This is a genomic window from Pseudoxanthomonas sp. 22568, assembly GCF_052044485.1.
GTDB classification, from domain to species: Bacteria; Pseudomonadota; Gammaproteobacteria; order Xanthomonadales; family Xanthomonadaceae; genus Pseudoxanthomonas_A; species Pseudoxanthomonas_A beigongshangi.
The window spans coordinates 1-57,671 of sequence record NZ_JBQENC010000003.1; the positions used below are offsets into that span (position 1 = coordinate 1).

Consider the following 57,671-nt stretch of genomic DNA (forward strand, 5'->3'; position numbering starts at 1 on the left):
GCGCAGGACGCCCCGCCCGCAGCCGAGGCACCGGAGGCGCCGAGCGCGCCGGGCGGAGCGGTTCAGCGGGTGAGCATCCAGGAGTACCGGGTGCGCGGCAACAGCGTGCTGGCGGCGCGGGAGATTGAGCAGGCGGTGATGCCGTACCTGGGCCCGGGGCGGACGCTGGCCGACGTGGAGGCCGCGCGCGATGCGCTGCAGGCGGCCTACCAGCAGCGCGGCTACCAGTCCGTGTACGTGGACCTGCCCGAGCAGCAGGTCAGCGGCGGGGTGGTGGTGCTGCAGGTGACCCAGACCCGGGTCGGGACGGTGAACGTGGTCGGGGCCCGGCACCACGACCCGGCACGGTTGCGCGCGGCGGTGCCGGCGCTGGCCACCGGGCAGGTGCCGGACTTCACCCGCGCCCAGGACCAGCTGGCCGCGCTCAACCGCACCGCGCGCCGGCAGGTGGTGCCGCTGGTCAAGCCCGGCGCCACGGAGGGGACCATGGACGTGGACCTGAAGGTGGAAGACACCGCGCCGTGGCGGGCCAGCCTGACGGTCAACAACGACCACAGCGTGGACACCACCCCGCTGCGCAGCATCCTGAGCGTGGGCCACGACAATTTGTGGCAGCGCGAGCACAGCGCCTCGCTGACCTGGTTCGCCGCCCCGGAGGACGTGGACGAGGCCAGCGTGTGGTCCGGGTCCTACCGGCTGCCGCTGGGCGGGCCGGACTGGCAGCTGGAAGTGGCCGGCTACCGCTCCGACAGCAACGTGGTCTCCAGCGGCACCACCCAGGTCACCGGCAAGGGCCACGCGGTGGGCCTCAAGCTCAGCCACACCCTGCCGCAGGCCGGGGCCTGGTGGCACCAGTGGACGCTGGGGGTGGACTTCAAGGACATGGACGAGGCGGTGGCCCTGACCGGGATGGCCAGCGACTTCGCGCCGCTGAAGTACGCGCCGGTGACCCTGGCCTACAGCGGGTTCCGCCAGGGCGAGCGGCACCAGTTCGCGCTGGGCCTGCAGGCGGTGTTCGGCGCGCGCAGCGTGCTGGGCTACGGCAGCGGGGCGGACGCGTTCGACTGGAAGCGCGCCTATGCCGATGCCAGCTTCTTCGTGCTCAAGGCCGATGTCAGCGACACCTACAGCCTCGCCAGCGGGGCGCAGTGGTACGCGCGGGTGTCGGCGCAGCTGACCGACCAGCCGCTGGTGTCCGGCGAGCAGTTCGCCGCCGGCGGCATGTACACCACCCGCGGCTACCGCTCGGCCGAGGCCATCGGCGACTACGGGGCGATGTTCACCCTGGAGTGGCGCAGCGCGCCGCTGACCCGCTGGGGCCTGCGCGAGTGGCGCTTCCACGGCTACCTGGACGGGGCCTGGCTGGGCCTGCGCCGGCCACTGCCCGAACAGGAGGCCGAGGCCTCGCTGGCGTCGCTGGGGGTCGGCACCAGCTTCCGGGTGGGCGAGCACTTCGACGTGCGCCTGGACTACGGCCACAGCCTGCTGGACGGGCCCACCACCACCCGCGGCGCGGACCGGCTGCACGTCAGCGTCGGCGCCAGCTACTGACCCTCATTTCTTTTTCTGGAGATTTTTCCATGCAACGCGTCCTTCTCCTGTTGTTGATGCTGCTGGGCCTGTCGCTGCAGGCCAGCGCCCGGGCCCAGGAACCCGGTCCGGCCTGGTGGCAGGCCGACTGGAAGTACCGCAAGCCGCTGACGGTGGACGCCGGCCCGCAGGGCGCGGGCCTGGCCACCGGCCCGGGCCGGCTGCCGGTGCTGGTGCGCCTGCACGCGGGCAACTTCGCCTTCGACGGGGTGGGCGAGGGCGGCCAGGACCTGCGCTTCATCGCCGCCGACGGGCACACCGTGCTCAACCACCAGGTCGAGCGCTACGACGCGGCCGCGGCCATGGCCCTGGTCTGGGTCGACGTGCCGGCGGTGACCCCGGGCGCGGCGCAGACCCTGTGGATGTACTACGGCAACCCGCAGGCCCCGGCCGCGGGCAACGGCCAGCTGGTGTTCGACCCGGACTACACCGCCGTCTACCACTTCGCCGGCACCACCGCCCAGGTCCAGGACACCACCGCCTACGGCAACCACGCCAGCGGCCCGTTGACCGCGCTGGAGGCGGCCCTCATCGGCCGCGGCGCGCAACTGGGCACCGCGCCCTTCCAGCTGCCGGCCTCGGCCTCGCTGGCAGTGCCGGCCGGCGGGACGATGAGCTTCTCGGCCTGGGTCAAGCCCGAGGCGGCCGGTCCGGGCCAGAGCGTGTACCTGCGCCGGGACGGGGAGCACCTGCTGTGGCTGGGCGTGGACAACGGGGTGCCGTTCGTGCAGGTGGACCAGGCGCGCAGCGCGCCGGTGGCCGCATTGCCGAGCGGGCAGTGGAGCCATCTGGCCTTCACCGCCGACGCCGGGGCGGTGGTGCTGTACGTGGGCGGGCGGGAAGTGGCGCGGGTGGAGACCCCACTGCCGGCGCTGGCCGGTCCGGCCTGGGTCGGCGGCGAAGGCACCCCGGCCCCGGCCGGGGCGGTGGCCGCCGCGCCGTTCACCGGCGCGCTGGACGAGGTGCGCCTGTCCAAGGTGGCCCGGCCGGCGGCCGCGCTGCTGGCCGAGGTGGCCTCGCAGGGCCCGGCCGCGCGGCTGGTGCGCCTGGGCGAGGACGAACAGAACGCCGGGGTGAGCCATTTCGGGTTCATTTTGAAGTCCATGCCGGTGGACGCCTGGGTGGTGGTCATCGTGTTGGGGCTGATGCTGCTGCTGTCCTGGGCCATCATGCTGGCCAAGGGGCGGTATTTCGGGCGGGTCAGCCGGGCCAACGCGGCCTTCGCCGTGCAGTACCAGCAGGTGGCCGGCCTGCCGGCGGCCAGCCTGCAGGAACGCGCCCGCCAGGGCACCCTGGACGCGGATATCCGCGAGCACGCCAGCCTGTGGCGGCTGTACGCCATCGCCATGGACGAACTCAAGGGCCGCCAGGCCCACGCCCACGGCCTGAGCGCGGCCGCGCTGGCGGCCATCCGCGCGGCCATGGACGCCGAGGTCATCCGCGAAGGCGAGCGCATGAGCCGGCGCATGAACTGGCTGTCCACCACCATTGAAGGCGCCCCCTACGTGGGCCTGTTCGGCACCGTCATCGGCATCATGCTGGTGTTCGCGGTGGCGGCCATGGCCGGGGCGGTGGACATCAACTCGGTGGCCCCGGGCATGGCCGCGGCGCTGCTGTGCACGGCCGCCGGCCTGGGCGTGGCCATCCCGGCCCTGTTTGGCTACAACTGGCTGGCCGCCCGCGCCGAGGCCATCGGCGCGGACATGGCCGTGTTCGTGGACGAGTTCAGCGCCCGCCTGGCCGAGGAGTTCGACGCCGCCGGTCCGGTGCCGTCGGTGCTGCACTCGGTGCGGGCCTGAGGACCGCGCCATGGCCGCCAAGCGATTGGGTGTCAAAAAACGCGAGAAGGGCATCAACGTCACCCCCTTCGTGGACGTGCTGCTGGTGGTGCTGGTCATTTTCATTTTGACCAGCAACGCCACCATCCCCGGCATTGAAGTCAACCTGCCCAAGGCCAGCAGCAGCCAGGCCCTGGAGAAGCCGCAGACCAAGGCCATCACGGTCGACAACGCCGGGCAGATTTTCCTGGACGCCTACCCGGTGAGCCTGGCCGAGCTGGAACAGCGCCTGCGCACCGAACAGGCCATCACCCCGGACTTCCCGGTCATCGTGCGCGGCGATGCCCAGGTGCAGTACGCCCGGGTGGTGGAAGTGCTGGACCTGCTGCGGCGCATCGAGCTGACCCAGGTCGGCCTGGTCACCGGCAAGGCGCAGGGGTGAGGCCATGACTGCGCCCGACCCCCGTCCCGGCCGCGGCCTGCGCGCGGGCTGGCCGGCCCTGCTCGGGGCGCTGCTGCTGGCCGCGCTGCTGGTGGGCCTGGTCGGCTACCTGCTGCTCAAGGACCCGGCCAGCACCCGCCGGCCGGTGGCCGCCGTGCCGGTGCTGACCCTGCCGCCGCCGCCCCCGCCGCCGCCCGAACCCGAGCCCGAACCCGAACCGGAAGTGGAACCGGAAGAGGTCATGCCCGAGCCCGAGCCGCTGGAGGACGTGCCCAAGCCGGCCGAGGAGGCGCCCACCCCGGACACCGCCGACCCGGTGACCATGAACGCCGACGCCCAGGCCGGCACCGACAATTTCGGCATCCAGTCCGGTCGCGGCGGCGGCATGAGCGGGGTCGGCGCCGGCGGCGCCGGCAACGCCTCCTACGGCCGCTACCTGGGCTACGTCCTGCAGCAGGCCATCGCCCGCGACGAACGCCTGCGCCCGCTGGCCTTCCAGCTGACCCTGCACGTCTGGCTCGGCCCCGGCGGGGAACTGAGCCGGGTCGAACTGGCCCGCGGCAGCGGCAACCCCGACGCCGACCAGGCCGTGCTGGAGGCCGTGCGCGCCCTGGGCCGGGTGGACGAACGCCCGCCGGCCTCGCTGACCTTCCCGGCCCGGGTGCTGGTGCAGGGCCGCCGGCCCGCCGGCTGACCCGCCCCCCATCCCGACCACTGCCCCCTTTTCCCGCCCCTTTTTCCTGCCTTGTGAGTTGCCCATGACCCGTCTTCCCCTTTCCCGCCTGCGCCACCTGGCCGCCGGCATCGGCCTGGCCCTGGTCCTGTCCACCGCCGCCCAGGCCCAGGAGGCCCCGGCTGCCGAGAGCACCCTGGTCAAGCTCATCCGCGGCCTCATCGACAGCGGCGCGCTCACCCCCCAGGTGGGCCAGGCCCTGCTGGAGGAAGCCCGCCGCGAGGCCGCCGCCCGCCCGGCCGCCAGCGCCGCCGGCCCGGCCCTGGAACCGGGCGAGGTGCGCGTGCCCTACATCCCCGAGTCCGTGCGCGAAGGCATCCGCGAGGAGGTCAAGGCCGAAGTGCTGGCCCAGGCCAAGGCCGAACGCTGGGCCGCCCCGGACGCGGTGCCGGAGTGGACCCAGCGCGTGCAGGTCACCGGCGATGTGCGCGTGCGCAACGAGTCGCGCCTGTTCTCCGAACGCAACAGCACCATCGAGACCGACTGGGCCCGCATCAACGCCGGCGATGGCTACGACATCAACCCCAACACCCACCTGGACCTGCCGCCGCTGCGCAACACCCGCCAGGACCGCAACAACTCCTGGCGCATCCGCGCCCGCCTGGGCGTGCTGGCCCAACTGGGCGAACACACCCGCGCCGGCGTGCGCCTGGCCACCGGCAACGACGACGGCCCGGTCTCCACCACCCAGACCCTGGGCGGCGGCCTGGCCAAGAAGGACGCCTGGCTGGACCAGGCCTGGCTGGCCTGGTCGCCGCTGCCGGGCCTGGAGTTCACCGGCGGACGCTTCGCCAACCCCTACTGGTCCACCGACATCCTGTTCTCCAACGACCTCAACTTCGACGGCCTGGCGGTCAAGTACGAACGGGCCGTGGGCCAGGGCCTGGACCTGTTCGCCACCCTGGGCCTGAGCCCGCTGGAATACTCGGCCGACAACTTCCCGGCCACCAGTCAGGACAAGCAGGCCAGCCGCGACAAGTGGCTCAACGGCCTGCAGGTGGGCGCCAACTGGCGTTTCGGGGAGGACCAGACCCTGCGCGCGGCGCTGGCCTACTACCAGTTCCGCAACATCTCCGGCGAGTACTCGGCCCCCTGCGCGCTGTACGCCGGCGCCCAGGTCTGCAGCACCGACGGCACCCGCCCGGCGTTCATGCAGAAGGGCAACACCCTCATGCTCCTGCGCAACATCGCCCTGGACCCGCTGGACCCGGCCAACACCCCGCTGCCGCAGTACGTGGGCCTGGCGGCCAATTTCAGGTTGGTGGACGTGAACCTGAGTTGGGAGACCCCGGCCCTGGCCGGCACCCGCCTGCGCCTGGAGGCCCACGGGGTCAAGAACACCGCCTATGACCCGCAGCGGATGTGGACCCGCGCCCACGGCGGGCTGGTCACCAACCTGGCCACCCCGGCCGGGGCCACCCCCACCGTGGCCGACCTGGACAGCGGCGACACCGCCTACCTGGTCCAGGCCACCTTCGGCGACCTGGCCCTGGCCCAGGCCGGCGACTGGAACGCCTGGCTGGGCTACAAGCGCATCGACCCGGACGCGCTGCCGGACGGGTTCAACGACTCCAATTTCCATCTCGGCGGCACCAACGCCAAGGGCTACTACCTGGGCGCCTCCTACGCCTTCGACCGCAAGGTCTGGTTGACCGGCCGCTGGATGGCCGCCAAGGAAGTCAGCGGCGCACCGCTGTCCATCGACGTCTTCCAGCTGGAGGTCAATGCCGGGTTCTGACCCCGCACGCCACGGCCGTTTCCGCGACGCGGAAGCGGTCGGCATCCGCCTTGATGGGGGAGGGCATGGATCGTCCCCCCGAACCAAGAAGTGAAAAAGTGAAAGAAGGCTTCATCTCGCTGAGAAAATTCACCGAAAAGTTCGCCGAGGTCGTACTGGTGGCGGACGGTCCCGTCCTGCTCACCCGCGGCAAGGTGCCGCTGGGGTTCTACCTGCCGATCAAGGTCTGGGGGGCGCAGCACGATTCGGACATCTGCCGGCATATGGTTGAAATGGTTTTGCGGCAATCTGGGCAGACACCGGAGGACATCGGCGAATGCATCGAGTCCTTCGTCGAGGGCAAGCAGATCCTGTACGCCATGCGCGGCCGGTTCGAGCCGCCCGGCTGAAGCAGGCATCCACCTCCAAACCCGATCACAGAAACGAATGGAAGATCCCATGACCACGCAGAACCCCGAATCCGCCACCGTCGCATCCAACGGCGCCGCCGCCGCCAATCCCTGGCCGCTGTTCTATCGCGAGCCGCGCGTACTGTCCTCGGTCGAACACGCCCAGTGGCGGGTGCGCCCGACCGGCGTCGGCTTCGCCGCCGCCAGCAATTCCGTACCGGTGGTGATCGGCGAATTCGCCGCCGCCGCGCGCAGCTATCCGCTGGTGTTCGCCGGCCCGGACAACACCCCGCTGGCGGTGCTGGGCGTGGAAGCCGGACGCAACCGCTTCGTCAACGGCGACACCTGGACCGACGGCGCGTACGTGCCGGCCTACGTGCGCCGCTATCCGTTCGTGTTCGTGCAGACCCGGGATCCGGAAGGCTACGTGCTGGCCATCGATGCCGGCTCCGACGCGGTGATCCCGTCGGGCGAGGAGGGCAATCCGCTGTTCGAGAACGGCGAGCCGAGCGAGCTGACCAGGCAGGCGCTGCAGTTCTGCGACACCTTCACCCGCGAGGACCAGGCCACCCGTACCTTCGCCGCCGCGCTGGCCGAGCAGGGGCTGCTGATCGAACGCAGCGCCAACATCGCCTTCGCGGATGGACGCCGCAGCAGCGTCGATGGCTTCCAGGTGGTCGACGGCGAAAAATTCGCCGCGCTGCCGGACGCGGTGATCGTCGATTGGCATCGCAAGGGCTGGCTGGCGCTGGTGCACTTCCACCTGGCGTCGCTGGGCCGCTTCAACGACCTGCTGGCCCCCTGATTGAAACCCCACTTCTGTCAACCGGACGACGACAACATTCCCATGTGCAAGAATTCCTCCAACACACTCCGTTTCCTCACTCTCGCCGTGACGCTCACTGCGGCCAATGGCGCCTACGCGCAGGCGGCTGGCGGCGCGACGGCCTCGCTCGAAGGCCCGGTCGTCGCCGGTGTCTGCTACCTCAGCCGCGAAGCGGTGTTCTCCAACGCGGTCGCCGGCAAGGACGCGGGCGTGCAGTTGCAGAAACTGGTGACCGACGCCCAGGCCGAGATCGAACGCGACAAGACCCGCGCTGAGGCGGAACTGATCCGCGTGGGCGTGCGCGGCAACATTTCCGCCGACAAGTTCACCCCCGAGCAGAGCAAGGCGGTGCAGGAAGCGCAGGCCGTGCAGCAGCGCGCCAGCCAGCGCTCGCGCGAGATCGAGGCGACCCGCGCATCGGTGCTGGAACGGATCTCCACCGCCGCCCAGCCGCTCATCGCCGAGGCCTACCAGCGCCACGGCTGCGGCGTGCTGCTGGATCGCGGCATGGTGCTGGCCGGCAACATGAGCCACGACCTGACCGCCGACGTGGTCAAGGCGCTGGATGCGCGGGTCAAGTCGATTCCGGTCACGCTGCAACGCGAGTCCGCCACGCCCGCCGCGACGCCCGCACCGGGCAAGCGCTGAGCCGCGACGCGCGGCCGCTCCGGCGCACGCCACGGCGCCGGGGCCACACTGCCATCAACTGCTATACTCGCGCCGCCTGAGGTGACCGCCGGCCTGGCCGGTGGTTGAAACGGGAATCCGGTGCGCCGGATCGTGTTCGCACGATCGGCAATTCCGGAGCTGCCCCCGCAACGGTAGGCGAGACAAGGTACCGCAACAGCCACTGTGCTTGATGCATGGGAAGGCGCGGACCGGAAGCACGGATCTTTCCCGGCTTCACTCGCGAGCCCGGAGACCGGCCTTTGAGCGGCGTGACATGCGGTGGGCGATGTCATGGAGGCCGGCTCGTTTCCGGTCGCCATAGCACTCTCTTTCCGCCTGTCCTTTTCCATCGCTTCCGCGCGGGCAGGCGCGGTCAAGGAGTGTGTCAGTGCATCCGCAGTCGTCGTTCCACCGCCAGATCCTGGCGGTTTCGTTGTTGCCTTCCCTTTGCTTCACCGCCCCGGCCTTCGCCGAAGCGCCGGCCACCGATCTGGATGGCGTGATCGTCACCGCGACGCGTACCGCGCGGACCCAGGACCAGACCCTGGCCGCGGTCACCGTGATCGATCGCGAGGAGATCGAGCGCCTGCAGCCGGCCTCGCTGCCGGATCTGCTGACTGGCCGCGCGGGCCTGTCGCTGGCCAACAACGGCGGTCCGGGCAAGTCCACGTCGCTGTTCCTGCGCGGCACCGAATCCGATCACGTGCTGGTGCTGGTCGACGGCATCAAGCTGGGGTCGGCCACCAGTGGCGGCGCATCGCTGCAGGACATTCCCGTCGAGCAGATCGAGCGCATCGAAATCGTGCGCGGACCATTCTCCAGCCTGTACGGATCCGAGGCGCTGGGCGGCGTGATCCAGATCTTCACCCGTCGGCCGCAGGGCTCGTTCCAGCCCAACTTCAGCGCGAGCGTCGGCAGCGAACGGACCCGACGCGCCTCCGCCGGCATCGGCGGGCGCAGCGGCGATGCCGAGCGGGGCGGCTGGTATGCGATCCAGGCCGCGCACCAGGACACCGACGGCATCAACGCCTATCGTGGCCGGCGCAACTTCGATCCGGATCGCGATGGCTATCGCAACGCCTCGCTGACCGCGCAGGGCGGCTATCGGTTCGACGAGCATTGGGACGCGGAACTGCGGTTGTTCCGTGCCGAAGGTCGCAACGAATACGACGGCAGCCTCAACAACGAGGCCGACACGGTCCAGCAGGTGATCGGGGGGCTCGTGCGTTATGCGGCCAGCGATCGGATGCGCATCACCGCCAGCGCCGGCGCCAGCGCGGACCTGAGCGAGAACTTCCTCGATGGCGTGTATTCCTCCCACTTCGACACCCGCCGCAAGCTGGGCTCGTTGCAGGCCGATCTCGGTGTCGGCGCGGGACTGTTGAGCCTGGGCTACGACTGGTCCGGCGACGAGGTGGACAGCAACACCCGCTACGCGCGTGATCGCCGGATCAATCGCGGTGTGTTTGGCCAATGGCAGCAGGCGTTCGGCCGGCAGTCGTTGCAGGCCAGCCTGCGCCGCGACGACGACAGCCAGTTCGGCGGCGAGACCACGGGCAGCCTGCAATGGGGTTGGGACTTCACCGAACAGCTGCGCCTGGGCGCCAGCTACGGAACCGGCTTCAAGGCTCCGACCTTCAACGAGCTCTACTTCCCGGGCTACGGCAACCCGGAACTCGGCCCGGAAACCTCGCGCAGCGTCGAGTTGAGCCTGCGCGGCGATCACGGTCGCGCGCGATGGGCGCTGCATGCCTACGAGACGCGCATCGACGACATGATCGCGTTCGACGCTTCGCTGGGCGACTCCGGCGGCCCCAACAACATCGATCGCGCGCGCATCCGCGGCATCGAGGCCGAAGGCGCGGTGCGACTGGCGGACTGGGATCTGCGCGCCAGCCTGACCCGGCTGGATCCGCGCAACGATGGCGACAATCCCAACCGCGACAACCTGCTGCCGCGACGGGCACGAAGCAGCGCCCGCATCGATGCGGATCGCCGCTTCGGCGCGTTCAGCGTGGGTGCCAGCGCGGTAGGCGTGGGTGAGCGTTACGACAACCTCGCCAACACCACCCGCCTGGGCGGGTACGGGCTGGTCGACCTGCGCCTGGGCTACACGCTGACGCCGGCGTGGCAGTTGCAACTGGCAGCCTCCAACGTGTTCGACAAGCGCTACGAAACCGCCGCGCTCTACAACCAGCCGGGACGGACCTGGTTGTTGACCATCCGTTACCAGCCCGCCACCCATTGACCGGAGCGCAAGATGAAACCACTGTCACGGCCTTTCCATTCGGGCCTGCTCGCCACCTTCGCGGTCCTGATGATCGCCACCCGCTACCATCACTTCGGTGATGTCCTGCATCTGCCGGACGCGTCGATGGCGATCTTCTTCCTGGGGGGCCTGTACCTGCGCGGACACCTGCCGTTCCTGGGCTTGCTGGGGCTGGCGGTGGGCATCGACTGGGCCGCGGTGGAACTGGCCGGCGTCAGTGATTTCTGCGTGACACCGGCCTACGCCTTCCTGTTGCCGGCCTACGCGGTGCTCTGGTACGGCGGGCGCGCCTACGCGCCGCGGATGGCGCAGGACTGGCGCGGGCTGTGCGGCGCGCTGCTGGTGGCGCTGGCCTGCGCCTCGCTGTCGTTCCTGATTTCCAACGGCGCGTTCTACTGGCTGGGCGGGCGCTACCCGAATCCGGAATGGTCGCAGTACCTGGCGCGGATCTGGCAGTGGGGACCGCTGTTCGTGCGGACCACGCTGACCTACGTGGCCAGCGCACTACTGGTGCACGGCCTGTTGCTGGCCACCCGTCGTCGTCCCGCCTCCCTCGGCACCTGATCAGGAGAACCGCGATGTCCGCAAAACCCTTGTCCGTCGTATCCGAACCCGCGTTGCCGCTGGCGTCCACACGTGCGCAGATCCTCACCGGCATCGCCCTGGCGCTGCTGATGATCGCCACCCGCGGCCAGCACTTCGCCAGCGTGGATGCGCTGCCCAGCGCGTCGTGGGCGGTGTTCTTCCTGGCTGGCGCGCTGCTGCGGCCGATGTGGACGCTGCCTGCGTTCTTCGTGCTGTCGTCGCTGCTGGATTTCAGCAGCCTCGCCAACGGCACCATCACCGACTGGTGCCTGTCGCCGGCTTACTGGGCGTTGGCGTTCGCCTACGCGGCGCTATGGCTGGGCGGCCATGCCTATCGCGGGCTGCACCGGGACAGCGTGGGCACGGTACCGCGCTTGGCATTGACGCTGGCGGTGACGGCGAGCGTGGCCTACCTGTTGTCCAAGGGCGGCTTCTACTTCTTCTCCGGGCGCTATCCGGAGCCGACCCTGGATGGCTTCCTCGCCCGTATTCCGCACTACTATCCGCGCGCCCTGGGCACGCTGGCCGGTTACGTGGGCGTCGCTTTCCTGGTTCGCGCGTGCCTTCGCGGGCTGGCCGCACGCGCCGCCTCCCGCCAGGGCAGCCCGGCATGAGCCGCGGTTCGGAACGCCGCGGCCTGAGCGAGGAGGAGCACTATCGCGAACGCGCCCAACGCAAGAAGGAACTGGTCGATCGCCGGGTCGCCCGCGCCACCATCGATCGCGGCGTGCTGGTGGTGAACACCGGCAACGGCAAGGGCAAGAGTTCCTCCGGTTTCGGCATGCTGGCGCGCAGCCTGGGACACGGCTTCCATTGCGGGGTCGTGCAATTCATCAAGGGCAGCTTTTCCACCGGCGAGGAGGCGTTCTTCCGTCGCTTCGGCGAGGACGTCGATTATCGGGTGATGGGTGAGGGCTTCACCTGGGAAACCCAGGATCGCGAGCGCGACATCGCCGCGGCCGGCGCGGCCTGGCAAGAGGCCGCGCGGATGCTGTCGGATCCGGCCTATGATTTCGTCCTGCTCGACGAACTCAACATCGCCCTGAACAAGGATTACGTGCCGTTGGACCAGGTGCTCGCGGCGCTGGTCGCGCGACCGCCGCGCCAGCACGTGGTCGTCACCGGACGCGGCGCGCCGCAGGCACTGATCGACGCGGCCGACACGGTCACCGAGATGCGCCTGATCAAGCATGCGTTCAAGGCGGGTATCAAGGCCCAGCACGGCATCGAACTGTAGACCATGGATTCCGAAACCTTCCGCTGTCCGGCATTGCTGGTCTCCGCGCCCGCTTCGGGGCAGGGCAAGACCAGCGTGACCGCCGCGCTGGCCCGCTGGCACCATCGCCAGGGCCGTCGCGTGCGGGTATTCAAGACCGGTCCGGACTTCCTGGATCCGATGGTGCTGGAACGTGCCAGCGGAGCGCCGGCCTACCAGTTGGATCTCTGGATGACCGGCGAGGCCGACGTGCGCGCACGCCTGCACGCGGCGGCGGGCGAAGCCGACCTGATCCTGATCGAGGGCGTCATGGGTCTGTTCGACGGATCGCCCTCCAGCGCGGATCTGGCGCAGGCGCTGGGCGTGCCGGTGCTGGCGGTCATCGACGGATCGGCGATGGCGCAGACCTTCGGCGCGCTGGCGACGGGGTTGGCGCGCTATCGCGAAGATCTGGCCGTGCATGGCGTGGCCGCCAATCGCATCGGCAGCGCCCATCACGCCGATCTGCTGCGCGGCAGCCTGCCGGCGGATCTGCACTGGCTGGGCGCGTTGCCGCGCGATGCGCAACTGGCGTTGCCGGAGCGCCACCTCGGCCTGGTATCGGCCGGTGAACTCGGGGACATCGACGCGCGGCTGGATGCCCTGGCCGATGCCTGGGGCGTTCATGCGACCACGGCCTTGCCGCCGCCGGTGACGTTCGCGCCGGTGGATATCGAACCCATGCCGCCATTGCTGCGCGGCCTGCGCATCGCGATCGCCCGCGATGCGGCGTTCTGCTTCCTGTATCCGGCCAACCTGGATCTGCTGCGCGCGGCGGGCGCGGACCTGCGTTTCTTCTCGCCGCTGGCGGGCGAGTCCCTGCCCGACTGCGACGCGGTCTGGCTGCCCGGCGGTTATCCGGAACTGCATCTGGCGACGCTGTCGCAACAGCATGCACTGCACGCCGCGCTGCGCGCGCACCGCGATGCCGGCAAGCCGCTGCTGGCCGAATGCGGCGGCATGCTGTTCGTCCTGGAGGCACTGACCGGCAAGAACGGCGAGCGTGCCGCCATGGCCGGACTCATGGCGGGCGAAGCGGCCATGCAGCCGCGCCTGGCCGCGCTGGGCCTGCAATCGCTCGAACTGCCCGAAGGCGTGCTGCGCGGACACACGTTCCACTATGCCCGCGCGGAGTTGGCCTCCGTTCCGCTCGCCGTTGCCAGCAACCCGAATGGTGGTCCCAGCCGGGAAACCGTCCATCGGGATCGCCGCCTCACCGCCAGTTTCGTCCACTTCTATTTCCCGTCGAATCCGCAGGCCGCGCTGCGGTTGTTCCTGCCATGACGCCGGTGCTGGCGATGCTGGCCGGCGTCGGCCTGGACACTTTGCTGGGTGAACCCCGTCGTTGGCATCCGCTGGTGGGATTCGGGCGCTGGGCGGACTGGCTCGAACATCGCCTGCATCGTGATGCGCGCGGCGCGGGTGTGCTCGCGTGGAGCGTGGCGGTGCTTCCGCCGGTGGCCGTGGTCGCAGGCGTGGACGTCTGGCTGCGACAGGAACTCCCATGGCTCGCGGCCGCGTTCGCGGCGGTCATGCTGTACCTGGCCATCGGCCGGCGCAGTCTGGGCGAACACGCGCGTGCGGTGGAGGATGCATTGGCGGCCGCCGAGCTGGACGCCGCGCGCCAGGCGGTCGGACGCATGGTCAGCCGCGACACCGGCGGACTCGATGCCTCGCAGGTGGCCGCGGCGGCCACCGAATCGGTGCTGGAGAACGGCAGCGACGCGGTGTTCGGTGCGTTGTTCTGGTTTGCCGTGCTCGGCGCGCCCGGCGTGGTGCTGTATCGGCTGGCGAACACGCTCGACGCGATGTGGGGTTATCGAACCCCGCGCCATCTGCGTTTCGGCTGGGTCGCCGCGCGGCTGGACGACCTGCTGAATCTGCTGCCCGCGCGGCTCACCGCGCTGACCTACGCGTTGCTGGGCCGGACCGCCGGCGCGCTGCGTTGCTGGCGTGCGCAGGCGAGGCAATGGAAGAGTCCCAACGCCGGGCCGGTGATGGCGGCGGGCGCGGGCGCGCTGGGAGTCCGGTTGGGCGGACCGGCGCCATATCACGGTGTCTGGCAGCAACGTCCGCCGCTGGGCGAGGGCAGGGCGGCGGACGGGGCCGGCATCGCGGCGGCGCGACGATTGGTGAACCGCGGCGTGGTGCTGTGGTTGGCGATCGCGCTGATCATCGGACTCGGACGGGAGATGCTGCATGCTTGAACATGGCGGACGCCTGCTGCGCGCCGCGCGGCAATACGGAATCCCGGCGTCGGACTGGCTGGACCTGTCCACCGGTGTCAGCCCGTTTCCGTGGCCGGTGCCGGAACTGCCGGCATCGGTCTGGCACCGACTGCCGGAGGATGACGATGGCCTGATCGAAACCGCGCGTGCGTACTACGGTGCGCCGGATCTGCTGCCGGTCGCCGGTTCGCAGGCGGCGATCCAGGCCTTGCCGCAGTTGCGGGTGCCCTCGCGGGTGGGCGTCATCGCACCCGGTTACGCCGAACACGCGCATGCATGGCGGCGCGCCTGGCACGAGGTGGCGAGCCTGCCTGCCGGGGAACTGCTTGCGCAGGCGCGTCGCTTCGACGTGGTGGTGTTGATTCATCCCAACAATCCTGGCGGCGAGCGCTTCACCTCCGGGCAGCTGCTCGATCTGCACGCGAGCGTGGCTGCGCGTGGCGGCTGGCTGGTGGTCGACGAAGCCTTCATCGATGTCGAGCCGGACGCCAGCCTGTGCGCCGAAACCGCGCGGGAAGGCCTGATCGTGCTGCGCTCGGTCGGCAAGTTCTTCGGGATGGCCGGCGCGCGGGCGGGATTCGTCTGCGCATCGCCCCTGCTGCTGGACGCATTGCGCGAACGGCTGGGACCCTGGACGTTGAGCGGTCCCAGCCGCCATGCGCTGCGGCTGGCGCTGGCCGACAAGGCCTGGCAGGCGTCGGCGCGTCCGCGCTTGCGGGCCGCCGGCGAGCGGCTTTCCGGAATCCTGCGTGCGGCCGGGCTTGAACCGGCCGGCGGATGCGCGCTGTTCCAGTGGTGCCGTCACGCCGATGCGCGCGCACTGCACGAGGCGCTGGCGCGGCGCGGCATCCTGACCCGGTTGTTCGACACGCCGGCCAGCCTGCGCTTCGGCCTGCCGGCGGATGAGGCGGGGTTCCTGCGCCTGCGCGACGCACTCGCCGGCATCCACGCGGAAGCCATCGCATGAACGCGCGCGTGCTGATGGTGCAGGGCTGCACGTCCGATGCCGGCAAGAGCACGCTGGTCACCGCGCTGTGCCGCTGGCTGCAACGCCAGGGCGTGCGGGTGGCGCCGTTCAAGCCGCAGAACATGGCACTCAACTCGGCGGTCACGGTGGACGGCGGCGAAATCGGGCGCGCGCAGGCGGTACAGGCGCAGGCGTGCGGGCTGGCGCCGCATACGGATTTCAACCCCGTGCTGCTCAAGCCCGACAGCGACACCGGTGCGCAGGTCATCGTGCATGGACGCTCGGTCGCGCGCCTGGGGGCCAGCGCGTATCACGAGTACAAGCGGGTGGCGCTGGAAGCGGTGCTCGCCTCGCACGCGCGGCTGTGCGCCGGCTACGACGCGGTGGTGGTGGAGGGCGCCGGTAGCCCGGCGGAAATCAACCTGCGCGCCAACGACATCGCCAACATGGGCTATGCGGAGGCCGTCGATTGCCCGGTGATCCTGGTGGCCGACATCGATCGCGGCGGCGTGTTCGCGCATCTGGTCGGCACCCTTGCGTTGCTGTCGGAAAGCGAGCGGCGGCGGGTCAAGGGTTTCGTCATCAACCGTTTCCGCGGCGACATTTCCCTGCTCGAACCGGGATTGGCCTGGCTGGAGCGCGAAACCGGCAAGCCGGTGCTCGGCGTGCTGCCTAACCTGCAGGGCCTGCATCTGGAAGCCGAGGACGCGCTGCCCGTCGCCGTCGCCGACAAGCCCGAAGCCCGCTTGCGGGTGGCGGTACCGGCATTGCCGCGCATCAGCAACCACACCGATCTGGACGCGCTGCGTGCGCATCCGCAGGTGGATTGCCGGTTCGTCGGCCCGGGGCAATCGCCGCCGCACTGCGACCTGATCGTCCTGCCGGGCAGCAAGTCCACCCGCGCCGATCTTGCCTGGCTGCGCGAACAGGGATGGGAGGTGGCACTGGCCCGGCACCTGCGCTACGGCGGCAAGGTGATCGGCATCTGCGGCGGCTTCCAGATGCTGGGCCGGCGCATCCACGATCCCGAGGGCATCGAGGGCGCGCCGGGATCCAGCGCGGGGCTGGGCTGGCTGGATATCGAGACGACCCTGGAAGCCGGCAAGCAACTGCGGAACGTGCGCGGCATGCTCGCCCTGGCGGACGACGCGGCGCCTGTCAGTGGATACGAGATCCATTGCGGCGTCAGTCGCGGTGTCGCGCTGGCGTCCGCGCCGATCACGCTGGAGCAGGGACGCGCCGATGGCGCGCGTTCGGACGACGACCAGATCCTCGGCACTTACCTGCATGGCCTGTTCGATTCGCCACCGGCGCTGGCCGCGCTGTTGCGATGGGCGGGCCTGGAGCGGGCCGCCCCCGTGGACATGCAGGCACTGCGCGAGAGCGCCATCGATCGTCTGGCCGACGCGGTGGAAGCGCACCTGGACACCGCCGCGTTGCACCGGCTGCTGGGACGGGAGAACGCATGAACCCTCCACGACACACGCTGATTCTGGGGGGCGTGCGATCCGGCAAGAGCGCGCTGGCCGAACGCTGGGCGCGGACCTGCGGGCATGCGGTCACCTACATCGCCACCGCGCGTATCGGCGATGATGAAATGGCCGCGCGCATCGCCCACCATCGCGTCCGGCGTCCGGCCGACTGGGCCTGCGTGGAAACGCCCATCGAACTCGCCGCGACCCTGGCCCGGCATGCGGCAGCGGATCGCTGCCTGCTGGTGGACTGCCTCACCCTGTGGTTGAGCAACCTGCTGATCGACGCGGAAGGCGAGGCGTTCGAACGCGAGCGGGAAGCGCTGCTGGACACGTTGCCGGGCTTGCCGGGCGAGATCCTGATGGTCAGCAATGAAGTCGGATCTGGCGTGGTGCCGATGGGCGAACTGAGCCGCCGGTTCGTGGACGAGGCCGGGCGACTGCACCAGGCGCTGGCGGAGCGTTGCGGACGGGTGGTGTTCGTCGCCGCAGGTCTGCCGCTGGCGCTCAAGGGAAGCCTGCCGTGAGCCCTGGCGCGGTCGCGCCCGGTGTCGAGTTGATGCGGCATGGCGACACCGGTCGCATCAGTTATCGCGGACAGCTCGATGACGCGCTTTCGCCGATGGGCTGGGCGCAATTGCGCACGGCGGTCGCCGGTCGGCACTGGGATGCGATCGTGGCTTCCACGCTGCGGCGCTGCGCGGCGTTCGCGACCGAACTGGCGGTCCGGCGCGGGTTGCCGCTGCGGCTGGATGCGCGACTGGCCGAGTACCACTTCGGCGAATGGCAGGGCGTGCCGATCGAAACACTGCAAACGACCTCTCCCGACGCGCTGCACGCGTACTGGTCGGATCCGGTGCGTTTCCCCCCGCCGGGCGCGGAACCCTTCGCAGCGTTCCGGGAACGCCTGTCCGCCGCGCTGGACGAAATTGCCGCCGAATCACACGGACGGCGCGTCCTTGTCCTGACCCACGGTGCGGCGATTCGCCTGTTGCGGTGTCTGGTGGAGGGCCGCGATTTCGGCGAGATGGCGGGCATCCCCGTGGATCACGCCTCGCTGCATCCGTTGGCCTGGCCGCCAGCCGGGCGATGAAACGCCATCGTCCGGCTGGCGGCGATGGCAGGCAGGGCGGGGAGCGGGCCCAGGCTTGCTGCAAGGCAGCATGCGCCGGGCAAAACCCTGTGGTACTAATCTCGCGCCTACCCGCTTGAATCGATCCAAATAAGGAAGCGGTCACTGTTGGGGAACAACGGCGGGTAATCGAAGTGCATACGGCATTCCGGCGACGGAGTGGGTGCGCGCATTTGCAACGAGGTAAATCGCTACAGAAATTTAGATCGATATAAAAATTCCGCGTCAGCAACCGTTATTCAATCCAGGAGAGGGTGATTGAAATGAACCAGGTTCCACGCAAGCGCATCAGGAATTCACTATCCACGGCGATCGCCATCGCCCTGACCGCAACCGCGGCGCTGCCGGGCAGCGCATTCGCCCAGCAGGCGCCAGCCCAGGAGCAGGCCGACGCGCCCGCCAGCGCCACCGACCTCGACAAGGTGACCGTCACCGGTTTCCGCTACTCGATCGAGCAGAGCCTGGAACAGAAGCGCAACGCGAACGCGGTCGTCGAAGTCATCACCGCCGAAGACGTCAGCAAATTCCCCGACAAGAACGTGGCCGACGCGCTGCAGCGCGTGCCCGGCGTGATCATCACCCGCGACGGTGGCGAGGGCAAAACCGTCAGCGTGCGCGGCCTGTCCTCGGACCTCACCCTGACCCAGTTGAACGGCAACTACGTCGCCTCGTCGGAAACCAACGACGAAGCGTCGCGCTCGTTCAACTACACGCTGCTGCCAGCCAACATGCTGTCCAGCGCGGAACTGTTCAAGACCCCGGAGGCACGCATCGACGAAGGCGGCATCGGCGGCACGGTGATCCTGCATACCCGGCGCCCGCTGGATCTGGAGAGCAATTCGGGCTTCGCCACCGTCGAAGGCACCTATTCGGACACCAGCAAGACCACCGACCCGCAGCTGTCGGCCATGTATTCCTGGCACAGCGACGACGACCGGTTCGGCGTGCTGGTGGGCGTGACCAAACAGAAGCGCACCAGTCGCAGCATGGAAGTCAGCACCGAGGATTACCAGTGGTACGGAGATGACTACGAGGGCTCACCCGCGACCGACGTCAACGGGAGGCCATTCACCCAGGACGGCATTGGATACTGGTGGGGACAGTCGGGTTTTTACAACCAGACGGGCGACTACTACTCCAACTTCTTCCTGCCGACCTCGGTCAACTTCGCCGTGCGCGAGGAAGAACGCGAACGCGAGGGCGCGCAGCTGACTTTCCAGTTCAAGCCGACCGACAACCTGACCCTGACCGCCAACTATTTCCGCTTCGAACTCCAGGGCGATTACACCCTGAACATGCTGAAGATCCCGGAATGGAACCTGGCTCGCTATTCGGGCGACGGCAACTGGCCCGGCGGCCGCCTGCTCAATGGGCTGACCTTCGATCGCAGCGGCACCATCGTGACCGGCGCCGAGTACGAAAAGCTGCCGGGCAAGACCTACTATTGCAGCGAAGACGAGGCCGCCGCGGCGGGGCTGGATCCCGGTGGCTGGGGGCCGGACGACTGCACCATCCCGACTCCGCAGCTGACCGGCGGCTACAGCCGCGAAAAGGCGCTCTCGCAGACCGCCGACCTGGCGATCGAATGGGATATCGGCCCGCTGTGGAAGGCATCGTTCAAGGGCGGCCGGACGTGGTCCGAAGGCGGCCCGTCCATGAACTTCCGCATGTCGGCCAAACCGCGCCGCCAGGTCGACGGCGTGTGGCAGGCCGGCAATACCTACAGCGCCTGGGATCTGAGCGGGACGCCGACGGCGACCTTCTCGCCGAATCTGCAGGAGATGCTGATGGCGGGCGTGGCGGAAATCGACACCGGCTCGACCGATTCGTCCTGGATGGAAACCGAACTCGAGCAGAACTACTTCCAGGCCGACTTCACCAAGCTGTTCGAGGATGGCTGGCTGGATTCGATCCAGTTCGGCGCGAAGTACCGGGACGGCAAGGTGCATCGCAACACCGGCAATACCTACTGGGTCTGCCAGGGCGCCTCGCCCGACGACTATGATGCCCGCTACCAGAGCAGCGGCTGCGCCGATCCGGAAAAGGGCATCGCCCAGCCAGGCTTCTTCTACTCCAAGCCCATCGGCAACATCGCCGGCGGGTTCAACACCAATGTCTTCCCCGGCATCAACTTCCCGGCCTACATCAACTACCTCAACAGCCGCTATGGCGGCATGCAGAACCGTCGCGAACCCGACTTCGTCTACAACGTCGGCGAGAAGATCTATTCGGGCTACTTCCAGGCCAACTTCCGCACCGAGCGCCTGCGCGGCAACATCGGCGTGCGCGTGGTGCGCACCAAGCAGAGCGCCGAATCCACGGACTCGGTGGAACGGTTCATGGACTACTTCGTGGATGGCCCGGATGGCAACCCGCTGGCATGTCCCGCCGGCGAACCGCCCGCGGGAACCGTCTGCGAGTCGGGCTTCGTGCGCCGCGACGTGCGCGAGAAGACCTACGAACTGGCCTCGCTGGACAAGACCTACACCGACGTGCTGCCGAGCTTCAACATCGCCTATGACCTGACCGAGAACCTGGTGCTGCGCGCCGCAGCCTCCAAGGTCATTTCCCGTGCGGGCTACACCAGCATCGCCTATCCGGGCGGGCTGCAGTTCTACAGCGAAGAATACAGCAACGACCGGCGTGTCGCCGGCGGCACCACCAACCCCGGCTGGTACGGCTCGGGCAGCAATAAGGATCTGCAGCCGTTCGAGGCCACCCAGTTCGATGTCGGGCTGGAGTGGTACTACAAGCCGGGTTCGGTGCTGGGCGCAGGACTGTTCCGGAAGAACGTCAAGAACTTCACCGTCGAGGTCGTCCGCGACCAGCAACTCGTGGTGGGTGGGGAGACGGTGACCATCCAGGGGTACAGCACCGATGCCAATGGCCGCGATGCGGTGTCGCAGGGCGTGGAACTGTATGCCCAGCACACCTTCGATTCGGGATTCGGCTTCCAGGCCAACTACACGTACAACGACACCAACCTGGCTTCCATCGTTCTCGACGGCGAGAACATCGGCGAATCGCCGCTGGCGGGCAGCGCCAAGAACCAGGCGAACCTGACGGTGTTCTACGAGAACGACCGGTTCCTGGCCCGTGCTTCCTACAATCGTCGCGGCGAGGTGATCGGCAACCTGGACAATGGTCTCACGGTCTACAGCGAGCCTTACGATCAGCTGGATCTGAACGCCGCGTACAACATCACCGACTACCTGACCCTCACCGGTTCGGTGCTGAATGCGACCAAGTCTGAGCAACGGCAGTATCTGGGCAACGACACCGAAGCCCGCACGTACTCCAACAACTACTCCGGGCGCATCCTGTACCTGGGCCTGACCTACAAGTTCTGAGTCGAGTTGTCCGCCCCCTCACCCTCGGGTGAGGGGGATTTTCCATGTTGGCGACAGGCGCGTTCCCGGGGAGGGGAGTGCAGGAATGAACACAGACAACCGCATCCGGCGCGTGGTCGTGGTCGGCGGTGGCAGTTCCGGCTGGATGGCGGCGGCGACCCTGGCCACGTTCATCGGCAAGGGCGCGGACATCCGCCTGATCGAGTCCGAGGAGATCGGCATCATCGGAGTGGGCGAGGCCAGTGTCCCGCACATGCGCATCTTCAACGCGCATGTGCTAGGCATCAAGGAGGCCGATTTCGTCACCCATACCCAGGGCACCTTCAAGCTGGGGATCCAGTTCAACGACTGGGCACGCATCGGCGACAGCTATGTGCACGGGTTCGGCACGCTGGGGCGTTCGCTGGGACCGCTGCCCTTCCACCAGTTCTGGCTCAAACTGTTCCTGGCCGGCCGCGCGCCGGCGATCGGTGCCTATTCGTTGCCGACCGTGGCCGCACCCCTGTGCAGGTTCACCAACAGTCCGGAAGGCGCTCCGTCCGGTTCTCCACTGGAGGATATCGCCTACGGCTATCACTTCGACGCCGGGCTGTATGCACGTTACCTGCGCAACCTGTCCGAGCGCAGGGGCGTGACACGCATCGAGGGCAAGGTGGTGGACGCGGTCCAGCGCGCCGAGGATGGCTTCATCGAGGCGGTCGTGATGGAAAGCGGCGAACGCATCGAAGGCGATTTGTTCATCGATTGCTCCGGGTTTCGCGGCCTGTTGATCGAACAGGTGTTGAAGACCGGCTACGAGGACTGGTCGCACTGGCTTCCCTGCAACCGGGCGATGGCGGTGACCTGCGAAGGCAGCGCGCCGCTGACGCCGTACACGCGGGCCACCGCGCGGGCGGCGGGTTGGCAGTGGCGCATCCCCTTGCAGCATCGCGTCGGCAACGGCTATGTCTATTCAAGCGAGCACCTGGGCGACGACGAGGCCGCCGCGACCCTGCTGGCGAATCTCGATGGCCGCCCGTTGATCGAACCGCGGCCACTGCGCTTCACCACCGGCCGGCGCAGGCGGTTCTGGAACCGCAACGTGATCGCGCTGGGTCTGGCCGGCGGCTTCATGGAGCCGCTTGAATCCACCAGCATCCACCTGGTCCAGTCGGGCCTGCAGCGCTTGCTGGGGCTGTTCCCGGATCGCACGTTCGATCCCTTGCTGATCGAACGCTTCAACCGGGACTCGATTTTCGAGTACGAGCGGATCCGCGATTTCCTGATCCTCCACTACAACGCCACCGAGCGCGACGACAGCCCGTTCTGGGATTACTGCCGGACGATGCCGATCCCGGACAGCCTGCGCGAAACGGTCGACCTGTTCCGCCTGGACGGGCGCTACTTCCGCAACGGCGAGGATTTCTTCGCGTTGCCGAGCTGGGTGCAGGTGATGCTGGGCCAGCGTGTCGTGCCGCGCGGCTACCACCCGATCGTGGACGAGATGCCCGAGGAGGAACTGGCGGGATTCGTCGAACGGGTGCGCCGGACACTGGCGACGTGCGTGGACACGATGCCGTCCCACCAGGACTACATCGACCGTTACTGCAAGGCGCAGATGAACTGAGCCGGCGGGCCGGACCGCTGCCTAGCCGCGTGGCCGCGCTTCCACCAGCCGCCCCAGTTCGGTCGCCAGCACCTGTACCAGTGCGTCCGCGCTGGGCCGGTGGAACAGGGCGACTTCGTAGCTGTCCACCGGCGGCAGGCCGTGGCGCCGATCGAGTACACGATGCTGGCGGGTGATGGCGCGACGCGGCAGCAGGCTGATGCCCATGCCGTCGGCGACCGCGTCCTGGATGCTGGCCAGCGATGAACTGGAAAAGGCGATGCGCCAGCGCCGCCCGCCGGCTTCGATGGCGCTGATCATCTCTTCCCGGTACAGGCCACGCATGGGAAAGGTCACCAGCGGCACCGGATCCTGTCGAAGGCAGGGACGCTGCGGACTGTCGATCCAGTGCAAGGGCTCGGGCCAGCACCGGACCGCCTCGCGGGTATTGCGGCGTTGCTTGACCAGGGCCAGATCGAGCTCGCCCCGGTCATAGGCCTGGGTGAGATCGCGGCTCAGTCCGGTGGTGACTTCCAGCTTCACCTGCGGATGGCGGCGGTTGAACGCGGCCAGCATGCGGGTGGCGCGGGTGCCGGCGAAATCGTCCGGCACCCCCAGCCGGATGGTCACCGCCACGGTGGCGCCGGCGAGACTGTCGAACAACTGGTCGTTGACGTTGAGCATGTGCCGGGCGTGGCCGAGCAGCACGTGTCCGGCCTCGGTGGGCTGGACGTCGCGGGTGCCGCGGGTCAGCAGGCGGTGGCCGGTCAGCTCCTCCAGCCGGCGCACTTTCTGGCTGATGGTCGACTGGGTGGAATGCAGGTGGATGGCGGCGGTGGTGAAGCTGCCGCAGTCGGCCACCATCAGCAGCGCCCGCAGCAGATCCAGCTCAATCAGCGGCCTATTCGTTTTCTGGATTCCGGCCATTCGAATATTTAATTTCCCGATGGAGCATGCGCGTTCTAGCATCGGTCGCAGGTCCGGGCAAGCTTGCCCGGCAAGCCATGCCGCGGATTTCGCCGGGAGTTGCCGATGCCATCGTTGTTCCGCCTGGGTGCGGTCGTCCTGACCGCCACGTTGCTGCTGTTGGCGGCGATGGCCAGCGTGAAGGGAGGAGAGTTGGAAAACCGTTTGTGGAAGGCCGCCAGCGCCGGCGATGCGCGCGGTGTCGATACCCTGATCCGGCAAGGCGCCGCGGTGGACGCCCGCGATGGCGAGGGACGCACCGCGTTGTTGCTCGCCACCCACGCGAACCAGATCGAAGCCGCGCGGGTGCTGATCCAGGCCGGCGCCGACGTCAATGCCAAGGACGCCATCCAGGACAGCCCCTACCTCTATGCCGGCGCGCGCGGGCATCTGGAAATCCTGCGGATGACCCTGGCCCACGGCGCGGATCTGCTCAGCACCAACCGCTACGGTGGAACCGCGCTGATTCCGGCCGCCGAACGCGGTCACGTGGAGACGGTGAAGACCTTGATCGAGGCCGGCGTGGATGTTGACCACGTCAACCGGCTCGGCTGGACCGCGCTGCTGGAGGCGATCATCCTCGGCCAGGGCGGCCCGCGGCACGTGCGCATCGTGGAGGCGTTGATCGCGGCGGATGCCGACGTGAATCTCGCCGACGGTGAAGGCGTCACCCCGCTGCAGCACGCGCGTCGTCGCCAGCAGCACGGCATCGTCGATCTTCTCGTGCGGGCCGGCGCGCGCGGATAGCAGGCCGGCCGGGTGGTCCGGCCTGTCGTTTTTCCTCCCGGCATCGGTTGGCTGCGCGCATCTCCTGGCGCGCAGCCAACCCTTTCGATTCACGCGCGCCCGGCAACGGCGCGCAGTCACCGCGAACCTGGACACCCCATGCTCAAGTCACTGCTTTCCGCACTCCCGCTGGCGCTGGCATTCTCGACGCCGGCCATCGCCGCCGAGCGCGCCGACGTCATCATCCGCCACGCCGCCGTCATCGACGTCGCCGGTGCGCGCGTGCTGCCCGGGCAGGCGGTGGTGCTGCGCGGAGAGGACATCGTCGCGGTAGGACCGGACGCGGAGATCGCTGCCCGCTGGCAGGCCGGACGCAGCATCGAGGGCGGCGGAAGGTTCCTGATTCCGGGCCTGTGGGACATGCATGTGCATTTCGGCGGCGGTCCGGCACTGATCGAGGAGAACAAGGCGCTGCTGCCGCTGTACGTCGCCCACGGCATCACCAGCATCCGCGATGCTTCCGGGGATCTGCCTGTGCAGGTGCTGGAATGGCGCGAGGCGATCCGCAGCGGGAAACTGGCGGGGCCGCAGCTGTTCACCTCCGGGGCCAAGATCGAGGGCATCCGGCCGGTCTGGAAGGGCACACTGGAAGTCGGAGACGAGGCCGGCGTGGATGCGGCGCTGGAACGGCTGCGGCGCGATCGGGTCGATTTCGTCAAGATCACCGACAGCACCCTGACGCCGCCGCTGTTCCTGTATGCGCTCTCCCGCGCACGCGAAGCCGGCTTGCGCACGTCCGGCCACATTCCGATGGCATTGACCGTCGCGCAGGCGGTGGACGCGGGCATCCGTTCGCTGGAGCACATCGACTATGCGTACAAGGCAGGAGTGAAGGGCGAGGCCGCGATTGCGGCCGATTTCGCCGCTGGCCGCATCGATCGCGCCGAGGCCAACCGGCGCCTGCGGGAGGGATTCGATCGCCAGACGGCGTTGGCCGCCTACCGCAATCTGGCCGCCAAGGACGTATTCGTCACGCCCACCCTCAACGGCGGCCGGATCATCGATTTCCTGGATGTCGACGATCACCTGGATGACGACTACCTGGCCTACATCGGCCCGGGCCTGCGGGCGACTTATGCGTGGCGGGTGGAACGCGCGGCCAAGGCGACGCCGGAGCAAATCGCCGTGCGTCACGCGCACTACCGCCAACTGGCGGCGGTGCTGCCGCTGCTGCAGGAAGCCGGCGTCACGATCATGGCCGGTACCGACGCGGGATTCCTCAATTCGTACAACTATCCCGGCATCGGCCTGCACGACGAGCTGTCGCTGTATGTCAAGGAAGGGCTGACGCCGGCACAGGCGCTTGCGTCCGCCACCCGTGCCGGCCCGGCCTGGTTCGGCCGGCTGGACCGCTATGGTGCGATCGAAGCAGGCAAGGCGGCCGATCTGGTGCTGCTCGATGCCAACCCGCTGGAAGACATCCGTGCGACGCGCGCAATCCATGCGGTGGTGCTGCGTGGTGCCGTCCACGAACGCGCCGATCTGGATCGCATGCTGGACCAAGCCAGGCGTCAGGTAGCCGCCTGGAACGCGCAGCGCGCACCCTGAACCTCAGGGCGGCCGGGCACTGACCGCGCCCGGCCACCCCGCTCACGCGGGCAGGCCGTCCAGCCATTCGCCGAACACCTGCCGGCTCCGCACGCGCATGGTTTCGTCGTGTTGGTCGGCGAGCTGAAGCATCGCGGCCGCATCCACGCCGCTGTCGCGCACTTCGCCGGCATGGCCTTCGGTCCATTCGCGCAGGCGATGCAGTTCCGCTTCCGGATGGAACTGCAGGCCGAGGATGCGGGTTCCGATCCGGAATGCCTGGACCGCGCAGGCGTCGGTTTCCGCCAGCCGTTCGGCCTGTGGCGACAGGGTGATGGCTTCGCCGTGCCAGTGGAGTACCGGTTGCCCGGCCGGCAGGTGCCGCAGCGGCGACCGCAGGCCCGCCGGGGTAAGCCTGACCGGCGCCAGGCCGATCTCGCGTGCCGGCATCGGTGCGACCGTGCCGCCCAGCGCCAGCGCGATGATCTGCGCACCCAGGCAGATGCCGAGCAGGGGAATACCGCGCTCGGCGATAATCGATGCCAGTCGCAATTCGTCGGCGATGGCCGGGTCATGACGATGATCGTTGGCGCTCATCGGTCCGCCCAGGATGATCAGCAGGTCCACGTGCAGCGGATCGATCGACCACACTTCGTCGCCCGGTGGCCGGTAGGTGGTGACGCGGTAACCGCGTTCTTGCAGCAGCGGCGCCAGGTGCCCGGCGTCCTCGAATTCCACGTGCTGGATGACGATCGCGTTCTTCATTCGGCTTTCCGCGCGTTGTCATCGATGGCGCAGCCTTCGTCGGTACAGCCGGCGCTGGCGGGAGCCTCCGCATCGTCCATCGGGATCGTCCCGGGCTCGCCCAGCAGGCCGCCGATCTGCGCGCCCAGCACCAGGTCGCTGACCTGGCCGAAATGCTGCATGCGGACCCGGCCGAGGCGATCGATCAGGGTGAGGGTCGGCGTGCCCTGCATGGCGTAGGCGCGCATGGTCTGCGGAATCGGACCGCGCGGGGCGGGCCGGTCCACGCCGACCGGGAAGGGAATGCGGTACTCGTGCAGGAACGCCTGCAATGCCTCGTGGGTCATCACCTCGCGATGCTCGAACACCGTGTGCAGCCCGATCACGGCGACCTGATCGCGTGGAAAGCCGGTGTGGACGCGCAGCGCCTGCGGCAGGCCGTGCGAAACGCAGCCGGGGCAGAGCATCTGGAAGGCTTCGAGCACGATCACCTTGCCGCGCAGGGATTCCAGGCTCGGCGGCGAGGGTGTGTTGAACCAGCGGTCCACCTGCCAGGCGGGCGCGGGGGGATGGTAGGTGTTTTCCATATGGCTTGGGCGCCCGCACCGTTGCGATGCGGGCGCCGCTCTCCTGTCGGTGGGGGCGAACGGTTTTTCCGGCTCAGCGCAGATCGGCCAGCGCGGCGCCGAAGTTGACGTGCAGCGGCAGGCCGCCCAGCACCAGCGCGGGCACGGATTTCACCCCGGCCGCTTCGGCTTCGCCGAGACGGGACTTCTGTTCGCCCAGATGGACGATTTCAACATCGAACCGCGATGTATCCAGCGCGGTGGCGAGCTGCTGCTCGGCATCGACGCAGACCGGGCAACCGGCGTGATAGAAAATGGCTTTCTGGCGCATACTTGCATCTCCTCTTGCTGCTCTTCACAGGGTCGTTGGGGGAACCGGGCGGCGATCGATGGCAGTCGATCGCCGCCCACTCGTTTCCGCCTGGGGCGGAAGGGGAAGCCGGAACCGTTCGCGGTTCGCGGACAGAAGTTCGTCTTCGGCGGGCGATTGCTCGCCGCAATCGATCCGCAGTTCGGCGTCGCCGAACGGGGCGCCGATGAAGGCGCAGAAATGCGGTTTCGCCGCATCGTCGCTGGCGAAGGGACGGAAGAACCGGCAGCCCAGGCAGGTCCGCAGGCCGGTGGCCAGTCCCTGCTGCTGTGCCTGTGCGATCAGCAACTGGCTCACCCGCAGCAGCGCGCCCACGTCGTCGGATTCCAGGCCCTGCAACAGGGCGGCCAGGCCATGGGCGGGATGCTTCAACCGGTTCGCCTGCGTGCGTCCGGCCGCGCTCAGGCGGACGATGCTGGCGCGGCGGTCCTCCGTGTCGGCGCGGCGGCGGATCCAGCCCTTGGCTTCCATCGCCTTGAGCGAATCACTGAGGCTGGCCGGCGACACGCTCAGGCGCTCGGCGATCTGGCGCGCGCGCAGCCCGTCCGCTGCCGCGGCCAGCATCCGCAATACCTGCGCCTGAGTCGGCGGCAGGGCGGCGCCCGCATCACTGCGCCAGGCCTGCGCGCGCACCAGCGAGGCGAGTTGCTCGAGGCCCGCGGCCGCCTGTTCGCGCTGGTGGGAAGGATCGGACATGGCAATATGGTAGGAGTCCTAACTATATCGTTCAATGACCGTTCGTCGGCGCGCTCACAGCGAGGCCGGTTGGAACAGCGGCTCCCGGCTCAATACCCGCAGCCCTTCGGGCCCACTTTCCAGCAGGCGGCGCTCGTCATGCGCCACCAGCAACTCCAACTGGAAACCGTCCTCGGGGCGCAGCAGCGCGGCGATGCGGTGAATCGCCTGCAGCGCTTCGGCGCCCTCGGCATCGAAATGACCCAGGTGGCGGTCCTGCTGCTGGACGAGAAGGCGATAGCTGGACATGGTGATCTCAGGGAGAAAGGGAGGAGGCGGGCAGCAGCAGCTCGCCGCTGCGATGGAGCAGGGTGTGGCGAAGCGCCGCGACGATGCGTTCGCATGCCTGCGCGACCGCTTCGTCCAACGGAATTCCCGCCAGCAGGCGCGCGGCGAGTTCCGCACTGAACAGATCGCCGGTGCCCTTGGTGTCGGCGGACAGGCGCGGATGCCGGATCACGCGGGTGGTGTCGCGGGTGACGACCGCCACCCACATGCATCCGGCTTCCCATGCCTCCGGCGCCGCGCTGGTGACGACCGCCCAGCGGGTGCGGCCGGTCAACAGGCGGCGCGCTGCGGCGAACACGCTTTCGGGGGCGCGGCCATGATCCGGCACCAGTTGCGCGAGTTCGAATCCGTTCGGGGTGATGCCATCGGCGAGGGGCAGCAGATGGCGCCGGTAGGCGTCGATCATGCCGGGGTCGACATAGATGCCGCTGTCGTGATCGCCGATCACCGGGTCGACAAACAGTTGCAGCTCCGGCAGTTCCACGCGAAGCCGGGCGATCCAAACCGCCAGCGCCGCGGCCTGCGCGGGCTCGCCGAGGTAGCCGACCACCACCGCGCGTAGTTGCCGCAGCGCGCCGCGCGCGCGCAGGTCCGACAGATAGCCTTCGAACCACGGCAGCGGGATGACGCCGCCATGCAGGCTGGGATAGTGCGGCGTGTTGCTCAGCAGCACCGTGGGCACCGCAGCCACGCTCAATCCGTGCGCCTCCAAGGCCGGTACGGCGACGGCGTTGCCGACCCGGCCATAGACGACCTGTGACTGCACGGACACCACATCCAGCCGCAATGGCAACGACGTGGCGTCCACCTGGTGGGTCACCGTCGCCAGCCGCTCCGCCAGTCCAGCGCCGCCGTCGTCGCGCAGGCTCATGCCGCGCTGCCTTCGCCGGGCCAGAAGTGGCTGTCGGGCAGGGCGCGGGCGCCGAAGATGGCCTGGCCGACCCGCACGACGGTGGCGCCTTCCTCGATCGCGATCTCGTAATCGCCGGACATGCCCATCGACAATTCATGCAGTTCGATGCCGGCGGGCGCCTGATCGCGCAGGCGATCACGCAGTTCCCGCAGCTGCACGAAACAGCGGCGCACCCGCTCGGCATCCTCGGAGAACACCGCCAGGGTCATCAGGCCGCGTACCCGCAGGGCGGAGAAGGCGGGCAGTTCGCGCAAGAAGGCGGCGACCTCCTCCTCCGGCAGGCCGTACTTGCTGGCCTCGCCCGAGGTGTTGACCTGAACGAACACGTCCAGCCCGCGTCCTTCCAGTTGCAGGCGCCGATCCAGTGCCTCGGCCACGCGCAGGCTGTCCAGCGCCTGGAACTCGGCGGCGAACCGCGCCACCAGCTTGGCCTTGTTGGTCTGCAGGTGGCCGATGACCGACCAGCGCAGATCCGTGAGATCGGCCATCGCCTCCCACTTGCGATGGGCTTCCTGCACCTTGTTTTCTCCGAGCAGGCGGCAGCCCGCAGCATGGGCCAGGCGGATGTGCGGCTCGTCCATGGTCTTGCTGACCGGCAGCAGGCGCACGCCGGCGGGATCGCGACCGATCCGCGCGCAGGCCGCCCGCATGCGTGCATCGACTGCGGCGAGGTTGTGGCGGAAGTCCTCGACGCTTTCGGCGCGCGGATAGCGCCCGTGCCGCGAATGCGACGTGGGCGTGGACGGAACGGGAGCGGGGGAGGAGGTGTTCACCGGGATGGTTTCCTTTGCGTGGAGCGCGCGGTTGGTACGGGCGCCGTTGACACAGGTCAGATTCTATATTGTCATAGGACAATATGAAAATCACCGGAAACACCGCCGCCGAGATCTTCGAGCGCATCCGCCTGCTGGTGCGGAGCGGGCAATTGCGACCGGGCGATTCGCTGCCGCCGGTGCGGGAACTGGCGCTCAACCTGGACGTCAACCGCAACACCGTCGCCGCCGCCTACAAGCGCCTGGTCGCGGCGGGTATCGCCGCCACCCAGGGCAGGCTGGGCACGGTGATCCGCGGCGACGAGGTGCTGGGCGAGCAGGAGGGCACACCGCATGCCACGCCATTGATCGATCTGGCCGGCGGCAATCCGAATCCGGACTGGCTGCCCGATCCCGCCGCCGCGCTGGCCTCGCAACGGCGACCGCCGCGGCTTTATGGCGCGCCGTTGATGAATCCCGAGCTGGAGGCCTATGGCCGCGCATGGTTGTCGCCCGATTGCCCGGCCGGGCCGGCCATCGATCTGACCCACGGCGCGGTCGATGCGGTCGAGCGCCTGCTCGCCGCCTATCTCGCGCCGGGCGATCGGGTGGCGGTGGAGGATCCGTGCTTCCTCAGCAGCATCAACACCCTGCGCACCGCCGGCTTCGAAGCCATCGGCGTGCCCATCGATGGCCAGGGCATGCGCGCGGACGCGCTCGAAGCCGCGTTGGAGCAGGGCGCACAGGCGGTGATCATCACGCCGCGCGCGCACAACCCCACCGGTTGCAGCCTGGGCGCCAGCCGCGCGAAGGCGCTGCGCGCCGTGCTTGCGCGCCATCCGCATGTGCTGGTGATCGTGGATGACCATTTCGCGCTGCTGGCACAGGCGCCGTACCACGACGTGATTCCGAAGAACGCGCAGCGCTGGGCGCTGGTGCGTTCGCTGTCCAAGGCGCTGGGGCCGGATCTGCGGCTGGCGTTCGTGGCATCCGATGCGCGGACCTCGAATCGCCTGCGCCTGCGCCTGGCGGGCGGTACCAGTTGGGTCAGCCACATCCTGCAGGACATCGCGCAGGCCTGCCTGCTGGATTCGCGCAACCGGCAGATCAAGGGGGCGCGGGAGGACTATGCGCGCCGCAGGCAACAGCTGGCCGAAGCGCTGCGCGGCGAGAACATCGCGACCCCGGCGGCGGACGGCCTCAATCTCTGGTTGCCGCTGGCCACGGACGGTGGGCGGATCGCCGGCGATCTCGCCCGCCACGGCTGGCTGGTGCGGGCGGGTGAAGCCTTCGGGGTCGGCGGGCCGGCGCGCGGCCTGCGTGTGACGATATCGACGCTGACGCCGGAACAGGCCCGGCGCTTCGCCGCCGACCTGCGCGGTGCGCTGGGGCGCGCGGGTTGACTGCACGCGGGCTGACCGCGCGCCGGCTGATCGCCGGCGCCAGGTTCATGCCTTGAAGCCGCGCCGGCCGCGTTCCACCGACAGCCGATGGGTGCCGGCCAGCGCCAGGCTGCGTTCCTTCACCGTGCGCAGGAACCGCCATTCGCCGATGACCTGCTGCGGAGTGATGTCCAGGCGCATGTAGCCGCGCTGGCTGGTGTCGGCCCAGGCCAGTTCCGGATTGGTGGCGACGAAGGCGGCGGCGACCTGTTTCGGATCAACGGCCATGTTTCCCTCCATGCCGTGCGAGCTCACGCTGTGGCCGGCGAACTCGGTGCCGGCGGGGCGGCCGTCCTCGACCAGCGAGTACGCCCAGGCGTTGTGGCTGTCGCCGGACAGCATCACCAGATCCGCGTCCGCCTGCTGGGCCGCGCGCAGCAGGCGCGAGCGCGCAGCCGGATAGCCGTCCCAGCGGTCCATCCACATCGGCACGCCCTGGCGCGACGCGCGCACGTCGCGGCGGAACTTGTCGGCCACGCGCTCTCCGGCCTCGGGCCGGAGCCAGCCCGGCATCTGCTCCGGCATCAGGGTGCGGCCGAGGATCGTGCCCATGCCCACCATCTGCCAGGTGGAGCTGGCGGCGTTGCGGGCGAATTCGCGCGACAGCCAGTGTTCCTGATCCGAACCTAGCATGGTCGCCGCCGGATCCTGCCAGGCACCGTCACGAAAACGCCGCAGCGCCGCGTCCGGATCCGCTGACTGGTGCGCCTCGGCCAGTTCCGCCGCCGGTGGCCGCGTGCGCGCCAGCACCCGTGATTCGGTGCGGTACAGGGTCGCGAGGGAGCCGATCGGATAGGCCTTCCACGGTTCTTCCGATATCGGCATCCACTCGCGATAGGCCTGCATCGCCGCCATGCGCCGGGTGTTCCAGTCGCCCTCGGCGGCCGGCTGGTGATTCTGCGCGCCGCCTTCCCAACTGTCGTTGGTGATTTCGTGGTCGTCCCACAGCGCCAGCATTGGCGCCATGCGGTGCAGTTGCCGCAAATCCGGATCCGCCCGGTAGCAGGCGAAGCGCAGCCGGTAGTCGGCCAGGCTGATCATCTCGTGGTCGTGCGCGGGCAGGACCTCGCGCCCGGCGATGCGGTCCTTTTCCTTGTAGGAACCGATACCGTACTCGTAGATGTAATCGCCCACGTGCAGCCACAGGTCGAGATCGTCGCTCGCCGCCGCGTGCGCATAGGCGTTGAACCAGCCCATCGGCAGGTTGGAGCAGGAGAACAGGCCCAGTCCGAACCGTTCGACCTCGCCTTCCGGCAGGGTGCGGGTGCGGCCGACCGGCGATTGGGTGCCGTCCGGCGCGATGAAGCGATACCAGTACGTCGTGCCGGGCCGCAGTCCGTCCACGGTCTGCTTGACAGTCCAGTCGCGATGGGCGCCGGTGCTGGACTGGCCGCCCGAGACCACCCGGGTGAATTCGCGATCCAGCGCCACTTCCGCGACCAACCGCGCTTCGTCCGCGCCGCCGGCCGGCACGTAGCGGGTCCACAGCAGCATGCTGTCCGGTCCGGGTTCGCCGCTGGCGACGCTGTGGGTGAATCCCCGCGCGCCCAGCAGTTCCATCGCCAGGCCGCGGCCGCCCGGCAGCGCCAGCATGCCCAGGCCCAGGGTGCCGCCGACGATCAGGCGACGACGTTCGATGTTCACGCTCAAGGTTGTTTCTCCGTATCGACCCGGGTGAAGGGCGCGTCCACGTTCCCCGTCCACCGTGTCAGGTTGATTTCAGCGGTCTGCGCGCCCTTGGCGCCTGAATTGATCGCCAGATAGAACAGGCCCCGGCCGACCGGCTGGAAGCCGACGTCGGCTTTCTGATGCCAGCCGCGCACGCCGCTGGCCTCGTCGTTCAATCCCTCATCGGCCAGTGCAAGCAGAGGGCCCCGTTCCCAGCCATCCCCGTCGCGAGCGGGAACACCCACCAGATCGTCCAGGCGTGGCGCGGCGCGCGCGTCGATCGCGAACAATCCGTAGTTGGCGAAGGAAGGCTTCTTGCCGGGATACACGCCCATGAACCAGCGTTGCGATGCGCCGTCGTAGGCCAGGGTTTGCACGCCATAGGTGGTGTTGCCCGTACGGACGAAGTATTTGCCGTGCGGTGCACGCGGACCGCTGTGGTGCGGCGCGGCTTCATCCAGTGGGCGGGCAAGCGCGTCCCATCCCTGGATGTCGTATTGCAGCAGCACCTGGTGATCGTTGTCTTCGCGGGCGGTGTTGCCGTAGATGCCGTAGGCGACCGTGAGCAGGCGCGACCCGTCCACCCGGCCGAAGGCCGGACCAAAGCCGACGCCGTCGATGCCGGAACAGCCGTAGCGGTGATCGGGCGTGGCCGCGACATTGCCGTCGAAGCGGCCATTGCCGTCCAGGTCGGCGGTGTAGTCTGCGGCCACCTCCGGCAGGTAGACGGTACGCAGGATATCCGTGCCGTCGGCTGAGACGCCGATGCGGTCGATGCGGTCCACATCGATGACGGCGATATAGAACGCCTGGTCAGCCTTGTACTCGAGCGAACCGTAGAGCTTGCCGTCGTCCGGATTGAAGTCGAGATCGCCCAGATGGCCGCTCCAGCCCACCAGCGTGCCAATCAGCCTGCCGCTGAAGTCGTACTTCGCCAGCAGATCGGTGAACGAGTAATAGACATGGCCACGTTCGAGATCCACCGCGATGCCCTGGACATGTCCGGAAGCCCACGTGCCGCCGTTCTGCGTTGACGGCAGCCGCGGCGCGGGCACGGGATTCGCGGTGCCGGCCCACGCCGGGATGGACACGCCGGACACGATGGATATCAGGCAGAGGCCGGCGAACCATCGGATCCGGTGCGGGAGTCGATGGCCATCACGGCGCATGCAGGTAGGCAAGGAACGGGGAGGGTGCATGAACATGTCCGTCGAGGCGGAATCCGCGCCGAGCCACCGGTGCGGAGAGGGCCCGCGACGCCGGGCCGGATCCGTGCACGTCGCGGGAAGGGGAGGGTCGCCGGCCTCGCGCGGCCTCAGAACCTGGCCTTGATGCCGAAATTCCACATCGAGCCGTAGACGGTGTACTGCTGGACCCGGCCGGGCACATTGGAATAGATGATGTCGGGCTCGTTGAAGATGTTGCGTCCGGCCAACTGCAACTCGATGTTCTCGGTGAGCTTGTAGCTGGCGCTGATGTTCCAGAGCTCGCGCGGGGTGTGGTAGAGGATGCCGTTGTTGGCGGTGGTCGGCGTGTTGCTCAGCGCGCTGACCCGGTACGTGCCCTGGCGGTTGCCGTTGATCTGGAGATCGAAGCGGCCGTAGTTGTAGCGGATACCCCAGTTGGCCGCCTGTTCCGGCATGTTCTGGCGCTCGCCGTCCGGATTGACCTTGGTGTAGGAGCCGTACAGGCTCAGCCCGCGAAACGCGCCGGGCAGGAAGGTGAGCTGCTGGCTGTACTCCAGGGTAAGGCCTTCGTTGGTGCTGGTGCCGGGCAGGTTCTGCGCGCTGCGGAAGGTGTAGCCGGAATACTCGTCCGGATCGAAGCCGACATCCTCCGGATTGACGGTGATGCCGGTGACCTGCATGTCCTTCATGTCCAGTTTGTAGTAGGACAGGCCAACAATGCCGGACGGTTCCAGGTAGTACTGCAGGCTGGCGAAGTACTTGGTGGAGTGCTCGGGCTTGAGCAGCGGATTGGGCACGTTGACGACCATCGTGTCCTCGTTGACCGACACCACGCCGCCCAGGTTGCCGTAGTCCGGGCGCAGGATGGATTCGCTGAAGGCCAGCTGGCCGACCAGCCTGTCGGTGAAGTCGTACTTGATGCCGCCGCTGAGGAACCAGTCCTCGTACTGGCCGCGGCGCATGGAGTAGGCGCCGTTGTTGTACTGGTACAGCAGCCCTTCGACGGTATTGACCGACAACCCGGCCTCGGTCACTTCGCTGGCCGGGCGAACATTCGCCACGCGCGCGGCGGTGCGGGTCTTCTCATAGCGCAGGCCCAGGTCGAAACGGGCCTTGCCGATCCGGGTCTGGGCCTCGAGGTAGGCGGCGTCGACCTGTTCCTGGATGCGCTTGTTGTTGTCCAGCCGGCGCTTCAGGTTGCCCACCGTGTCGGCGACGAAATACTCGGGATGTTCCCGGTAGATGTCGTACACCGCGTAGTTGTTGTCGGCGCGCCAGTTCTGCTCGTTCATGTTGCCGGCATTGAAGCCGAGGATGCCGAACTGGTAATGCTGGGTCCACGGGATCACGGCGGCGGGATCGCGCTGGCTCAGGTCGCCGTTGGGGCCGACGTACTGGTACTGCTGGTAGGAACCCTCGTTGGTGCGCCAGTCGTTGCTGCGGCTGCCGAAGCCGCCCATCAGGGTGATCGGCAGGTCGCGGATGGTCAGGTGCTTCTTCAGATCCAGGTAGGCGCCGTACTGATCGTTCACCGCGTCGGACTGGGCCGTGCGCACGTTGTTGCCGATGTCGGCGTCGCGGTTGTAGCTGGTCGGATCGCCCCAGGGACGGCCGGCGGTCTGGGACAGCGTCCACGCGTTGGAGCCCTCGGTCGGCCGGTCCATGGTGAAGCCGATGCCGGTCAGCCAGCTGTCGGTGCGCTGGAAGAAACCCTCGTCGTTGTCGCGGAAGTTGAATTCTGAGCGCGAGTAACTGCTGCGCAGGGTGGCTTCGAAGGTATCGTTCTTGAACTCCAGCTTCGGCGCGATCGTGTAGGTGGGCGTGCCGGCATAGCGGTGGGAGTACTCGGTACGCAGGCGGGTGTTGTTGCCGTTGGGATTGACCACGATATGGGTGGGCGTGGAATCCGGCGTGGCATAGGAGGCCGTGGGCGTGCCGAAATACAGGAACGTGTACTGGTTGAAGTACTCGACGTCATAGAACGAGTAGGTGCTGCGCAGGGACAGGACCAGTTCGTCGGTGAGCTGGTAGTCGGTGCTCAGGTTGGCCGCCGTGCGGCTGGTCATCTTCGGACCCGGTCGCCACATCACCCGGTAGGGCATGACCCGGCCGCCCGCCAGGTAGGACCAGTCGGTCTGGATGCGATCCTGCTGGACGTAGTTGGCGTTGTAGCTGGTATTGAACTCCACGCCCAGGCGACCTTCCATGAATACGTCGCCGAAACCGAACTGGGCCGAGGGATAGAGGGTCGAGTGCTTGCGATCGTCGGGAAAGTACTTGCGCGAAAGCGTGGAGTCGGAGGTGCCGACGCCGCCCAGCTGGGCCACGATCTGGCGGCCGGTGCGGTTGAACGCGTACTTGCTGCGCAGGTTGATCTGGCCGCCCGGGGAGTCGGCGTCCATGCTGGCGGTCAGCGTGTTGTTCAGTTCGATGGACTCGATGCCGGTGATGGACATCTGTTCGAACGAGTTCTGCCGGCCGGTGTTGTTGTTGGAGGTCGCGGTCGCCATGCGGGCGCCGTCGATGGTGAAGGTCGAGTATTTCGGATCCAGGCCGCCGATGCGCACGGCGGTGGCATCCACCTCCGTGTAGTCGAGCGAGATGCCCGGCATGGACTTCATGAACTCGCCGACATCGCCCATGGTCAGGGCGCCGTAGTTGTCGGCGGCGACCACGTTCTTCGCGTTCATCGCCGCGCGCCGCTCCATGATCGCGCTGGCCTGGCCCTCGCGCTTGGCGGTGACCATGATCATGTCCATCTCGACCGCCTCGCCGCCGCCACTGGCGCCGGCACCGGCGTAGGAAGGCACCTTGAGTTCGAAATCCAGCGTGGACACCTGGCCGGCGGCAACGCTGGCCACCGCTTTCGATTCCTGCAGGCCGGTGTACCTGACGGTGACGGTGACATCGCCCGCCGGCAGTCCTGACAGGCGGAAATTGCCGCCATCCTCGGAGTAGGTGACAAGGGTGGTGCCTTCGACCCGGATCTCGGCGTTGCGCACGTATTCGCCGGTGGCAGTGTTGAGCACGCGGCCGCGCAGGCTGCCGGTGCCGATCTGCGGCCCGGAACGCGGACGTTCGGGCGCGACGTCGTCGGCCTTCTGCAACAGGATGATGTTGCCCTCGTCGGATTTCACTTCCAGCCCGGTCCCTTCCAGCAACAGGCGAAGGGCTTCGCGCGCATCCATTTCGCCCACGATGGCCGGCGCCTGGATGCCTTCCAGCGAACCGGCCGGCGCGATGATCTGCAGTTGCGCCTGCCGTGCCAGCTCCGGGATGGCCGTCACCGCGGGCTGCGCGGGCACTTCGAACTTGCGCTGCTGCGCCATGGCCGGGGACGTGCAGGCCAATGCGGCGAGGATGGCGCTGGTCAACAGGACTTTCTCGTAGCGATTCATGATCCGTGTGTTCTCAGGAAATCTGCGTGGGTGGCGGTACTGAGAACTGAGAGACTCGACGGATGCGCTTTCCGCTACCTGTCAAAAAAATTTAATGCGCGCGGGCCACCACGATGCGTCCGCGTTCCTGGCGAACGTCCGCATCGAACACTTCGGCGATGGCGCGGCTGAATCCCAGCGGATTGTTGGTCGCGAACAGGCCGGTGACCTGCATGCGGGCCAGCGCCGGATCCGCGATGACGATGGGCGTGTCGCTGTAGCGCGCGTAGATCGCGACCGCTTCGCCGAGGGTTTCGCCTTGCAGGGCAATCTTCCCTTCGCGCCAGGCCAGCTCGCGATCCATCTGGCCGGTGCGCAGGGAACTCAGCCGCCAAGCCTGCGGCGTGCCCTGCCGGAATGCATAGCGGGTGTTCGCGGCCAGCGAAGCGTGCTCGGCGGGCGTGCCGCCGGCCACGTCTACCCGGCCGTCCTGGACCAGGATCTGGGTGGCGTCGCCATCGAGCTTGCGCACGACGAAGGTCGCCTGCGTGGCATCCAGTTTTCGGCCATCGACTTCGACCCGGGTTGGCGATGTCGCCGTGGTGCCCTCGATCAGCACCTCGCCGCGCAGGACGCGGATGGTGCGCCGGCCGTCGTCCTGATAAATCCGGATGCGCGTATCGGTATTGAGGGTGACGGTGGCGCCATCGCCCAGCGGCACGCGGCGCATCTCGCCCTTGGCGGTGGCGTAGGCGGTGGGCATCTGCAGGGTTGCGGCCAGCGTCACGACCAGCAGCAGGGAGGCAGCCATGGCACCGCCCCAGCGCATCCAGCGGCGCGAAGGCGGGGCGGGGCGGGACGCCGCGACGGCGGCGGGCTGGAAGTCGTCCGGGTCGTAGTGCGGCCCGAGCGCGCGCGCGGCTTCGCTGCGCATCCATACGGCGCGCGCACGAATGAAGGCGCCCCGACGGCGCGGATCGCCGGCGAGCCAGTCCTTCAGTTCGTGGCTTTCCACCGCCGACAGGGGGGCACGGTCCATCCGCGCCACCCATTCCGAGGCGGTCTGGTCAATGTTCTGGCTGGTTTCGCGCTCTTCCACTGGCACGCCTTCTTTCCCGCTCCAATTGACTAGAGGTTTTGGCGGGTGGGTTTCCGCCACTGGCGAACCAGTCTTCCAGCCAGCGGAGTCCCCGGGCGATGTGTTTCTCGACCGTGTTCTCCGAAAGTCCCATCCGGGAGGCAATCTCCCGCTGGGGGATTTCGCGGATGCGGCGCATCACGAACGCCTCGCGCGTCTGCCCCGGCATGCTCGCGATCACCCGCGCCAGCTGGCGCAGGTCGTCGTGCGCGATGGCGCTCTGCTCCGGGGTGGCGGCCTCGTCGGCAAAATCCAGCATGCCCAGATCCTCGACCGCGTGGATCGGTACGATCCGGGCCCGCCGGATGTTGCGCACCACCAGCGAGTGCGCCACCTGGAACAGATAGGCGCGGGGATTGAGGATGTCGTCCACCCGCTCGCGCTCGGCCAGCACCGCGTAGCTTTCCTGCACGATGTCCTCGACATCGTAGGTGCTGCGGCGGGACAGCCAGTTCCTCAGCGCCGCCTCGTGCGGCAGGATGTGGTGCATGAACCAGCGCGTCCGTTCGACATCGTCCAGGGTGCCCTCCGTGCTCCCCGCCGCTTCAGTTCGCTCAGACACCCGGTTCCCCGCCATCCGTCCTTCCGGCAAATGAGGAGCGATGCTAGGCGTCGCGCATGACAGTCATGTTGCGGTGGGCGCGGAGTTCGGCGTCGTCTGCCCGCGTGGCGGCACCCAATCGAGCCAGGGCACTTCGCCGGCGTCGCCGCGCGCCAGGACGCGCTAGCCCAGGAACAAGTGCAGACCGCTGGCGTCGTCGCGGCGCTTGAGCGACGCGTCGCCGGTGCGGGTGCTGGCTTCGTGTTCGCGCAGGGTGGCCAGCAGCGTCGGCAATCCTTGTTCGGCGACCAGCGCCAGCGCCTGTTCCCGACTCATCAGATTGTAGGTATCCCACACCCGCGACAGCCCGTCGCTGCCCAGCACGACGTGCACGGGTGCGGTCAGTACCTGCTCCTCGATCACCGCGTTGTGCGCGCTGATCGGATTCAGGGTCAATGCCGTGCCTCCGGTATTGGCCTGTTGCTGGCGCCTGCGCTCCCACATGCGCTCCAGGGCCGGCAAGCCGAAGCCGGAATGGGGTTTCCACTCGTCGTGGCTCTGCGCGGGCAGGACCGCCGGCACCATCGACCGCGGCGATGCGTGCGCGGAATGGATTTCCAGGAAGCAGTCCTCGTAGCGATGGACCCGCATTCGCAGGACAGGGCCGGACGGGCTGATTTCGGCCACGACGGCGGCGGCGACCGGCCAGGCGTGGACCGGCTGCGCCTCGCCACCGGCGCGGAGGTACTCGTCGCGCAGGACTCGCAGTCCTTCTTCCAGCAATGAAGGACTGAACGCTTCCAGCGCACCGCGCTCGGCCAGCCATCGCCCCATGCCGCGCGCGAACCAGCCCGCATCGGTCAGGTCGGGGAAGGTGGTGAAGGGATGTTCCGTCAGCGTGGTCGCGCCGTCGATGGCCCAGGCCAGCACGGTGTCACCACGCCGTACGCAGCCGACCACGTCCTCGCCGGGAATGTGTTCGTAGATGCCCTGGCAGACCTGATCGATGTTCACCTGCATGTGGCTGTACCTGTCGAGTGGTGGGGAAGGGACGGCGACGCATCCGGCGTGAAGGCCGTCTTCACGCATGCATCCGGCACCATCGCGATGCTCCGGTTCCGAACCGCGCCGCGAACGACGCAGATGCGCATGTGCATGGCGAGGTTCGCGCGTCGATCATGCATTGCCATCGCGTCGATGGCGTTACGGGGAAGAACCGCGCCACCCGCGAATAGATGCTTCGATTTGCGTATCTCGTCACAGGCTACCGTGTTCCGGGCGCCGACGGGCCTGCGCTACATTCGCCAGCCGGGCTCGCACAATCTCTCGCGGGCTCACGCTGCGGTGGCCGATGCGATCCCGCGCATACAAATTCCCCCGAACTTGCCGAGCGCGCATGCGGGGGAGCGACTCACGGAACGGAGCACCCTGTATGGCCCAGATCGAACGCAAGCGGTTGTCGATGGACATTGCCCGGCTGCTGCATGCCAGCCGGTTGCTCGGGGGCTTGGCGCTGCTCGCGCCGGCGCTGGCCGCCGCCGAATGCGTCACCACCGGCACCACCACGGTCTGCACCACCGCCGCGCCCAATCCATGGGTTGCCACCGTGGGCGAGGGCAATGTGCCCGCGGCCGACAACCGTACCGTCGACGTGCAGGCCGGTGCCCGGATCGCGGTGGGCGACGCCAACGCGATTTCGTTGCGCGACAATGCCAGCATCCACGTGGGCACGGATGCCGTGGTCAGTTCCACGGCGGTCAGCGCCCCGGGTTTGTTCAATGCCGGCGCCAACACTGTCGAGATGCGCACTGGCGGCACCCTGACCATCGATGCGGGCGGTCAGGTGCTGGCGCTGGGCACGCAGGGCAGTGCCGAGGCGGTCAACTTCCTGGGTACGGGCAACGTCATCCGGAACAGCGGCACCATCCGAGCGACCAGTGCGATAGCCATCTGGTCACAGAACATGACCGGGTTGAACACGATCACCAATACCGGGACCGGCGTCATCGAGGCGACGGGCACCGTGATTGGCGGGTCCGGCAGCAGCGCGGTGCATTTCGTCAACCACGGCACGATAAACGGCAACCTGGTTCTCGCTGGCGGTGACGACCTGGTCGAAATGCTGGGCGGCACCATCAACGGAACCACCAGCCAGGGCGAAGGCAACGATACCCTGATCTTGAACGACGGCCAGATCGGCCCGGTCGACCAGGGAGCCGGCCAGGATCGCATGGAGGTCAACGGAGGCAGCGTCGCCGGCACGGTCCAGCAGGGCGGCGGCATCGACGACTTCGTGATGACAGGCGGCGAGATCGGCGCGCTCTTCCAGGGCGATGGCCTGGACACCTTCCGAATGACCGGCGGACGCATCATCGGCGCGTTCGAGGATGGCGACTACGCCGAGATGACCGGCGGACGCATCGGCCGGGTCAACATGAAGCTCGACGACAATACCTTCGACATGTCCGGCGGCACCATCGACGGCAACCTGGTGACCGGGTTCGGCCGCGACACCATCCGCCTGTCCGACGGCTACATTGGCGGCAACATCAGCGTCAGCGGCGGCGACGACCGCGTCACCGTTACTGGCGGCACCGTGCGTGGCGAAGTCCGCGTGAGCCTGGGCAACGACGTGTTCGAATGGAATGGCGGTGGCGTGATTCATGGCGCCATCGATCTGGGCGACGGCGATGATGTCGCCAACCTGACCAGCCTGAACCAGGCGCATCTGGGCGCCACGCCGCTGCTGGATGGCGGCGCCGGCAACGATGCGCTCAATTGGTCGAACGTGACCACCGGCGGCATTTCGCGCTTCCAGAACTGGGAACGGGTGGATGCGCTCAACGACACGGAACTGGGTTTCGACAGCGACCTGGTGCTCGGCGACGCCGGCAGCGGTACCGGCACTTTCAACATCGATGCGACCAGCACGGTCTATGCCGGCGATGGCACCCATGCCGCGGTGCGCGCGTTCAACGCGGCGCAACTGGCCAATGTCGTCAACGCAGGCCGCATCGACCTGACCAACGGCAATACCGGTGACGCCAGCGATACCTTCACCATCGTCGGCAACTATGTCGGCAACAATGGCGTGGTCCACCTGCAGACGGTGCTGGGGGACGACAGTTCCGCCTCCGATCGACTGATCCTCTCGGGAGGGCAGGCCAGCGGCAGCACCGGCCTGGACATCATCAATTTTGGCGGTCCGGGTGCCCAGACGGCGCTGGACGGCATCATGGTGGTGCAGTCGATCGAGGGCGCGACGTCAACGAGCAGCGCCTTCGCGCTGACCGGCCCCGTGGCAGCCGGCGCATTCGAGTACTACCTGTTCAAGGGCGGCGCCAGCGACGGCAGCAGCGAGAACTGGTACCTGCGTTCCACCCTGCTTAGTGACATCGACTCCACCCCGGCACCCGCGCCGGATCCGACCGAACCCGCGCCGCCGGAGCCGCCACCGCCTCCGCCTCCGGAGCCGCCGGCGCAACCCCCGCCGGAATTGCCGCCGCCACCGCCACCGCCGCCGCCGCAACTGCCGGGGGATCCGGACATCCCCGATCCCGATCCGGAAGCACCCACGCCGGAGCCCCCGGTGCCGCCGCCGGAGCCACCGCCGGTCCAGCCGCCTTCACCTCCGCCACCGGAACCTCCGGTGCCGCGGAATCCGGCGCCGCTGCCCGGCGGAGACCGCACACCGCCTACGCCCGGGGCCACCGAGGCCGAAGGCGAAGTGATCCCGCTGTATCGCGTGGAAACGCCTACCTACGCGGTGGTGCCGCCACTGTTGCGCCAGGTCTCGCTGGCCAGCCTGGGGACCTTCCATGAACGCCAGGGCGAACAGGCGTTGCTGGGCAACGACGGCACCTTCCGCGCCGCCTGGGGCAGGGTGATCGGACAGAACACCGAGCAGAGCTGGCGCGGAACCGTCTCGCCCACCTTCGACGGTTCCATCACCGGCGTGCAGGCGGGCGTGGACATCCATGCCTGGGAGAACACCGAGGCCGGGCGCCGCGACCATCTGGGCCTGTTCCTGGGCCGCACCCGCGCCGACGGCGACGTGCGCGGTTTCGCCATCGGCTGGAACAACCTCACCGTGGGCAAGAACAAGCTCGACGAGGACCACCTGGGCCTGTACTGGACGCGCATCGGCGAACGCGGCGGCTATCTGGACGCGGTGCTGATGGCCAGCCGCTATGACGGCGATGCACGTTCGACCCGGGGCCAGGGCATCGAACTGGACGGCGACGGCCTGACCGCTTCGCTGGAGATCGGCGCGCCTGTGCGCTGGCGCGAAGGCTCGCGCTGGTCGCTGGAACCCCAGGCCCAAATCATCTGGCAACGCACGGATCTGGACGATCAGCGCGACCGCTTCGCCCGAGTGGCGTTCGACATGGACAGTGCGCTGACCGGACGGGTGGGCTTGCGCCTGGCCGCGGATTTCCCGACCGCGCACGGCCTGTGGCAGCCCTACCTGAAGCTCAACTACTGGCACAGCTTCGAAGGCCGCGACGTGATGCGGATGGATACCGATGCCGTCGTTACCCGACAGATGGCCAATGCGGTGGAATTCGGCGGCGGGGTAGTGGCCAAGTTCAGCGATCGCTTCAGCCTGTACTTCACCGCCGACTACACCAGCGATACCGGCGACGAAGGTCTGGATCGCGAAACGGTGGAAGGCAATCTGGGCATGCGCCTCAGCTGGTAGCCGCAGGAGGGAAGCGGGTCACCGTGTTGACCCGCTTCCCTCGCGCCGCGTCGCCGCGATCACGGGCCTGTACGAACCAAACCCGGGCGAACCGGTCAGGCCGCCTTGCAACTGCCGCAGCACTGGCTGCCGGATTCGGCCGGCGCCGCGGCGACCGCTTCGTCCGTCGCGGCGATGACGTCATAACCTTGCGCGGCCAGTGCCTGGGTCGCTTCCGCCGCGCGGATGTCGCCCCGGACCAGGACGGTCTTGCCCGGAAGATCCACGGAAACGGACGCATTGGCGTCCAGCGCCTGCAGCGCGTAAGTGACCGTGCGTACGCAGTGGCCACAGGTCATGCCTTCGACAATGAGTTTCATGATGCCTCGGAGAGGATGACCGGCCCATCGCCGGCACGCACACGTTCGGGCTTGCCCCTGTGGGAAGGTCAATCCCGGGGCGGGAAATGGCGGTGGTTTGACCTTCCCATCGTGGGAAGCCGCATCGTGCCGGCAACCCCACCGATGGATGCCGTCATGAACTCCTCCCTGTCCCACGCCGCCGCCGCCATCCAGGACCGGTTCCGTTTCGGCGTATCCGGCATGACCTGCGCGTCCTGTGTCGGCCGCGTCGAACGCAGCCTGCGCAAGGTCCCGGGCGTGGCCGACGTGGCGGTGAATCTTGCCACCGAAACCGTCGAAGTCCACGCCGCGCGACCGCTGCCGTTGCAGGCGCTGGACGCGGCCGTGCGCGACGCCGGCTATCAAATGGCCACCCGCGAGATCGAACTGGCGCTGCAGGGCATGACCTGCGCGTCCTGTGTCTCGCGCATCGAACGCGCCCTGGTCGCCGTGCCGGGCGTGGTCGAAACCAGCGTCAATCTCGCCACCGAGCTGGCACGCGTGCGGGTCACTTCCCAGGCGGCCGAAGCCGATCTGGTGGCGGCAGTGGCGGCGGCCGGCTACGGCGCCACGCCGCATGCCGCGGCACGGTCCGGCACGGATGCCGCGCAGGTCGCGGCTTCCCGCGAAGCCCGGCACCTGTGGTTCGCAGCGTTGCTGTCGCTTCCGCTGGTGCTGCCGATGCTGGGCCTGTTGTGGGGCGAACACTGGATGCTGCCGGGCTGGGTGCAGTTCGCATTGGCGACGCCGGTGCAGTTCTGGCTGGGCGCGCGCTTCTACAAGGCCGGCTGGAAAGCGCTCAAGGCGCGCACCGGCAACATGGATCTGCTGGTCGCGCTGGGGACCAGCGCCGGCTACGGCCTGAGCGTGTACCACCTGCTGGCGGGCACCTCGTCGCATGGCGCGCAACCGCTGTACTTCGAGGCATCTGCCGTCATCATCACCCTGATCCTGATGGGCAAGTGGCTGGAAGCACGCGCCAAGCGCCAGACCACCGAAGCCATCCGCGCGTTGCAGGCATTGCGTCCGGCCACCGCGCGGGTGCGCCAGGCCCATGGCGACGTGGAACTGCCCATCGATCAGGTTCGCGTGGGCGACGTGGTGCTCGTGCGTCCGGGCGAACAGATTCCGGTGGACGGAGAACTGCTCGAAGGCCGCACCCATGCCGATGAGTCGATGATCACCGGCGAGTCGCTGCCGGTGGCCAAGAACCCGGGCGATCGCGTGACCGGCGGCGCGGTGAACGGGGAAGGCAACATCGCGATCACCACCGTGGCGGTGGGCGCGGAAAGCGCGCTGGCCCGCATCATCCGCCTGGTCGAGGACGCGCAGGCCCGCAAGGCGCCCATCCAGCGGATCGTGGATCGGGTGAGCGCGGTGTTCGTTCCGGTGGTGATCGGCATCGCCCTGCTGACCCTGGTGGCCTGGGGTGTATTCACCGGCGACTGGAACCAGGCCATCCTCAACGCGGTTGCCGTCCTGGTCATCGCCTGTCCCTGTGCGCTGGGCCTGGCCACGCCCACCGCGATCATGGCCGGCACCGGCGTGGCGGCGCGCGCGGGCATCCTGTTCAAGGACGCCGAGGCGCTGGAGGCGGCCCGCAAGGTCACCATCGTCGCGTTCGACAAGACCGGTACGCTGACGCAGGGGCGGCCGCTGCTGGCCGAAGTACTGCCCACCGAGGGCAGCGCTTCGGATCTGCTCGCGCTGGCCGCCGCGCTGCAGGCCGGCAGCGAACACCCGCTCGCCAAGGCGGTACTGGCCGCCGCGGCCTCCGGCCCGGCGCCGCAGCTGGCGATCGATGTGCAGGCGCTGCCGGGGCGTGGTCTTTCCGGTGAGGTGCAGGGACGCCGGCTGTGGCTGGGCAGTGCGCAACTGATGCGTGAACTGGAGGTCGATGTTTCCACGCAGGCCGTGCAGGCCGATTCACTGGGCAATTCAGGGCATACGGTGTCCTGGCTGGCGGAAGCGCGGGACGCAACGATCCGGTTGCGTGGCCTGTTGGCATTCCGCGACGAGCCCCGGGAAAGCGCGGCCAACGCGATCACGCGGCTGCATGCGATGGGGCTGCGCACGGTGATGATCTCCGGTGACAACGCCGGCGCCGCCGGGGCGGTGGCGGCGACCCTGGGCATCGACGAAGTGCGCGCGAACGTGCTGCCCGACGGCAAGGCCGAGGTGATCCAGCAATTGCAGCAGGCCGGCACCGTGGCCATGGTCGGCGACGGCATCAACGATGCGCCCGCGCTCGCGGCGGCATCGGTGGGACTGGCGATGGGCTCGGGCACCGACGTGGCGATGCACGCCGCGGGCGTGACCCTGATGCGTCCGGATCCGCGGTTGGTCGCCGCGGCCATGGATGTTTCCCGCCGCACCACCCGCAAGATCCACCAGAACCTGTTCTGGGCATTCGCCTACAACGTCGTCGGCATTCCGCTGGCGGCCCTGGGCCTGCTCAATCCGGTGCTGGCCGGCGCGGCCATGGCGCTGTCCTCGGTGAGCGTGCTCGCCAATACCTTGCTTTTGCGCCGTTGGCGACCCACCTTGGACGCCTAGGAGATTTCCGCAATGTCCAGACGAACCCAGGCACCACGCCCCGAACTGGCCGACGCCCGCCGGCAGGGCCTGCACAACATCGGCGAGGCGGCTGCCATCAGCGGCGTGAGCGCCAAGATGATCCGGCACTATGAAAGCATCGGCCTGCTGTCGCCGGCCGAACGCACCTTCGCCGGCTATCGCATCTACTCGGACAACGACCTCCATCGCCTGCGCTTCATCAAGCGCGCCCGCGTGCTTGGTTTTCCGATCAAGCAGATCGAGGTGCTGCTGGGATTGTGGGACAACCGCGAGCGCGCCAGTTCGGAGGTCAAGGAACTGGCACGCGCACACGCGGACGAACTGGGCAGGAAGATCCGGGAAATGCAGGCCATGCAGCAGACCCTGCTGGATCTGGCCCGGCGTTGCCACGGCGACGATCGGCCGGACTGTCCGATCCTGGAAGATCTGGCGACGCTCGAACGCTAGGTCTCAGGCGCGTCCGGAGCCTCCTCCCATCCTTTTGCCTGCGCGTCGCCCGGTCGGTAGACCCGGCGCGCGTCGATGATGGACGCCGCGGCGACGCGAGCGCACCGCCGCGCGTTCGCCCGCACTCAATAGACCGGCAACTCGATCGAGCTCGCCGCTTCCGGCGTGTGCCAGATGCGCTGCGTCGCCTTGCGGTAGTCCTCCGGCTTGGCGAAGTAGATGTTCGGGACGAAGGTCTGCGGATTCCGGTCGTACAGCGGGAACAGGGTCGACTGCACCTGCACCATCACCCGATGTCCGGGCAGGAACACGTGGTTGGCCTCCGGCAGCGCGAAGCGATAGGGCAGGGTCTGGTCGGAGGGAATCGCCTTGGCGTGTTCGAAGCTCTCGCGATAGCGTCCGCGGAAGATCGCCAGCGAGACCGGCAACTGGTAGCCGCCCATCTCGGTCGCCGAGGCGACCTGCTCGGGATACACGTCGATCAGCTTGACCACCCAGTCGCTGTCGCTGCCACTGGTGGATGCCTGCAGATTCACCCACGGCGTGCCGGCGATGCGCAGCGGTTCGGTCAGCGGTTCGGTGATGAAGGTCAGCACGTCCGGCCGGCCATCGACGAAGCGCTGATCCTTGACCAGCCACGTCGTCCACATGTCGCGATCGCCGAAGCGCACCGGGCGCGGCGCGAACGGCACCGGCTTGGCGGGATCGGAAACGTATTCCTCGAATCCGCTCTCGCCGGCCGCTGGCGGCTGGAACGAGAGCTGGCCGCCCGCGCGCAGGTACAACGGCCGGGCGGGGGAGCCACACCCCTGGGCGCAGCTGCGCGGCCAGTTCGGCAGGCGGTCCCAGCGGTCCTCGCCGGTGTTGTAGACGAGCACCGGCGGCGTATCCGCCTTCGGCGCGCCTTCGACCAGGTACTGATCGAAGAACGGCTTGAGCACGTCGCGGCGGAACTGCAACGCGGTATCGCCGTCGAACTTCAGCGCGCCCAGGTTGCGTGCCTCGTAGTTGACCTGGCTGTGCCGCCACGGTCCCATCACCAGGTAATTCAGGTTGTTGCCGGTATCGCGTCCTTCCATCGCCTGGTAGCTGTGGTTCGCGCCCCACATGTCTTCCTGGTCCCACAGGCCCTGCAGCCACATGGTCGGGACCTTCAGTGGTGTGCTGGCCATCTTCCGATCCAGTGCCTGCTCCTGCCAGAACGCGTCATAGGCGGGATGCTCGGTCATCTTGTGCCACCACGGAATCTGTTCCAGTCCATGGGTCCGGGCGTAGTCGCCGGCCGAACCGGCACGCAGGAAGGTGGTGTAGTCGTCCAGCCCCTCGCTGGGCACCGAAGTTCCCTTGCCGCGCTTGGTCAGCTGGCCGGTGAAGTAGCCGAAATTGACCTGCCGGAACGCACCGTAGTTGAGCCAGTCGTCGCCCATCCAGCCATCGATCATCGGGCTCTGCGGCGCCGCCACCTTGAGCGCCGGATGCGGATCGGTCAACGCCATCACCACGGTAAAGCCTTCATAGGAAGAGCCGAGCATGCCGACGCGTCCGTTGGACTCGGGCACGTGCTTGACCAGCCAGTCGATGGTGTCCCAGGCGTCGGTGGCGTGATCGACCTTAGTCGGATTCAGCGGCCCGCGCAGCGGACGGGTCATCACGTAATCGCCCTGTGAACCGTACTTGCCGCGCACATCCTGGAACACCCGGATGTAGCCGGCGCGCACGAACACCTCATCGCCCTGCGGCAGGATGTCGATCATGCGTGGCGATTCCATGCGCTGGGCGCGGCCCGCCGCGTCGTAGGGCGTGCGGGTCAACAGCATGGGGGCGTTCTTCGCCCCCTTGGGCACGACGATGACGGTATAGAGCTTCACCCCGTCGCGCATCGGCACCATCACCACGCGCTTGTCGTAGTCGAAATCCTGCTTCGGTACGACGAATTCCTTGCCGGTGATGTCCGGCGTGATCGCCGGTGTCTGGGCCTGGGCGAAAACCGCGGGAAGGAACAACGCCAATACCGCCAGCCTGCGGCAGCCGAGGACCTTGCAAGTCATCTTCATGGAGCGTCTCGATTCCGGAGTCGTAACCTGCCGATTAAACCGCGCCGCGAGGCTCGCAGCCAGTGCTGAATGCGCCGTAGAGCGGAGCTCGCTCCGCTTGCCTTTGCGAACGCCCCGTCAACCCCGTGCCGGCAAGCCCAGCCGGATCAACCGAATCCGGGCGGCAAATCCTCCGGACCGGTACCAAACGAAAGGTTGGGTCGCGGCCCCATTTCGAACTCCAGCGTCCCGCCCGCGGCCAGGTCGGCGTGGCTTATCCAGTTGCGCGCATACGGCTCGCCATTCCAGCGCACCCGTTGCACGAAGACGTTTCGCGCATCGTTGCCAGGGGCGAGGATGCGCAGGCGGCGACCATTGCCGACGTCCAGCTCGGCACGTTCGAACAGCGGGCTTCCGAACACATAGTGGCCGCTGACCGGATCGACTGGATAGAAGCCCAGCGCGCTGAGCACGAACCAGGCGCTCATCTGTCCGCAGTCCTCGTTGCCGGACAGGCCGTCGCGGGCATCGCGATATTGCTCGCGCATCAGGCGGCGGACCATGGCCTGGGTCTTCCACGGCTGGCCGGCATAGGCATACAGATAGGCCACGTGATGGCTGGGCTCGTTGCCATGCGCGTACTGGCCGACCATGCCGTCGATGTCCGGCGGCGCACCGGCCGGCAGCTCGGAGCTGGTGCCGAACAACTCGTCCAGCTTGCGCACGAACCCGTCACGCCCGCCAAAGCCCTCCATGTAGCCGTACAGGTCGTGCTGGTTGAGGAAGGTGGCCTGCCAGGCGTTGGATTCGGTGAAATCGTGCCAGCGCTCCGAGTGGCCCAGCGCGCGCGGGTCGAACGGCTCGGCCCAGCGGCCGTCCTCCAGCCGGGGCTGGATGAAACCGCTGTCCGGGTTGAACAGATGACGATAGTTGCGCGAGCGCGCGAGCAGCGCCTGATGATCGTCCAAGGCGCCGGCTGCGCGTGCCAGATGCGCGCAGGCCCAGTCGTCGTAGGCGTATTCCAGGGTCCGGCTGGCCGCCTCGCTGACCTTGTCGCTGGGAATGTAGCCCAGCCGGCGATACCAGCCCAGCCCGTGGAAGTCGTCGTCCATTGCGCGCTTGCGGAACAGCGTCCAGGCCGCGGCGTAGTCGATGCCGTCGAAACTCTTGGCGTGCGCCTCGGCCAGCACCACCGCCGAGTGGAAGCCGATCATCGTGCCGGTTTCCACGCCCTGCAGCGGCCAGATGCCGACGCCGTCCGGGCATTCGGCCGCGCCGCGCACCAGTCCCTGGGCCAGATCCGGTACGCGCTCGGGCTGCACCAGGGTCAGCAGCGGATGCAGCGCGCGATAGGTGTCCCACAGCGAATAGGTACTGTAGTTGTGGTAACCCTCGGGCAGGGTGTGCACCTTCAGATCCATGCCGCGATAGCGACCGTCCGTATCGCTGAACAGCGTCGGCGCCAGCAGGCTGTGGTACAGCCCGGTGTAGAAGATGCGCCGCTGCCCGCCGTCACCGGTATCGATGCGCACCCGCGCCAGCTCCCGCTCCCAGGCATCGACCGCCTCGGCATGCACGCGGGCGAAGTCGAAGTCCGGCGACTCGGCATCGAGATTGGCCAGCGCGTTTTCGGCGCTGACCGCCGAAATGCCGACCTTGACCAGCAGCGGCGCGGCGCCGGCATCCGGGTAATGCAGGGCGGCCTTCAGCCGGGTGCCATCGATGCTTCGCGCGTCCTCGGCCAGCGGCTGGTCATCGGCGTACAGCTGCGCGCGCGCGAATGGACGCGACAGTCGCATCGCGAAGAACAGGTAGCGCCCCCTGGCCCACTGATGGACGCGACGGCCGCCGACCAGCGTGCGTTCGTCGACGACGCGCAGTTGCGCCTCGCTGGTCCGGGTGGGCGTGTCGGCGTTGTCCTGGTAGCCGTGGCACAGATCCAGCAGCAGGTGGCCTGGCTTGCCCGCGGGAAAACGATAGCGATGCAGGCCGGTACGCGCGGTGGCGGTCAGTTCCGCGAGGATATCCGTGTCCTTCAGCCTTACCCGGTAATAGCCTGGCGAGGCGGCTTCGTCCTCGCGGTCGAAGCGCGAGCGGTAGCCGGTTTCCGGCTCATCCGGCGGACCCGGATGCAGCCGGACCTCGCCGGTGCGCGGCACGACCAGGAAGTCGAGCATGTCGCCGATGCCGGTGCCGGACAGATGGGTGTGCGAAAAACCCATGATCGAGTCCTGCGACTCGTGGTAACCGCTGCATCCGTCCCAGGTCGTGTTGTAGGTGTCCGGGCCGAGTTGCACCATGCCGAAGGGCAGGGTCGCACCGGGAAACGTGTGGCCGTGGCCGCCGGTGCCGATGAAGACATCGACGTGCCGGCTCAAATCCATTCGCGCGCGACTGTCGGCGGGCAGGGCGGATCTGCCGATGCGCGCCGAAGCGGCGATCGCGGGGCCACCGACGCCGGACAGGCCCAGCGCGGCGGCGCCCTTCAGGAATCCACGTCGTGTCGTCATCGTCCGTTTCCTCGTTCCCTTGTCTCTTTTGTGCCTGTCCGAGCCAACGGATCAGCGCGGCAATGGCGCGCGGCCAAGGATGGAGAAGCCGGCCGCACCGCCGGGCGCACCGGTACCGGGCTGGCCGCCGCCGACGAAGACCTGGTAGTCGCCGGCCTCGACCGCTCGCTGGCCGGCGCGATCGACCTCGCTGAGCCTGCGCGCGTCCAGCTCGAACGTCACCTCGCGCGATTCACCCGGCGCCAGCGCCAGGCGTGCGAATCCGACCAGGCTGCGGATCGGCGACTGCGGCCCTTGCGGAGGTTGCAGATAGACCTGCACCACTTCCTCGCCACGGCGTCCGCCGCTGTTTCGCACCCGCGCGCTCACCCGCAGCGTCTCGCCGGCCTTCAAGGTCCGCGTCGACAGGCGGGGGGCGTCATAGGCGAAGGTGGTGTAGCTCAGGCCGTGGCCGAACGGATACAGCGGCTGGCCACCGAAGTAGCGGTAGGTGCGTCCCTTCATGTCGTAGCTGACGTAGGGAGGGAGATCCCGGGTCGACTGGTAGAACGTCACCGGCAGGCGTCCGCCCGGGCTGAAGTCGCCGGCCAGCGCCTGCGCGATCGCGGTACCGCCGGATTGGCCGGGATACCACGCGGCAAGGATGGCGTCGGCATGTTGCTGCGCCCAGTTCAGCGCCACCGCGCTGCCGCTCATCAGCACCACGATCAACGGCTTGCCCGCCGCCTTGGCGCGCTCGAGCAACACCTGCTGCGCCGGCGGCAGGCCAATGGCGTTGCGATCACCGCCATCGAAGCCGAGCACGTCGACCTTCAGTTCCTCGCCTTCCACGTCCGGCGACAGGCCGACGAAAGCGACCACCGCGTCGGCCCTTCCCGCCACGCGCGCGGCCTCGGCCAGTTGCGCGTCGGCCGGAGCCAGCCATTCCAGCCGCAGGCCCTGATCCTGGCCGTGATGCTCGATCTCCAGGCGAATGCGGCGGGGCCGTGTATCGGTGAAATGCAGGCGCGTTTCGACATTGCGGCCATCGGCGTTGTGCACGCCGGCGGCGACGCGCTTGTCTTGCGCGTTGCCGGCGATCACCAGGTCGTCGTCGATGTACAACCGCACCGGATCGTGCCCGCTGCAATCGAAGCAGCGCGCCACGCGCACCGCGAGGGTGTATTCGCCGGGTCCGGGCGGCAGCAGTTCACCGGTCCAGCGTACCGAATAGCGATTCCGATCGACTCCGGCGGCGGGCGCCACCTGATCCCAGTTGAAGCTGACCACGCGATCCCGGCGCACCACGCGTGGGGCGCCGGCCAGATCCGGATTGTCGAAGTACTCGCCCTTGAGTCCGGCCTGGCCATCGCTGCGCAGGGCGGTCTCGGGAATCATCACCGGCACCCCCGCCGCCAGCGGCGCACCCTGCGCATAGCTCACCCGGGCCTGGCCGAAGCGTTCCCGCAGGCCACGCAGCGGCGTCACCGGGTCGGTGGACGTGCCCTGATAGTTGGCTTCCAGCGCGGCCAGCGCATCGGCATTCGGACCGATGATCGCCAGCCGGGCATCCGGTTTCAGCGGCAGGGTCGCGTGATCGTTCTTCAACAGGACCAGCGATTGCCGCGCGGCTTCGAGGGCCAGTTCGCGGCTGGCGGGGGCATCGATGTCAACCGCGCCGAGTTGAGCGTAGGGGTCATGCCGCGGGCGTTCCAGTTCGCCCAGGCGATAGCGCGCGGCGAACAGGCGCACCAGCGACCGGTCCAGCGACGCCTCGTCGGTCTCGCCGCGATCCAGCGCCTGGCCCAGGGCGCGATAGGTGTTGCCGCAATTGAGGTCATGCCCGGCGTTCAGGGCGGCGGCGCTGGCGCCGGCTTCGTCGGAACGGAAGTAGTGGAAGTGCAGCATGTCGTAGAGCGAATCGCAGTCGGACACCACGAACCCGCGGAATCCCCAGTCCTTGCGCAGGCGGCCATCGAGCAGCCAGTCCGCGGCGCAGGCTGGCGTGCCGTGCAGCGAGTTGTAGGCGCACATCACCGCGCCGGCGCCGCCGTCGACCAGTGCGGCGCGGAATGCCGGCAGGTAGGTGGCTTCCAGATCGCGCGGAGAGACATCGACGTCGAAGCCGTGGCGCCCCGGTTCCGGGCCGCTGTGCACGGCCAGATGCTTGGGCGTGGCGATGGTGCGCGGATGCCGGGGATCGTCGCCCTGCAGGCCGCGGATGAAGCCGACCGCCAACTGCCCGGTGAGGTAGGGGTCCTCGCCGTAGGTTTCCATGCCGCGTCCCCAGCGGGGGTCGCGGAAAATGTTGATGTTCGGCGACCAGATGGTCAGCCCTTCATAACGCCGATGGTCGCTGCCCGGCCCGCCGGCCAGGTTGAACTTGGCGCGGGCCTCGGTCGAGGTCACCGTGCCGACCAGTTCCAGCAGATCGACATTCCAGGTCGCCGCCAGCCCGATGGCCTGCGGAAACACGGTCGCGTGGCCACTGCGGGCGATGCCGTGCAGTCCTTCATTCCACCACTCGTAGGCCGGTACGCCCAGGCGTGGAATCGCCGGAGCGGCATTCATCGTCTGCGCGATTTTCTCCTCGCGCGTCATCTTCGCCACCAGCGCCGCCGCCCGCTGCTCGGCCTCGTCCGCGTGTGCCGGGGCTGCCAGCGACATTGTCGCCAGCGTCCATCCCGCGGCAATCAGGAACGGCAGGGCCTGGCGGCGAAGGAACACGGGCATGGGCAAGGGTTCTCCGGAGCGTGGCTCAATGTACAACGGGTATGGGACGGTGCCTGTCTGGAACGAGGCGCTGAAAAAAGCGCGTGGCCGTAGGGGCGGCCACGCGCACGGAACGGCACGCCATCGAGGGAGGACCGATGGCGTGCCTTGGCCGCCTCAGAACTTGAAGGTGAAGGCCACCTGGTAGTTGCGCCCGCTCTTGTAGAGGCCCAGCGGGGTGCGCTTCTGGGTGTCGTACCAGTAGTAGGTGTCATCCAGCAGGTTGGAGGCACTGAAGGTAACGCCGAGCATCTCGTTGAACTGATAGCCGGCAATCAGATCCAGCTGCTTGTACGCGTCGGCGAACACGCTCGCGTTCTGGCGTCCCACCTGGTTGTAGTACTCCGAGCGGTAGCTGTAGTTGACGCGCACGCTGAACGGGCCTTTCTCGAAGTACGGCGTCACCGTATAGGCGTTCTTCGAGACGTACGGCAGGAACAGGTTCGTGCTGGTGTCGGTGTCCGTATAGGTGTAGTTGGCGTTGATGCCGAACCCGTTGTCGAACGCCTGCTGGTAGATCAGCGACACGCCGGTGGCGGAGGCGTCGGCGACGTTGATCGGGCGGCTGATGGAATAGACGCCGGACACGCCGGAGATCGGGTTGGTCAGCTGCTGCTCGATGGTATTGGTCACGACGTAGTTGCTGATGTCGCGGCGGAACACCTCGGCCGCCAGCATGCTGCTGGGGGCGAAGTACCACTCGAAGGCCAGGTCGTAGTTGGTGGCCTCGTAGGGTTCGAGATCGACGTTGCCGCCGCCGCCGGTGAAGTCCTGGTCGTTGAGATCCAGCGTGCCGGCCAACTGGCCATAGCGGGGGCGGGCCATCACTTTGGCGGCGGAGAAGCGGGCCACCATGTCGTCGGTCAGCTCGTAGGCCAGATTGAAGCTCGGCAGCGGCTTGTAGAAGCTGCGGTTCGCGAGGGCCCGGTCATAGCCGCCAGAGCCGTTGCTGACCCAGTACAGCGACTTGTCGGAGGTATCCACGTAGCGCACGCCCAGATTGCCGCGCCACTTGCCGGACTCGAAGTTCGCCTGCGCGTACAGGGCGGTGGTGATCTCCTTGACGTTGAACGAGGGACCGTAGTTGTAGGTGTACGGGCCGCGCGGCGCCAGCGAGTTGAAGTAGGCGATGGCCTTGCCCAGATCGGCCACCGGCCAGGAGGCCAGGTCGCCGCCGGCGCCCAGGCCGTCATACAGCCCGCTCGGCGACATGCCGCCCAGGATCTCGGTCAGATTGAGCGCCGACACCACGTCCACCGCGTTGCCGCGCGAGGACACGCCGTTGTCGTGGTTGGTGTACTTGTAGCCGACCTGGATCTGGTTGATCGGACCCCAGGCCACGTCATGGGTCGCGTCGAACTGGAAGTAGCGCTCCTTGTCGCGGCTGGTTTCGTAGTACTGGCCGCCGTACTGCTGGCCAGGCGCCAGGCCCCAGTTGGACGCGGCGTCGTTGTCGTAGTTCACCACGGTATGCCGCGCGTCGTACTCGAAATCGAAGCCACCGCTGAGCAGCAGGGTCTTCATCAGGTATTCCGGATCCTTGCCGCCCTTGGCGCTGGTCACGCCGGCCTGGGTGGTGAATACCCAGCTCTCGCCGGACCAGTCGTGGCGCAGGTTGATGCTACGCGTTTCGACCTCGCTCTTGCGCAGGTTGAAATCGTGCTGCGCGTACGCGTCGCCGCCGACTTCGGCCGCGACCACGTAGCCATTGTCGATGGTCGCGCTGGTGATCTGGCCCAGGCTGCAGGCCGGGCAGATGTAGCGCGCCTGGCTGAAGTTGTCGTACTTGCCCTTGACGTAGATACCGGTCAGGTTGATTTCGTTGTTTTCGTTGGGCTTCCACTGCAACGCCGCCTGCAGGCCGTCACGCTCGCGATCCTGCTGGAAGTAGGAACTGCTGATGCCGACCGGCAGCTTGGCGGCGGCGGGGTCGCCTTCGCCACTGATGACGGCGGTGTCGGGCAGGCCGGTCGTGTAGCCCCAGTATTCGAGGCCGGCGCGGGAAATGCTCTGCTTGTCGTGGGTGGCCGAGATCAGGAAGCCAAGGTCCTCGGCGGCATTCTTCCAGCTCCACAGCAGCGAGGCGCGCGGATTGCCGTCTTCCGAACGGTCGTTGTAGTTGTAGCCGACCGTGCCGCGCAGCGTGTTCCTGGGCAGGTCCAGCGGCCTGCGGGTATGCACGATCACGGTGCCACCGATGCTGCCCTCGTCGATGCGCGCTTCCGGTGTCTTGTAGACCTCCATCAGGCCGATGATTTCCGGA

The 57,671-nt window shown here is 68.1% G+C and carries 45 protein-coding genes and 1 riboswitch (1 of these 46 running past the window's edge); of the genes, 26 read left to right on the top strand and 19 right to left on the bottom strand.

Going from position 1 to position 57,671, the window contains the following annotated elements:
- The 20 genes from ACTJI2_RS04290 to ACTJI2_RS04385 form a co-directional block, all read left to right on the top strand.
- Nucleotides 1-1,551 (top strand): ShlB/FhaC/HecB family hemolysin secretion/activation protein (locus ACTJI2_RS04290; RefSeq protein WP_440841224.1); only part of this gene is annotated, 1,551 nt, incomplete at its 5' end.
- 29 nt (nt 1,552-1,580) lie between these two features.
- Nucleotides 1,581-3,389: a DUF2341 domain-containing protein gene (locus ACTJI2_RS04295; RefSeq protein ID WP_440841225.1), complete on the top strand. Its 1,809-nt coding sequence runs from the start codon at nt 1,581-1,583 to the stop codon at nt 3,387-3,389.
- 10 nt (nt 3,390-3,399) lie between these two features.
- A complete protein-coding gene (locus ACTJI2_RS04300) occupies nt 3,400-3,810 on the top strand; it encodes an ExbD/TolR family protein (protein WP_183645121.1) in 411 nt (136 codons plus the stop codon).
- Between the two features lie 4 nt (nt 3,811-3,814).
- Complete coding sequence (locus tag ACTJI2_RS04305; protein ID WP_203323832.1) at nt 3,815-4,504, top strand: TonB C-terminal domain-containing protein; 690 nt, start codon at nt 3,815-3,817, stop codon at nt 4,502-4,504.
- Between the two features lie 64 nt (nt 4,505-4,568).
- Complete coding sequence (locus ACTJI2_RS04310) at nt 4,569-6,281, top strand: putative porin (protein ID WP_440841226.1); 1,713 nt, start codon at nt 4,569-4,571, stop codon at nt 6,279-6,281.
- 65 nt (nt 6,282-6,346) lie between these two features.
- Entirely contained in the window at nt 6,347-6,670 is a 324-nt protein-coding gene (locus tag ACTJI2_RS04315; RefSeq protein ID WP_440841227.1) for a hypothetical protein, read from the top strand.
- A gap of 49 nt (nt 6,671-6,719) precedes the next feature.
- Nucleotides 6,720-7,475: a SapC family protein gene (locus ACTJI2_RS04320; protein WP_440841228.1), complete on the top strand. Its 756-nt coding sequence runs from the start codon at nt 6,720-6,722 to the stop codon at nt 7,473-7,475.
- Nucleotides 7,476-7,517: 42 nt separating this feature from the next.
- Nucleotides 7,518-8,144 carry an OmpH family outer membrane protein gene (locus ACTJI2_RS04325; protein WP_440841229.1) on the top strand — a complete coding sequence of 209 codons (627 nt, stop codon included), beginning with the start codon at nt 7,518-7,520 and terminating at the stop codon, nt 8,142-8,144.
- A 62-nt stretch (nt 8,145-8,206) separates the two neighbouring features.
- Nucleotides 8,207-8,442: riboswitch (cobalamin riboswitch) on the top strand.
- Nucleotides 8,443-8,553: 111 nt separating this feature from the next.
- Complete coding sequence (gene btuB / locus ACTJI2_RS04330) at nt 8,554-10,413, top strand: TonB-dependent vitamin B12 receptor (RefSeq protein WP_440841230.1); 1,860 nt, start codon at nt 8,554-8,556, stop codon at nt 10,411-10,413.
- 12 nt (nt 10,414-10,425) lie between these two features.
- Entirely contained in the window at nt 10,426-10,998 is a 573-nt protein-coding gene (locus ACTJI2_RS04335; RefSeq protein WP_440841231.1) for a hypothetical protein, read from the top strand.
- Nucleotides 10,999-11,108: 110 nt separating this feature from the next.
- Nucleotides 11,109-11,633 carry a hypothetical protein gene (locus tag ACTJI2_RS04340; RefSeq protein ID WP_318289348.1) on the top strand — a complete coding sequence of 175 codons (525 nt, stop codon included), beginning with the start codon at nt 11,109-11,111 and terminating at the stop codon, nt 11,631-11,633.
- Entirely contained in the window at nt 11,630-12,256 is a 627-nt protein-coding gene (cobO, locus tag ACTJI2_RS04345) for a cob(I)yrinic acid a,c-diamide adenosyltransferase (RefSeq protein WP_318289036.1), read from the top strand. The genes ACTJI2_RS04340 and cobO overlap by 4 nt, the downstream gene beginning before the upstream one ends.
- A 3-nt stretch (nt 12,257-12,259) precedes the next feature.
- Nucleotides 12,260-13,558, top strand: a complete 1,299-nt coding sequence (locus tag ACTJI2_RS04350) for a cobyrinate a,c-diamide synthase (RefSeq protein WP_318289037.1) — start codon at nt 12,260-12,262, stop codon at nt 13,556-13,558.
- The gene (gene cbiB, locus ACTJI2_RS04355) at nt 13,555-14,481 is read left to right on the top strand and encodes an adenosylcobinamide-phosphate synthase CbiB (RefSeq protein ID WP_318289038.1); all 927 of its coding nucleotides are present in this window, start codon (nt 13,555-13,557) and stop codon (nt 14,479-14,481) included. The genes ACTJI2_RS04350 and cbiB overlap by 4 nt, the downstream gene beginning before the upstream one ends.
- Complete coding sequence (gene cobD / locus ACTJI2_RS04360) at nt 14,474-15,469, top strand: threonine-phosphate decarboxylase CobD (protein ID WP_318289039.1); 996 nt, start codon at nt 14,474-14,476, stop codon at nt 15,467-15,469. The genes cbiB and cobD overlap by 8 nt, the downstream gene beginning before the upstream one ends.
- Complete coding sequence (locus ACTJI2_RS04365; protein WP_318289040.1) at nt 15,466-16,938, top strand: cobyric acid synthase; 1,473 nt, start codon at nt 15,466-15,468, stop codon at nt 16,936-16,938. The genes cobD and ACTJI2_RS04365 overlap by 4 nt, the downstream gene beginning before the upstream one ends.
- Entirely contained in the window at nt 16,935-17,468 is a 534-nt protein-coding gene (cobU, locus tag ACTJI2_RS04370; RefSeq protein ID WP_318289041.1) for a bifunctional adenosylcobinamide kinase/adenosylcobinamide-phosphate guanylyltransferase, read from the top strand. The genes ACTJI2_RS04365 and cobU overlap by 4 nt, the downstream gene beginning before the upstream one ends.
- Before the next feature lie 32 nt (nt 17,469-17,500).
- Nucleotides 17,501-18,034 (top strand): histidine phosphatase family protein, encoded by a 534-nt coding sequence (locus ACTJI2_RS04375; RefSeq protein WP_318289349.1) that lies wholly within the window; start codon nt 17,501-17,503, stop codon nt 18,032-18,034.
- Nucleotides 18,035-18,336: 302 nt separating this feature from the next.
- On the top strand, nt 18,337-21,423 hold the full coding sequence (locus ACTJI2_RS04380) for a TonB-dependent receptor (protein WP_318289042.1): 3,087 nt from the start codon (nt 18,337-18,339) through the stop codon (nt 21,421-21,423).
- 85 nt (nt 21,424-21,508) lie between these two features.
- Nucleotides 21,509-23,029, top strand: a complete 1,521-nt coding sequence (locus tag ACTJI2_RS04385) for a tryptophan halogenase family protein (RefSeq protein ID WP_318289043.1) — start codon at nt 21,509-21,511, stop codon at nt 23,027-23,029.
- Between the two features lie 21 nt (nt 23,030-23,050).
- Here ACTJI2_RS04385 and ACTJI2_RS04390 read toward each other — a convergent pair whose 3' ends face one another.
- Nucleotides 23,051-23,935 carry a LysR substrate-binding domain-containing protein gene (locus tag ACTJI2_RS04390; protein ID WP_318289044.1) on the bottom strand — a complete coding sequence of 295 codons (885 nt, stop codon included), beginning with the start codon at nt 23,933-23,935 and terminating at the stop codon, nt 23,051-23,053.
- A gap of 105 nt (nt 23,936-24,040) precedes the next feature.
- On the opposite strand from ACTJI2_RS04390, the gene ACTJI2_RS04395 reads away from it, so the two are divergent.
- Nucleotides 24,041-24,721 carry an ankyrin repeat domain-containing protein gene (locus ACTJI2_RS04395; RefSeq protein WP_183636199.1) on the top strand — a complete coding sequence of 227 codons (681 nt, stop codon included), beginning with the start codon at nt 24,041-24,043 and terminating at the stop codon, nt 24,719-24,721.
- Nucleotides 24,722-24,859: 138 nt separating this feature from the next.
- Nucleotides 24,860-26,308, top strand: a complete 1,449-nt coding sequence (locus ACTJI2_RS04400; RefSeq protein WP_440841232.1) for an amidohydrolase family protein — start codon at nt 24,860-24,862, stop codon at nt 26,306-26,308.
- A 42-nt stretch (nt 26,309-26,350) separates the two neighbouring features.
- On the opposite strand, the gene ACTJI2_RS04405 is transcribed toward ACTJI2_RS04400, so the two are convergent.
- The 7 genes from ACTJI2_RS04405 to ACTJI2_RS04435 all read right to left on the bottom strand — a co-directional run bounded on the left by ACTJI2_RS04405 (nt 26,351) and on the right by ACTJI2_RS04435 (nt 30,553).
- Nucleotides 26,351-27,052 (bottom strand): glutamine amidotransferase-related protein, encoded by a 702-nt coding sequence (locus ACTJI2_RS04405; RefSeq protein ID WP_318289046.1) that lies wholly within the window; start codon nt 27,050-27,052, stop codon nt 26,351-26,353.
- On the bottom strand, nt 27,049-27,618 hold the full coding sequence (locus tag ACTJI2_RS04410) for a TlpA family protein disulfide reductase (protein ID WP_318289047.1): 570 nt from the start codon (nt 27,616-27,618) through the stop codon (nt 27,049-27,051). The genes ACTJI2_RS04405 and ACTJI2_RS04410 overlap by 4 nt, the downstream gene beginning before the upstream one ends.
- A 73-nt stretch (nt 27,619-27,691) precedes the next feature.
- Nucleotides 27,692-27,928, bottom strand: a complete 237-nt coding sequence (locus tag ACTJI2_RS04415; RefSeq protein ID WP_318289048.1) for a hypothetical protein — start codon at nt 27,926-27,928, stop codon at nt 27,692-27,694.
- A 24-nt stretch (nt 27,929-27,952) separates the two neighbouring features.
- Nucleotides 27,953-28,663, bottom strand: a complete 711-nt coding sequence (locus ACTJI2_RS04420; RefSeq protein WP_318289049.1) for a MarR family winged helix-turn-helix transcriptional regulator — start codon at nt 28,661-28,663, stop codon at nt 27,953-27,955.
- 54 nt (nt 28,664-28,717) lie between these two features.
- Nucleotides 28,718-28,951, bottom strand: coding sequence for a cytoplasmic protein (locus ACTJI2_RS04425; protein ID WP_183636216.1), 234 nt, complete (start codon nt 28,949-28,951; stop codon nt 28,718-28,720).
- A gap of 7 nt (nt 28,952-28,958) precedes the next feature.
- The gene (pdxK, locus tag ACTJI2_RS04430) at nt 28,959-29,861 is read right to left on the bottom strand and encodes a pyridoxine/pyridoxal/pyridoxamine kinase (protein ID WP_318289051.1); all 903 of its coding nucleotides are present in this window, start codon (nt 29,859-29,861) and stop codon (nt 28,959-28,961) included.
- Entirely contained in the window at nt 29,858-30,553 is a 696-nt protein-coding gene (locus ACTJI2_RS04435; RefSeq protein WP_203323073.1) for a YggS family pyridoxal phosphate-dependent enzyme, read from the bottom strand. Before ACTJI2_RS04435 ends, pdxK begins: the two co-directional genes overlap by 4 nt.
- Nucleotides 30,554-30,759: 206 nt before the next feature.
- Here ACTJI2_RS04435 and ptsJ point away from each other — a divergent pair, with 206 nt between their 5' ends.
- Complete coding sequence (gene ptsJ / locus ACTJI2_RS04440) at nt 30,760-32,058, top strand: MocR-like B6 salvage transcription factor PtsJ (protein ID WP_318289052.1); 1,299 nt, start codon at nt 30,760-30,762, stop codon at nt 32,056-32,058.
- A gap of 45 nt (nt 32,059-32,103) precedes the next feature.
- Here the strand turns inward: ptsJ and ACTJI2_RS04445 are convergent, their stop codons facing one another.
- The 6 genes from ACTJI2_RS04445 to ACTJI2_RS04470 all read right to left on the bottom strand — a co-directional run bounded on the left by ACTJI2_RS04445 (nt 32,104) and on the right by ACTJI2_RS04470 (nt 41,028).
- The gene (locus ACTJI2_RS04445; protein ID WP_318289351.1) at nt 32,104-33,741 is read right to left on the bottom strand and encodes an alkaline phosphatase D family protein; all 1,638 of its coding nucleotides are present in this window, start codon (nt 33,739-33,741) and stop codon (nt 32,104-32,106) included.
- Nucleotides 33,742-33,743: 2 nt separating this feature from the next.
- Nucleotides 33,744-34,865: a hypothetical protein gene (locus ACTJI2_RS04450; protein WP_318289053.1), complete on the bottom strand. Its 1,122-nt coding sequence runs from the start codon at nt 34,863-34,865 to the stop codon at nt 33,744-33,746.
- Between the two features lie 215 nt (nt 34,866-35,080).
- Entirely contained in the window at nt 35,081-38,350 is a 3,270-nt protein-coding gene (locus tag ACTJI2_RS04455; RefSeq protein ID WP_440841233.1) for an outer membrane beta-barrel protein, read from the bottom strand.
- Nucleotides 38,351-38,441: 91 nt separating this feature from the next.
- On the bottom strand, nt 38,442-39,434 hold the full coding sequence (locus tag ACTJI2_RS04460) for a FecR family protein (RefSeq protein WP_203323022.1): 993 nt from the start codon (nt 39,432-39,434) through the stop codon (nt 38,442-38,444).
- Nucleotides 39,397-40,044, bottom strand: a complete 648-nt coding sequence (locus tag ACTJI2_RS04465; RefSeq protein WP_183636227.1) for an RNA polymerase sigma factor — start codon at nt 40,042-40,044, stop codon at nt 39,397-39,399. Before ACTJI2_RS04465 ends, ACTJI2_RS04460 begins: the two co-directional genes overlap by 38 nt.
- Nucleotides 40,045-40,191: 147 nt before the next feature.
- Nucleotides 40,192-41,028: a hypothetical protein gene (locus ACTJI2_RS04470; RefSeq protein WP_440841235.1), complete on the bottom strand. Its 837-nt coding sequence runs from the start codon at nt 41,026-41,028 to the stop codon at nt 40,192-40,194.
- A gap of 412 nt (nt 41,029-41,440) precedes the next feature.
- On the opposite strand from ACTJI2_RS04470, the gene ACTJI2_RS04475 reads away from it, so the two are divergent.
- Nucleotides 41,441-44,710: an autotransporter family protein gene (locus tag ACTJI2_RS04475; protein WP_440841236.1), complete on the top strand. Its 3,270-nt coding sequence runs from the start codon at nt 41,441-41,443 to the stop codon at nt 44,708-44,710.
- Nucleotides 44,711-44,805: 95 nt separating this feature from the next.
- Here the strand turns inward: ACTJI2_RS04475 and ACTJI2_RS04480 are convergent, their stop codons facing one another.
- Nucleotides 44,806-45,069 (bottom strand): heavy-metal-associated domain-containing protein, encoded by a 264-nt coding sequence (locus tag ACTJI2_RS04480; protein WP_440841237.1) that lies wholly within the window; start codon nt 45,067-45,069, stop codon nt 44,806-44,808.
- 156 nt (nt 45,070-45,225) lie between these two features.
- Between ACTJI2_RS04480 and ACTJI2_RS04485 the strand changes: the two genes are divergently transcribed.
- The gene (locus tag ACTJI2_RS04485; RefSeq protein WP_440841238.1) at nt 45,226-47,646 is read left to right on the top strand and encodes a heavy metal translocating P-type ATPase; all 2,421 of its coding nucleotides are present in this window, start codon (nt 45,226-45,228) and stop codon (nt 47,644-47,646) included.
- A 12-nt stretch (nt 47,647-47,658) separates the two neighbouring features.
- Nucleotides 47,659-48,114 (top strand): Cu(I)-responsive transcriptional regulator, encoded by a 456-nt coding sequence (gene cueR / locus ACTJI2_RS04490; RefSeq protein ID WP_141452908.1) that lies wholly within the window; start codon nt 47,659-47,661, stop codon nt 48,112-48,114.
- 125 nt (nt 48,115-48,239) lie between these two features.
- Here cueR and ACTJI2_RS04495 read toward each other — a convergent pair whose 3' ends face one another.
- The 4 genes from ACTJI2_RS04495 to ACTJI2_RS04510 all read right to left on the bottom strand — a co-directional run.
- A complete protein-coding gene (locus ACTJI2_RS04495) occupies nt 48,240-50,162 on the bottom strand; it encodes a CocE/NonD family hydrolase (RefSeq protein ID WP_318289352.1) in 1,923 nt (640 codons plus the stop codon).
- Nucleotides 50,163-50,314: 152 nt separating this feature from the next.
- Nucleotides 50,315-52,657, bottom strand: a complete 2,343-nt coding sequence (locus tag ACTJI2_RS04500; RefSeq protein ID WP_440841239.1) for a GH92 family glycosyl hydrolase — start codon at nt 52,655-52,657, stop codon at nt 50,315-50,317.
- Between the two features lie 51 nt (nt 52,658-52,708).
- Nucleotides 52,709-55,369 (bottom strand): glycoside hydrolase family 3 C-terminal domain-containing protein, encoded by a 2,661-nt coding sequence (locus ACTJI2_RS04505; RefSeq protein WP_440841241.1) that lies wholly within the window; start codon nt 55,367-55,369, stop codon nt 52,709-52,711.
- A gap of 156 nt (nt 55,370-55,525) precedes the next feature.
- Nucleotides 55,526-57,671 carry the 3' portion of a TonB-dependent receptor gene (locus ACTJI2_RS04510; protein WP_183636243.1) on the bottom strand. Its footprint extends 401 nt past the window's final position, so the window shows 2,146 of its 2,547 coding nt (coding positions 402-2,547); the start codon falls outside the window, past its right edge; the stop codon is at nt 55,526-55,528.

Bases quoted from the DNA above. Each gene is read 5' to 3' on its own strand.
- ACTJI2_RS04335 (WP_440841231.1), top strand. From the start codon at position 10,426: ATGAAACCACTGTCACGGCCTTTCCATTCGGGCCTGCTCGCCACCTTC.
- ACTJI2_RS04415 (WP_318289048.1), bottom strand. From the start codon at position 27,928: ATGCGCCAGAAAGCCATTTTCTATCACGCCGGTTGCCCGGTCTGCGTC.
- ACTJI2_RS04350 (WP_318289037.1), top strand. From the start codon at position 12,260: ATGGATTCCGAAACCTTCCGCTGTCCGGCATTGCTGGTCTCCGCGCCC.
- ACTJI2_RS04400 (WP_440841232.1), top strand. From the start codon at position 24,860: ATGCTCAAGTCACTGCTTTCCGCACTCCCGCTGGCGCTGGCATTCTCG.
- ACTJI2_RS04375 (WP_318289349.1), top strand. From the start codon at position 17,501: ATGCGGCATGGCGACACCGGTCGCATCAGTTATCGCGGACAGCTCGAT.
- ACTJI2_RS04390 (WP_318289044.1), bottom strand. From the start codon at position 23,935: ATGGCCGGAATCCAGAAAACGAATAGGCCGCTGATTGAGCTGGATCTG.
- ACTJI2_RS04470 (WP_440841235.1), bottom strand. From the start codon at position 41,028: ATGCAGGTGAACATCGATCAGGTCTGCCAGGGCATCTACGAACACATT.
- ACTJI2_RS04365 (WP_318289040.1), top strand. From the start codon at position 15,466: ATGAACGCGCGCGTGCTGATGGTGCAGGGCTGCACGTCCGATGCCGGC.
- ACTJI2_RS04305 (WP_203323832.1), top strand. From the start codon at position 3,815: ATGACTGCGCCCGACCCCCGTCCCGGCCGCGGCCTGCGCGCGGGCTGG.
- cobD (WP_318289039.1), top strand. From the start codon at position 14,474: ATGCTTGAACATGGCGGACGCCTGCTGCGCGCCGCGCGGCAATACGGA.
- ACTJI2_RS04410 (WP_318289047.1), bottom strand. From the start codon at position 27,618: ATGGAAAACACCTACCATCCCCCCGCGCCCGCCTGGCAGGTGGACCGC.
- ACTJI2_RS04380 (WP_318289042.1), top strand. From the start codon at position 18,337: ATGAACCAGGTTCCACGCAAGCGCATCAGGAATTCACTATCCACGGCG.
- ACTJI2_RS04505 (WP_440841241.1), bottom strand. From the start codon at position 55,369: ATGCCCGTGTTCCTTCGCCGCCAGGCCCTGCCGTTCCTGATTGCCGCG.
- cobU (WP_318289041.1), top strand. From the start codon at position 16,935: ATGAACCCTCCACGACACACGCTGATTCTGGGGGGCGTGCGATCCGGC.
- ACTJI2_RS04325 (WP_440841229.1), top strand. From the start codon at position 7,518: ATGTGCAAGAATTCCTCCAACACACTCCGTTTCCTCACTCTCGCCGTG.
- ACTJI2_RS04480 (WP_440841237.1), bottom strand. From the start codon at position 45,069: ATGAAACTCATTGTCGAAGGCATGACCTGTGGCCACTGCGTACGCACG.
- ACTJI2_RS04295 (WP_440841225.1), top strand. From the start codon at position 1,581: ATGCAACGCGTCCTTCTCCTGTTGTTGATGCTGCTGGGCCTGTCGCTG.
- cobO (WP_318289036.1), top strand. From the start codon at position 11,630: ATGAGCCGCGGTTCGGAACGCCGCGGCCTGAGCGAGGAGGAGCACTAT.
- ACTJI2_RS04320 (WP_440841228.1), top strand. From the start codon at position 6,720: ATGACCACGCAGAACCCCGAATCCGCCACCGTCGCATCCAACGGCGCC.
- ACTJI2_RS04340 (WP_318289348.1), top strand. From the start codon at position 11,109: ATGATCGCCACCCGCGGCCAGCACTTCGCCAGCGTGGATGCGCTGCCC.
- cbiB (WP_318289038.1), top strand. From the start codon at position 13,555: ATGACGCCGGTGCTGGCGATGCTGGCCGGCGTCGGCCTGGACACTTTG.
- ACTJI2_RS04385 (WP_318289043.1), top strand. From the start codon at position 21,509: ATGAACACAGACAACCGCATCCGGCGCGTGGTCGTGGTCGGCGGTGGC.
- ACTJI2_RS04455 (WP_440841233.1), bottom strand. From the start codon at position 38,350: ATGAATCGCTACGAGAAAGTCCTGTTGACCAGCGCCATCCTCGCCGCA.
- ACTJI2_RS04425 (WP_183636216.1), bottom strand. From the start codon at position 28,951: ATGTCCAGCTATCGCCTTCTCGTCCAGCAGCAGGACCGCCACCTGGGT.
- ACTJI2_RS04500 (WP_440841239.1), bottom strand. From the start codon at position 52,657: ATGACGACACGACGTGGATTCCTGAAGGGCGCCGCCGCGCTGGGCCTG.
- ACTJI2_RS04495 (WP_318289352.1), bottom strand. From the start codon at position 50,162: ATGACTTGCAAGGTCCTCGGCTGCCGCAGGCTGGCGGTATTGGCGTTG.
- ACTJI2_RS04310 (WP_440841226.1), top strand. From the start codon at position 4,569: ATGACCCGTCTTCCCCTTTCCCGCCTGCGCCACCTGGCCGCCGGCATC.
- pdxK (WP_318289051.1), bottom strand. From the start codon at position 29,861: ATGAGCCTGCGCGACGACGGCGGCGCTGGACTGGCGGAGCGGCTGGCG.
- ACTJI2_RS04435 (WP_203323073.1), bottom strand. From the start codon at position 30,553: ATGCGGGCGGCCTGCGCGCGGATCGGTCGCGATCCCGCCGGCGTGCGC.
- ACTJI2_RS04315 (WP_440841227.1), top strand. From the start codon at position 6,347: ATGGATCGTCCCCCCGAACCAAGAAGTGAAAAAGTGAAAGAAGGCTTC.
- ACTJI2_RS04420 (WP_318289049.1), bottom strand. From the start codon at position 28,663: ATGTCCGATCCTTCCCACCAGCGCGAACAGGCGGCCGCGGGCCTCGAG.
- ACTJI2_RS04485 (WP_440841238.1), top strand. From the start codon at position 45,226: ATGAACTCCTCCCTGTCCCACGCCGCCGCCGCCATCCAGGACCGGTTC.
- ptsJ (WP_318289052.1), top strand. From the start codon at position 30,760: ATGAAAATCACCGGAAACACCGCCGCCGAGATCTTCGAGCGCATCCGC.
- ACTJI2_RS04395 (WP_183636199.1), top strand. From the start codon at position 24,041: ATGCCATCGTTGTTCCGCCTGGGTGCGGTCGTCCTGACCGCCACGTTG.
- ACTJI2_RS04405 (WP_318289046.1), bottom strand. From the start codon at position 27,052: ATGAAGAACGCGATCGTCATCCAGCACGTGGAATTCGAGGACGCCGGG.
- ACTJI2_RS04465 (WP_183636227.1), bottom strand. From the start codon at position 40,044: ATGGCGGGGAACCGGGTGTCTGAGCGAACTGAAGCGGCGGGGAGCACG.
- ACTJI2_RS04300 (WP_183645121.1), top strand. From the start codon at position 3,400: ATGGCCGCCAAGCGATTGGGTGTCAAAAAACGCGAGAAGGGCATCAAC.
- cueR (WP_141452908.1), top strand. From the start codon at position 47,659: ATGTCCAGACGAACCCAGGCACCACGCCCCGAACTGGCCGACGCCCGC.
- ACTJI2_RS04475 (WP_440841236.1), top strand. From the start codon at position 41,441: ATGGCCCAGATCGAACGCAAGCGGTTGTCGATGGACATTGCCCGGCTG.